The 43,927-nt window shown below is 64.7% G+C and carries 36 protein-coding genes and 1 pseudogene; 29 read left to right on the forward strand and 8 right to left on the reverse strand.

All coding sequences use genetic code 11. The annotated features are described in order from the left end of the window. Positions 1-238: 238 nt before the first annotated feature. The 4 genes from speA to ACL9RJ_RS30790 form a co-directional block, all read right to left on the reverse strand. Positions 239-2,152: an arginine decarboxylase gene (gene speA / locus ACL9RJ_RS30775; protein WP_017125622.1), complete on the reverse strand. Its 1,914-nt coding sequence runs from the start codon at positions 2,150-2,152 to the stop codon at positions 239-241. Between the two features lie 227 nt (positions 2,153-2,379). Then, a complete protein-coding gene (locus tag ACL9RJ_RS30780) occupies positions 2,380-2,751 on the reverse strand; it encodes a translation initiation factor Sui1 (protein WP_017125623.1) in 372 nt (123 codons plus the stop codon). Between the two features lie 175 nt (positions 2,752-2,926). Then, positions 2,927-3,484 carry an NUDIX hydrolase gene (locus ACL9RJ_RS30785; RefSeq protein WP_422765955.1) on the reverse strand — a complete coding sequence of 186 codons (558 nt, stop codon included), beginning with the start codon at positions 3,482-3,484 and terminating at the stop codon, positions 2,927-2,929. Positions 3,485-3,487: 3 nt separating this feature from the next. Continuing rightward, complete coding sequence (locus ACL9RJ_RS30790) at positions 3,488-4,555, reverse strand: DUF2333 family protein (protein WP_017125625.1); 1,068 nt, start codon at positions 4,553-4,555, stop codon at positions 3,488-3,490. A gap of 332 nt (positions 4,556-4,887) precedes the next feature. Between ACL9RJ_RS30790 and ACL9RJ_RS30795 the strand changes: the two genes are divergently transcribed. The 14 genes and pseudogenes from ACL9RJ_RS30795 to ACL9RJ_RS30860 all read left to right on the forward strand — a co-directional run bounded on the left by ACL9RJ_RS30795 (position 4,888) and on the right by ACL9RJ_RS30860 (position 23,503). Further along, positions 4,888-6,549 carry a response regulator gene (locus ACL9RJ_RS30795; protein ID WP_017125626.1) on the forward strand — a complete coding sequence of 554 codons (1,662 nt, stop codon included), beginning with the start codon at positions 4,888-4,890 and terminating at the stop codon, positions 6,547-6,549. Between the two features lie 1,510 nt (positions 6,550-8,059). Next, a pseudogene (locus ACL9RJ_RS30800) lies at positions 8,060-8,566 on the forward strand (methyl-accepting chemotaxis protein); the annotation flags it as partial. A 61-nt stretch (positions 8,567-8,627) separates the two neighbouring features. After that, complete coding sequence (locus ACL9RJ_RS30805; RefSeq protein WP_177128059.1) at positions 8,628-10,394, forward strand: protein-disulfide reductase DsbD; 1,767 nt, start codon at positions 8,628-8,630, stop codon at positions 10,392-10,394. Between the two features lie 132 nt (positions 10,395-10,526). Then, positions 10,527-10,982 (forward strand): type II 3-dehydroquinate dehydratase, encoded by a 456-nt coding sequence (gene aroQ / locus ACL9RJ_RS30810; RefSeq protein ID WP_017125630.1) that lies wholly within the window; start codon positions 10,527-10,529, stop codon positions 10,980-10,982. A gap of 24 nt (positions 10,983-11,006) precedes the next feature. Then, positions 11,007-11,471, forward strand: coding sequence for an acetyl-CoA carboxylase biotin carboxyl carrier protein (gene accB / locus ACL9RJ_RS30815; protein WP_017125631.1), 465 nt, complete (start codon positions 11,007-11,009; stop codon positions 11,469-11,471). A gap of 17 nt (positions 11,472-11,488) precedes the next feature. After that, on the forward strand, positions 11,489-12,847 hold the full coding sequence (gene accC, locus ACL9RJ_RS30820) for an acetyl-CoA carboxylase biotin carboxylase subunit (protein WP_017125632.1): 1,359 nt from the start codon (positions 11,489-11,491) through the stop codon (positions 12,845-12,847). A gap of 138 nt (positions 12,848-12,985) precedes the next feature. Next, entirely contained in the window at positions 12,986-13,864 is an 879-nt protein-coding gene (gene prmA, locus ACL9RJ_RS30825; RefSeq protein ID WP_017125633.1) for a 50S ribosomal protein L11 methyltransferase, read from the forward strand. Positions 13,865-13,894: 30 nt separating this feature from the next. After that, on the forward strand, positions 13,895-15,199 hold the full coding sequence (locus tag ACL9RJ_RS30830) for a DUF3426 domain-containing protein (protein ID WP_017125634.1): 1,305 nt from the start codon (positions 13,895-13,897) through the stop codon (positions 15,197-15,199). Between the two features lie 176 nt (positions 15,200-15,375). Beyond that, positions 15,376-16,389, forward strand: a complete 1,014-nt coding sequence (gene dusB, locus ACL9RJ_RS30835; protein WP_017125635.1) for a tRNA dihydrouridine synthase DusB — start codon at positions 15,376-15,378, stop codon at positions 16,387-16,389. Then, complete coding sequence (gene fis, locus ACL9RJ_RS30840) at positions 16,386-16,706, forward strand: DNA-binding transcriptional regulator Fis (RefSeq protein ID WP_003186237.1); 321 nt, start codon at positions 16,386-16,388, stop codon at positions 16,704-16,706. Before dusB ends, fis begins: the two co-directional genes overlap by 4 nt. Before the next feature lie 220 nt (positions 16,707-16,926). Continuing rightward, positions 16,927-18,534: a bifunctional phosphoribosylaminoimidazolecarboxamide formyltransferase/IMP cyclohydrolase gene (gene purH, locus ACL9RJ_RS30845; RefSeq protein ID WP_042935135.1), complete on the forward strand. Its 1,608-nt coding sequence runs from the start codon at positions 16,927-16,929 to the stop codon at positions 18,532-18,534. A 134-nt stretch (positions 18,535-18,668) separates the two neighbouring features. Next, entirely contained in the window at positions 18,669-19,964 is a 1,296-nt protein-coding gene (gene purD, locus ACL9RJ_RS30850; protein ID WP_422765956.1) for a phosphoribosylamine--glycine ligase, read from the forward strand. Between the two features lie 100 nt (positions 19,965-20,064). After that, positions 20,065-22,845, forward strand: coding sequence for a response regulator (locus ACL9RJ_RS30855; RefSeq protein ID WP_422765957.1), 2,781 nt, complete (start codon positions 20,065-20,067; stop codon positions 22,843-22,845). A gap of 61 nt (positions 22,846-22,906) precedes the next feature. Beyond that, complete coding sequence (locus ACL9RJ_RS30860) at positions 22,907-23,503, forward strand: MarC family protein (RefSeq protein WP_422765958.1); 597 nt, start codon at positions 22,907-22,909, stop codon at positions 23,501-23,503. Between the two features lie 30 nt (positions 23,504-23,533). On the opposite strand, the gene cobJ is transcribed toward ACL9RJ_RS30860, so the two are convergent. The 4 genes from cobJ to cobG are packed head-to-tail and all read right to left on the reverse strand — an operon-like array spanning position 23,534 to position 27,984. Beyond that, on the reverse strand, positions 23,534-25,240 hold the full coding sequence (cobJ, locus tag ACL9RJ_RS30865) for a precorrin-3B C(17)-methyltransferase (protein ID WP_422765959.1): 1,707 nt from the start codon (positions 25,238-25,240) through the stop codon (positions 23,534-23,536). After that, positions 25,237-25,968 carry a precorrin-2 C(20)-methyltransferase gene (locus ACL9RJ_RS30870; protein ID WP_017125641.1) on the reverse strand — a complete coding sequence of 244 codons (732 nt, stop codon included), beginning with the start codon at positions 25,966-25,968 and terminating at the stop codon, positions 25,237-25,239. The genes cobJ and ACL9RJ_RS30870 overlap by 4 nt, the downstream gene beginning before the upstream one ends. Continuing rightward, positions 25,968-26,594, reverse strand: coding sequence for a precorrin-8X methylmutase (locus ACL9RJ_RS30875; RefSeq protein WP_017125642.1), 627 nt, complete (start codon positions 26,592-26,594; stop codon positions 25,968-25,970). The genes ACL9RJ_RS30870 and ACL9RJ_RS30875 overlap by 1 nt, the downstream gene beginning before the upstream one ends. Then, positions 26,587-27,984 carry a precorrin-3B synthase gene (gene cobG, locus ACL9RJ_RS30880; protein WP_422765960.1) on the reverse strand — a complete coding sequence of 466 codons (1,398 nt, stop codon included), beginning with the start codon at positions 27,982-27,984 and terminating at the stop codon, positions 26,587-26,589. The genes ACL9RJ_RS30875 and cobG overlap by 8 nt, the downstream gene beginning before the upstream one ends. A 117-nt stretch (positions 27,985-28,101) precedes the next feature. Between cobG and cbiE the strand changes: the two genes are divergently transcribed. The 15 genes from cbiE (at position 28,102) to urtA (ending at position 43,786) form a co-directional block, all read left to right on the forward strand. Continuing rightward, on the forward strand, positions 28,102-29,313 hold the full coding sequence (gene cbiE, locus ACL9RJ_RS30885; protein WP_422765961.1) for a precorrin-6y C5,15-methyltransferase (decarboxylating) subunit CbiE: 1,212 nt from the start codon (positions 28,102-28,104) through the stop codon (positions 29,311-29,313). Further along, positions 29,306-30,403, forward strand: a complete 1,098-nt coding sequence (locus ACL9RJ_RS30890; RefSeq protein WP_177118087.1) for a cobalt-precorrin-5B (C(1))-methyltransferase — start codon at positions 29,306-29,308, stop codon at positions 30,401-30,403. Before cbiE ends, ACL9RJ_RS30890 begins: the two co-directional genes overlap by 8 nt. After that, a complete protein-coding gene (locus tag ACL9RJ_RS30895; protein ID WP_017125646.1) occupies positions 30,400-31,122 on the forward strand; it encodes a cobalt-precorrin-6A reductase in 723 nt (240 codons plus the stop codon). The genes ACL9RJ_RS30890 and ACL9RJ_RS30895 overlap by 4 nt, the downstream gene beginning before the upstream one ends. 54 nt (positions 31,123-31,176) lie before the next feature. Next, complete coding sequence (locus tag ACL9RJ_RS30900; RefSeq protein WP_017125647.1) at positions 31,177-31,329, forward strand: hypothetical protein; 153 nt, start codon at positions 31,177-31,179, stop codon at positions 31,327-31,329. A 5-nt stretch (positions 31,330-31,334) separates the two neighbouring features. Next, positions 31,335-31,658, forward strand: a complete 324-nt coding sequence (locus ACL9RJ_RS30905; protein ID WP_017125648.1) for a DNA-binding protein — start codon at positions 31,335-31,337, stop codon at positions 31,656-31,658. Between the two features lie 146 nt (positions 31,659-31,804). Next, positions 31,805-32,209, forward strand: coding sequence for a DUF2946 domain-containing protein (locus ACL9RJ_RS30910; RefSeq protein WP_042935138.1), 405 nt, complete (start codon positions 31,805-31,807; stop codon positions 32,207-32,209). 47 nt (positions 32,210-32,256) lie between these two features. Further along, positions 32,257-32,742: a copper chaperone PCu(A)C gene (locus ACL9RJ_RS30915; protein WP_017125650.1), complete on the forward strand. Its 486-nt coding sequence runs from the start codon at positions 32,257-32,259 to the stop codon at positions 32,740-32,742. Between the two features lie 21 nt (positions 32,743-32,763). Next, a complete protein-coding gene (locus tag ACL9RJ_RS30920) occupies positions 32,764-33,198 on the forward strand; it encodes a DUF2946 domain-containing protein (protein WP_017125651.1) in 435 nt (144 codons plus the stop codon). Between the two features lie 93 nt (positions 33,199-33,291). Continuing rightward, the gene (locus tag ACL9RJ_RS30925) at positions 33,292-35,421 is read left to right on the forward strand and encodes a TonB-dependent copper receptor (protein ID WP_042935139.1); all 2,130 of its coding nucleotides are present in this window, start codon (positions 33,292-33,294) and stop codon (positions 35,419-35,421) included. A 144-nt stretch (positions 35,422-35,565) separates the two neighbouring features. Continuing rightward, entirely contained in the window at positions 35,566-36,948 is a 1,383-nt protein-coding gene (locus tag ACL9RJ_RS30930) for a PepSY-associated TM helix domain-containing protein (protein WP_422765962.1), read from the forward strand. Positions 36,949-37,101: 153 nt separating this feature from the next. Then, positions 37,102-39,219, forward strand: coding sequence for a TonB-dependent receptor (locus ACL9RJ_RS30935; protein WP_422765963.1), 2,118 nt, complete (start codon positions 37,102-37,104; stop codon positions 39,217-39,219). Between the two features lie 136 nt (positions 39,220-39,355). Further along, entirely contained in the window at positions 39,356-40,144 is a 789-nt protein-coding gene (locus ACL9RJ_RS30940; protein WP_103033007.1) for an ABC transporter ATP-binding protein, read from the forward strand. Beyond that, positions 40,141-41,091 (forward strand): ABC transporter substrate-binding protein, encoded by a 951-nt coding sequence (locus ACL9RJ_RS30945; RefSeq protein WP_017125655.1) that lies wholly within the window; start codon positions 40,141-40,143, stop codon positions 41,089-41,091. The genes ACL9RJ_RS30940 and ACL9RJ_RS30945 overlap by 4 nt, the downstream gene beginning before the upstream one ends. Further along, positions 41,088-42,098: a FecCD family ABC transporter permease gene (locus tag ACL9RJ_RS30950; protein ID WP_042935140.1), complete on the forward strand. Its 1,011-nt coding sequence runs from the start codon at positions 41,088-41,090 to the stop codon at positions 42,096-42,098. The genes ACL9RJ_RS30945 and ACL9RJ_RS30950 overlap by 4 nt, the downstream gene beginning before the upstream one ends. A gap of 422 nt (positions 42,099-42,520) precedes the next feature. Continuing rightward, positions 42,521-43,786: an urea ABC transporter substrate-binding protein gene (gene urtA, locus ACL9RJ_RS30955; protein WP_017125657.1), complete on the forward strand. Its 1,266-nt coding sequence runs from the start codon at positions 42,521-42,523 to the stop codon at positions 43,784-43,786. Positions 43,787-43,927: the final 141 nt, after the last annotated feature.

Consider the following 43,927-nt stretch of genomic DNA (forward strand, 5'->3'; position numbering starts at 1 on the left):
CCGACTGGGGATTCGACTTGGGATTCTCGCCGACAGACAAGACCGAGTAGAGAGCCGAAGAGGTGTTAGAGAAACGACCTACGCAAAACGCGGAACCGAGGAAGCCATCACTTTGCCGTCAGCCAACAAAAAACCCACCGCTAAGGGTGGGTTTTTCGACAATCAGACGCTGCCTACACAATCAAAGGATAAAACCCTTTACTGAAAGGGCTTCTTCCCAGGAACTTTCGGCCCTGCCTCAAGAGGACAGGTAGGAAGAACGAGTCAGGCCGAGACGCAGGGCGTCGAGGTACTGGGTCCGCTCTTTCGCGCTGATATTGGCGCTGGCGACCTTGTCGCGGTAGTGCGTCATCAGCTCTTCCGGCGACAGGTGCACATAACGCAGCATGTCCTCGATGGTGTCGTGGGTTTCGATACCCGCGTGGTACACGCTGCCATCCGCGTTCTGGTAGATGTTCACCGAGTCGGTATCGCCGAACAGGTTGTGCATGTCACCGAGGATTTCCTGGTAGGCGCCCACCAGGAAGATCCCCAGCAGGTAGTCCTCGCCTTCGTTCAGCGCGTGCACCGGCAGGCTGGTCTCGATGCTCTGCTCGTCGACGTACTGCTTGATCTTGCCGTCGGAGTCGCAGGTCAGGTCCTGCAGCACGGCGCGGCGCAGCGGTTCCTCGTTCAGGCGGTGCAACGGCAGGATCGGCAGCACCTGGCCGATGGCCCAGGTGTCGGGCAGGCTCTGGAATACCGAGAAGTTGCAGATGTACTTGTCGGCCAGCTTGTCGTTGAGTTCGTCGAGTACCTGGCGATGCGAACGCTGGCGCGCCTTCAACGAGTTGTGCAGGCGCCGGCAGACGGCGAAGTAGCACTGCTCGGCCAGGGCTTTCTCGGCGAGGGTCAGCTTGCCGTCGGCGTACTGGGTGGCGACGTCGCTCATGTAGTGCGTGGCGCGCCAGTAGGTCTCGGTGACCATCTCGATATCGGTCGGGCCCAGCAGCTCCACCAGCCACTGCACGGTTTCCGGCAGGTTCTCGGGGTTCTCGATATGCGGCACGTCGTCGTTGTGTTTCTCGACGTCGGTAACCTGCACCACCAGCATGGCGTGGTGGGCGGTCAGCGAGCGGCCGCTTTCCGAGAAGATGTTCGGATGCGGCAGGTTCTGCGCGTCGCAGAACTCCTTGAGCATGCCGACCACGACACCAGCATAGTCATCCATGTCGTAGTTGATCGAGCTGGCATTGCGCGAGTGGGTACCGTCGTAGTCGACACCCAGGCCGCCGCCGACGTCGATATGGTCCACCGGCAGGCCGAGGTTGCGCAGCTCGCCGTAGTAACGGATCGCTTCCTTGAAACCGTACTGGTAGTCCGCCAGGTTGGCGATCTGCGAGCCCATGTGGAAGTGCAGCAGGCGAATGCCCTGGTCCAGGCCGGCGGCGCGGAAACGCTCGACCACCGACAGCAGTTGCGCCGCCGACAGGCCGAACTTGGATTTCTCGCCACCGGTATCGGCCCACTTGCTCGAAGCCAGCGATGACAGGCGCACCCGCAGGCCGACCTGGGGCTTGACCTTGAGGGACGCCGCCTCTTCGATCACCAGTTCCACTTCGGATTCTTTCTCGATCACGATGAAGACGTTGTGGCCGAGCTTCTGGCCCATCAGGGCCAGGCGGATGAACTCGCGGTCCTTGTAGCCATTGCAGACGATGGTGCCGCCTTTCGGCGCCAGCGCCAGCACCGCCAGCAGTTCCGGCTTGGAACCGGCTTCCAGGCCGATGGAAACGTTCTGGGTGGCGATGATGTTCTCGATCACCGCTTCCTGCTGGTTGACCTTGATCGGGTACAGCGCGGTGTACTTGCTCTGGTATTCCAGACGCTCGATGTTCGCGTCGAACGCGCCGGTCAGCTGGCGCACGCGGTCCTGCAGGATATCCGGGAAACGTACCAGCAGCGGCAAGGACAGACCGCTCTTGCGCAGTTCGTCGACCTGCTCGAAGAGGTCGATGGGCGAACTGCTCGGGCCGTTCGGACGAACCTCGACGCGACCGGCGTCATTGATCGCGAAATACCCGGCCCCCCAATGGCGAATCCCATAAACACTGCGGCTGTCCGCAACTGTCCACTGGCTGCCATCGTCTTTGCGTGTGCGTCGTACGGACATCGAAGTCCCCTATAAAGAAGTCAAATAGCGCCACCTGGATCCAGGCTGCGCGCAGTCTAAAGAATGAAAATGACGATTCGCCTGCATGCAAGGGACTAAGACCTTGAATCCAGCTTCGAGTTTAGAGGCTGTTCGGGAACAGGCTCTGTGAAAACCATGGGGACGACCGCCTGGCCAGGTTCAGCCGGGCCGGCAGGTTAACTTCACGGTGGTTTTCACAGAGGCTGCTAGCCGCCGGACTTCTTCGCCTTGAAACCGTGTTTCACCAGTTCCGCCAACAGCAACTCGACGTGATCGCCCTGGATCTCGATGACACCGTCCTTCAAGGCGCCACCGGTACCACAGCGTTTCTTCAACGTGGTTGCCAGTTCCCTGAGGGCGTCTTCGGCCAGCGGCACGCCGGTGATGGTGGTCACCGTCTTGCCGCCACGGCCCTTGCTTTCGCGACGCACGCGGGCAATGCCGTCACCGGCGGGGATCTGGGTTTGTTTGCAGATACAGGCGGCCACCGGCTGGCTACAGTCCGGGCAATGTCGACCTGCGTCGGTGGAGAACACCAGGCCGCCGAGGGCGGCGAAGGATGCGGCTTTTTTGGCCACCGGCAATCCTCTTGGGAGGACAAAGACTGGTCGTGACACCTGGGCAGGCGTCTGCGACCGCGAAGCCCCACTCAGGCAGGGGCAGCGCAACTCGAGCGGCCAGGCCGCTCAAGCTTGAAAAGTCGCGCAGTGTAACGGCAAAAAGCCGATGACCCAAGAGCCAATCGGCGCCATTTCATGAAGGTTTTGCGACCTCCAGGCCCCGGCCCTGCAAATAGCGCTTCAGCGCCGCCAGGGAGTCCGGGCAATAAGGCTTTTGCGCCGTTTCGCGCAGGGCCGCATCGACCGGGATAAAACGCGCTTCCAGCACCTCTTCCGGCTGCAACCGCAACGGTCCGTCCCAGACGGCACTGAACACCGCGCACCAGAGCCGGTTGCCGGGCTGATCGAAGAAAAAATGTTCATGGGCGGTCAGCGGCACGCCACCGACGCCCAACTCTTCCTCCAGCTCGCGGGCCGCCGATTCGGCGTAGCTTTCATCGGCCTGGACCATGCCGCCCGCCGCCACATCCCAGTAGCCGGGATAGATGGCCTTGCTCAAGGTACGGCGATGCACGCACAACTCGCCGGCCGAATTGAACAGCAGGATATAAGTCCCGCGACCGATCAGGCCGCGCTCGCGCAACTCGGCCCGGCCGAGAGCGCCCAGCAGGCGGTCCTCGCCATCGACCCAGGCGATCTGTTCGGCATCGGAAGCGGCGCGATGCGCAGCCTCCCTCGCAGAGACATTCATCGATCAACCCTGGTTGAGCAGTTGGCGCAGGTCGATCACCGCGGCGTTGGCCCGCGAGATGTAGTTGGCCATGACCAGCGAGTGGTTGGCGAGAATGCCGAAGCCGCTGCCGTTGAGGATCATCGGGCTCCAGACCGGCTCCTGCGAAGCCTCCAGCTCACGGATGATCTGCCGCACGCTGACCGTGGCGTTCTTCTTCGCCAGCACATCGGCGAAGTCGACCTCGATGGCCCGCAGCAGGTGCGACAGTGCCCAGGCCTGGCCGCGGGCCTCGTAGAACACGTTGTCGATCTGCAACCACGGGGTCTCGACCACTTCCTCATCGACCTGCGGCGCCTGGCCGGGGATCACGCTTTCGGTTTTCAGCGCGGTGTTGAGCTTGACCCGCCCGACGCTGGCCGACAGGCGCTGGGACAACGAGCCCAGGCGCGTGGCGACATCGCCGAGCCAGTTGTTCAGGTTGTCGGCACGGGCGTAGAACAGCGCGTTGTTCTGGTTCGGGTCGGACAGGCGGGCCTGGTAGCGGCTCAGGGAGTTGATCCCTTCCTGGTACTCCGACTCACTGGACGGCAGCATCCAGCTCTTGTTGTCGAAGTTGAAGCGCGGTTCGGCCTTCGCCAGGTCGGCGTCTTCGGCCGATTGCGACTGCGAACGGGCGAAGTCCTTGCGCAGGGCGCGGGTCAGGTCGCGGACCTGGACCAGCACGCCGTATTCCCAGCTGGGGATATTGTCCAGCCACAGGCCCGGCGGGAAGCGGTCGTTGGAGAGATAACCGCCCGGCTTGGTCAGCAGGGTGCCGGCCACGCTCTTGAGGGTTTCGACCGTGGTGAAGCCCACGACCATCTTGCGCCCTTCCTTCTCGGCGGCGATCTGGGCGTTCTGCTGCACGGGAAACAGCGCAGGCTCCTGGCTCCAGTACCAGCCGAGCAGGATCGTCACCACCAGGTACAACCCGATCAGGGTCGCCAGGGCACGACTGAACAGCAGGCCGCCGAAATAGCCGCGGGTCGCCGACTTGGGTTCGGCAGCACGATCCGGCGCGCTGCCTGCGCGTTTTTTCCAGTCCAGCATGGCTCTATCCTTTCAATCACTTGAGTTCATCGGTTCGACCACAACCCTACTCCATCGTGCCTTGCCTGCCCCGGCTTAAATCGACCCGGGCAAATAAAACCAGACACGGCAGCGTTGCCATCCGTCGGGCAACTATAAATCAAGCCGCCCCGGGACGCTTCACACAAGCGCCATCCAATTGGCGATGCCCGCCACACAAGGCCCGCAGGCCGACCGACCGGTCACCAAATGAATCGGATAAATTGACACGTGGCACGTGTATTGACAGAAAGAGGTGCTAGCATAGAGCCACCAGTTATTCCTCCGTCGTTCGTCTAACCAGTAGTCAGGATATGACCGAGCCAGAAGACCCCAGTCGCGAGCGCCTCAAGCATCACTTTGCCCAGCGGGTCATTCATCAGGCACGTCAGATTCTTGAGATATGGCAACGCCTGCAGCGCAGCGAATGGTCGAGCGGCGACATGTCCGAGCTCAGCGAAGCGAACCTGCGCCTGCTGCGTTTCGCCGAACGCTTCGAGCAACCGGAACATACCCAGCTGGCCCATGGCATCAGCCGCTCGCTGGAAGCGGTGAACGCCAACCGCGGCCGCCTGAGCAGCAGCCTGATCACCGAACTCAATCGCCTGATGCAACGCCTGTCGCGCACCGGCCTGCGCCATGGCGATCAACTCGACCAGACCTTCCTGCCACCGCTGCGCAAGCCGGTCTACGTGATGCTGCAGGATCACGAACGCGCCGAGCGACTGGCCAAGCAGCTGGAATTCTTCGGCCTCAGCGCCCAGTCGCTGGACAGTGTCGCCGCGTTCCGCTCGTCCATGGCCGAGCGCCTGCCGGCGGCGATCGTCATGGACGTCGACTTCAGCGGCAGCGGCATGGGCCTGCACCTGGCGGCCGAAGCCCAGCTCGGCCTGGAACAGAAACTGCCGCTGCTGTTTTTCAGCCTGCATGAAACCGATACGCCGACCCGCCTGGCCGCCGTGCGCGCCGGCGGCCAGGAATTCCTCACCGGCACCCTGGAGGCTTCCAGCCTGCTGGAGAAAATCGAAGTCCTGACCTGCGTTGCCCAGTACGACCCGTACAAGGTCCTGGTCATCGATGACTCGCGGGCCCAGGCGCTGCACACCGAGCGCCTGCTCAACAGCGCCGGGATCGTCACCCGGACCCTGATCGATCCGATCCAGGCCATGGCCGAACTGGCGGATTTCCAGCCCGACCTGATCATTCTCGACATGTATATGCCGGCCTGTACCGGTACCGAGCTGGCCAAGGTGATCCGCCATAACGACCGTTATGTCAGCGTGCCGATCATCTACCTGTCCGCCGAAGACGACCTGGACAAGCAGCTCGACGCCATGAGCGAAGGCGGCGACGACTTCCTGACCAAGCCGATCAAGCCGCGTCACCTGATCACCACCGTGCGCAACCGCGCGGCACGGGCGCGCAACCTCAAGGCGCGGATGGTCCGCGACAGCCTGACCGGCCTGTACAACCACACCCATATCCTGCAATTGCTCGAAGACTGCAGCTTCCGCGCCCGCCGCGAATGCAAGCCGCTGAGTTTCGCCATGCTCGATATCGACCACTTCAAGCGGGTCAACGACAGCCACGGCCACCCCATGGGCGACCGGGTGATCAAGAGCCTGGCGCTGTTTCTCAAGCAGCGCCTGCGCAAGACCGATTTTATCGGTCGTTATGGCGGCGAAGAATTCGCCATCGTCATGCCCGACACCGACCTGGAGTCGGCCTACAAGGTGCTGGACGAGATCCGCCAGCGCTTCGCGGAAATCCATTACCCGGCGCAACCCCAGGACCTGTGGTGCACCTTCAGCGCCGGGGTGGTCGAACTGCATGAAGACAGCGACAGCCTGATGATGGCGACCCAGGCCGACGAAGCGCTCTACCGTGCCAAGCATGCGGGACGCAATCGCGTGCAGGTCGCACGGCAAAGTGCCAGCTTTTCATCGGATTCGACGGATACCGTCATGACACTGTAACCAAACAGCAATAACTTCAGGCACTTACCACTCTTTGTCGTGGATAGAATCCTGAATGCGCCTGAAGCTGCTGACCAATCTCAATACCCTGTTGCTCGTTGCCGTGTGCCTGGCGCTCGGGGCTACGTTGTGGTGGTCGCAACAGGCGCTGGAGCGTCCCTATCAGTTGATGGAGCGCTACCTCGGCCTGTCGCAGCAGTTCCAGAACCAGGCAGCGCGCAATATCGAGGATTACCTGGGCAGCGGCGACGCCCTGCGCCTGAGCAGCGCGAGCCAGGCCATGGAGGCGATCGAGCAGGAACTCGCCGCCCTGCCGCCCTCGATGACCGAGACCCTGCGCCCCAGCCTCGCCGCCCTGAACGACTTCAGCAAGACCGACCTGCTGGCCGCCGGCAAACTGGCCGGCGACCCGCAAGCCCTGCTGTTGCAGGCCGAACGCGAGCTGGGGGGCAATCTCGAACAACTGAGCCAATACGCGACCGGCGCGAAAAGTCCCGAGGCCGCTGCCTACCTGCCACCGTTGCTGGCGGCCTCCTCGCACCTGGCCAAGCTGTCATTGGCCCGGGACAAACTGGTCAGCAGCGGTCGCAGTGAACTGGCCGCCGATGTCGAGCGCGAGCTGGCCAGTATCAGCAGCCAGGCCGGACAGCTGGAAGCCCTGCCCCTTCTGGGCGTGACCTCGAGCAGCGAATCCAACACCGACGACTTCAGTGCCATGATGGGCCTGGAGAGCAGCGAGAAAACCGCGGCCGTGGATACCGGCGTCGACCTCAAGCGCGAGCTGCACAGCCTGCTGACCCGCTACCCGGCCGAACTGACCCGCACTCGCGAACAGATCCAACGCCGGGCCGACCTGGCAACCGCGACCCACCTGAAGATCAGCGCCGTGCAACAGGCCATCGCCGCGCTGGAGCCGGTGGTGCGGGCCCAGCATGGCAAGATCCAGGGTGAAGTACGCCTGATGCAGGGCGTGATGATCGGCCTGATCCTGCTTATCGCCCTGTTGATCGACACCCTGCAGCGCAAGCTGGCGCGGGTCCTGACCAATCTCGCCCCGGCCCTGTCGACTTGGGCCGAAGGCGACTTCAGCCGGGATATCCAGCTGGGCAAGACCAATCGCGAACTGCACGATATCGAAGCCTCGCTGAACCGCCTGCGCGCCTACCTGGTGGATCTGGTGGGGACCATCCGCCAGAACGCCGAACAGGTCGCCGGCAGCAGCCGCGCCCTGGCGGAGCTGAGCAGCGGCCTGCATACCGGGGCCGAGCGCCAGGCCGGTGATACGGCACAGATTCGCGACTCCCTGGGCGAGCTGGAGGCGACCATCCAGCAGGTGGCCGGCGATGCCAGTCAGGCCGCGGACGCCAGCCGCAGCGCCGGCGCGGCGGTGGAACACGGGCAGAAGGTCATCGGCCTGAGCCTGGCCGGCCTCCACGCGCTGGTCGGCGAGGTACAGGGCAACGCGCAGATGATCGAACACCTGGCCGAAGAGTCGGCGACCATCGGCGGCGTGCTGACGGTGATCCGCTCGATTGCCGACCAGACCAACCTGCTGGCGCTCAACGCCGCCATCGAGGCCGCGCGCGCCGGGGAAATGGGCCGCGGCTTCGCCGTGGTCGCCGAGGAAGTGCGCACCCTGGCCCAGCGTACCGCCGGCGCCACCGGGGAAATCCAGACCCTGATCGCCGGGTTGCAGAGCGCGGCCCGCCAATCGGTGGAAGGCATGCGCGCGCAGGTCGAGCACGCCGAGGCCACCGCCGACCAGGCCCAGGCCGCCGATGGCGCGCTGGATGAAATCGTCGGCGCGATCCAGACCATCTCCGATACCGCGGTGCGCATCGCCGACGTCACCTCCCAGCAGAGTGGCGCGGTCAGCGAAATCCGCGATCACAGCGAACGCATCCACCAACTGGGCGGCGACAACCTGCTGCGCATCGGCGAGGGCCGCAGCCAGGGCGAACGCCTGCTGGAACTGGGCACGGAACTGCATACGGCGGTGCAAGCCTTCCGCGTTTAATCCCCTCGCGGCGGCGGCGCACTTCGTTATCATGCGCACTCTTCCGATTCGCGAGATCGCCATGCGCCGCCTGTTCTGCCTGATGCTCCTGCTATGTGCCTTCCCGGCCTTCGGCGCCAGCCTGCTCGACGGCCGCCCCAGCTCGACCCTGGGCGCCATCAACAACGGCAAGGACTTCCTGCCCGTGCATGAGGCCTTCCAGCTGAGCCTGGTCAGCAGCACGCCGCAAGCGATCACCCTGCGTTTCGTCCCCACCGAAGGGTATTACCTGTACCGCCACCGCTTCCAGTTCCGCGCCGAGCCGGCGGATATCCAGCTGGGCGCCGCACAATTGCCCGCTGGAGAGCAGAAACACGACGAGTACTTCGGCGATGTCGAGGTCTATCACGGCATTCTCGATATCATCCTGCCCCGCTCCGCCGGCGACACTCGCGCCTTTACCCTCGCGGTGACCTACCAGGGCTGCGCCGACAAGGGCCTGTGCTACCCGCCGGAAACCGAACGCCTGCGTATCGACGGCAGCCCCGCGTCTTCCGCCGCCGCCCCCGCGGCGGCCGGAACCGCCTGGAGCTGGAGCGCACTGGCGCTGTTCTTCCTCGGCGGCCTGGCACTGACTTTCACACCCTGCGTCCTGCCGATGCTGCCGATCATTTCCGGTTTCGTGCTGCACGGACGCGTCAGCGGCGTGCGTGGCTTCAAGCTGTCGCTGGCCTACGTGCTGGCCATGGCCGCCTGCTTCGCCCTGCTGGGCGCGCTGATGGGCCTGTTCGGCGCCCAACTGAACCTGCAGGCACGCCTGCAATCGGCCTGGGTGCTGGTGCCCTTCGCCGGATTCTTCGTGGTGTTCGCCCTGGCGATGTTCGGCCTGTTCGAGTTGCAACTGCCCCAGGCCATCAGCGGCCGCCTGAACCGACTGGCCAGCGGTACCCAGGGCGGCTCGCTGTGGGGCGCGGCCGTGCTCGGCGTGGTGTCGAGCCTGCTGGTTTCACCCTGCGTTTCCGCGCCCCTGGCCGGCGCCCTGCTCTATATCAGCGCCAGCGGCGACGCCCTGGGCGGGGCCTTGAAACTCTTCGCCCTGGGCCTGGGCATGGGCACGCCGCTGTTGCTGGTCGCCACCGGCGGCGCGGCCTGGCTGCCGAAAAGCGGCCCGTGGCTGGTCACGGTGAAGAACGCCATTGGCGTGCTGTTGCTCGGGGTCGCGCTGTTCCTGCTCAGCCGCGTGCTGCCCGGACCGATCACCCTGCTCCTGGGCGGCTTGCTCGCCGCGGGTGTCGCGCTGTTTCTCGGCGCCCTGGAGTTCGTCGAGAAAACCGCCAGGCAACGCCTCGCGCAACTGCTCGGCCTGTTCCTGCTGGCCTACGCCCTGAGTTGCTGGTACGGCGCCTTCAGCGGCCAGAGCAACCCGTTCCAGCCCATCGGCGGGACACCGACGGCCGCCGGCAGCTCGCCCACCGCCAACGGCCAGTGGCAGACCATCAGTACCCCGGCCGAACTCGACAGCGCCCTGGCCGCGGCGAAAAGCGCCGGTCAGCCATTGCTGCTGGACTGGTACGCCGACTGGTGCATCAGTTGCAAAGTCATCGAACATGAAGTGCTGAACGAGGCGAACGTCCTCGAAAAGCTGCAGGGCTACCGGCTGGTGCGGTTCGATATCACCGCCAGCAACGCCGAACAACGCGCCCTGCTCGACCGCTACCAGTTGTTCGGACCGCCGGCGCTGATGTTCTTCGCCAAGGATGGCAGCGAAAGGACCGATGTCCGGGTCATTGGCGAGATCAGTGCGCGGGACTTCGTCGAACGCGTGACGAAAGCGAATGACCGCTTTTAACAAATGAGTCACAAATTTCGCGCAAACATCGGACATCGTGCTGGCTATTGCAGGTAACTGGACAGTCATCCGGGCTTTGCGGCATAGTCGGCGCGCATTGACAATTGCGCACAGATAACAAGGAAACAGCCGATGGCGACCCTACTGGTCCTGCATGGACCCAACCTGAACCTGCTGGGCACCCGCGAGCCGGGTGTCTACGGCGCGGTCACACTGCCCGAGATCAACCAGGATCTGGAGCGTCGGGCCCGGGAAGCCGGGCACCATCTGATGTATCTGCAGAGCAACGCCGAGTACGAATTGATCGACCGGATCCACGCCGCCCGCGGCGAAGGCGTGGATTTCATTCTGATCAATCCAGCAGCTTTTACACATACAAGTGTCGCATTACGTGACGCGCTGCTGGCGGTGAGCATCCCATTCATCGAAGTGCATTTGTCGAACGTGCATAAACGCGAACCTTTCCGCCATCACTCCTACTTTTCAGATGTTGCGGTAGGAGTGATCTGCGGCCTTGGCGCCAGCGGTTACCGACTGGCCCTGGAGGCCGCACTAGAGCAGCTTGAACTACAAGCTAAACGCCCCTGACCGACCCTTGGGAGTTGATGATTCATGGATATCCGTAAAGTTAAGAAACTGATCGAATTGCTGGAAGAGTCCGGTATCGACGAACTCGAGATCAAGGAAGGCGAAGAGTCCGTACGCATCAGCCGCCACAGCAAGACCCCAGCGCAGCAGTACTACGCTCCGATGCCTGCCCAGGCTCCGGCTCCCGTCGCCGCCCCGGCCGCTCCGGTTGCCGCCGCCGCCGCTCCTGAAGCCGCTGGCGCACCGAAGCTGAACGGTTTCGTGGTCAAGTCGCCGATGGTCGGTACCTTCTACCGCACCCCGGCCCCGACTTCCCCGGCGTTCGTCGAAGTCGGCCAGACCGTCAAGAAAGGCGACACCATCTGCATCGTCGAAGCGATGAAGATGATGAACCACATCCAGGCCGAAGCCAGCGGTGTGATCGAATCCATTCTGGTAGAAAACGGTCAGCCGGTTGAGTATGACCAGCCGCTGTTCACCATCGTTTGAACCGCGGAGCGCCTTCGATGTTGAAACCTGCGAAGCTGGAAAAAGTCCTGATCGCCAACCGCGGCGAGATCGCCCTGCGTATCCTGCGCGCCTGTAAGGAAGAGGGCATCAAGACCGTCGCTGTTTACTCGACGGCCGATACGGAACTGATGCACGTGAAACTGGCGGACGAAAGCATCTGCATCGGCCCGCCCCTGGCTACCCGCTCGTACCTGAATATCCCGAACATCATCGCGGCCGCCGAAGTCACCGGCGCCACGGCGATTCACCCGGGCTACGGCTTCCTCGCGGAAAACGCCGATTTTGCCGAACAGGTCGAGAAATCCGGGTTTGCCTTCATCGGCCCGAAAGCCGACACCATTCGCCTGATGGGCGACAAGGTATCGGCCAAGGCCGCGATGATCGCTGCCGGCGTACCCACCGTTCCCGGCTCCGACGGCCCGTTGCCCGAAGATCCGGAAACCGCCCTGCGCATTGGTCGCGAAGTCGGCTACCCGGTGATCATCAAGGCCGCCGGCGGCGGCGGTGGGCGCGGCATGCGCGTGGTACACAGCGAAGACGAGCTGATCGAAGCGGCCAAGCAGACCCGCGAAGAAGCCGGCGCCTGGTTCAGCAACCCGATGGTCTACCTGGAAAAGTTCCTGACCAACCCACGCCACGTGGAAGTCCAGGTGCTTTCCGACGGCCAGGGTCATGCGATCCACCTCGGCGACCGCGACTGCTCGCTGCAGCGCCGTCACCAGAAGGTCCTGGAAGAAGCCCCGGCACCGGGCATCGACGAGCAGGCGCGCGCAGAAGTGCTGGCCCGCTGCGTCAAGGCCTGTATCGATATCGGCTACCGCGGTGCCGGCACTTTCGAGTTCCTGTACGAGAACGGCCGCTTCTACTTCATCGAGATGAACACTCGCGTGCAGGTAGAGCATCCGGTATCGGAAATGGTCACCGGCATCGATATCGTCAAGGAGATGCTGAGCATCGCCGCTGGCAATCCGCTGTCGTACACCCAGGACGACGTGAAGATCCACGGCCATGCGCTGGAATGCCGGATCAACGCCGAAGACCCGAAGACCTTCATTCCGAGCCCGGGCCTGGTCAAGCATTTCCATGCGCCAGGCGGCAACGGCGTGCGGGTCGACTCGCACCTGTACAGCGGCTACAAGGTTCCGTCGAACTATGACTCCCTGATCGGCAAGCTGATCACCTGGGGCGCCACTCGCGACGAAGCCATGGCGCGCATGCGCAATGCCCTGGACGAAGTCGTCGTGGACGGGATCAAGACCAACATCCCGTTGCACCGCGACCTGGTTCGCGACGCCGGGTTCTGCGAAGGTGGTGTGAACATTCACTACCTGGAACACAAGCTCGCCCATCAATGAGCCGGTGATCCCAACGACAAGGCCGCTTTCGAGCGGCTTTGTCGTTTTTGCATACCGCCCATGCGCCTGCTCGCGTAAACTGGCGCGCTTCTCGCAACCGAGCCGGTTGCACATTCACTTTTTTCACAGGTGCCCGCCATGCCTTGGCTGCAAGTACGCCTCGCCATCAGCCCGGAACAAGCCGAAACCTACGAAGACGCTTTCCTTGAAGTCGGCGCTGTTTCGGTAACCTTCATGGACGCCGAAGATCAGCCGATTTTCGAACCCGAACTCAACACCACGCCGCTGTGGTCCCATACCCACCTGCTGGCACTGTTCGAAGGCGGCACCGAGGCGGCCAGCGTCCTCGCGCACCTGGAACTGCTGACCGGCTCGCCACTGCCCGAGCACCACAGCGAAGTGATCGAGGACCAGGACTGGGAACGCAGCTGGATGGACAACTTCCAGCCCATGCGTTTCGGCCAGCGCCTGTGGATCGTGCCCAGCTGGCATGCCGCCCCGCAGCCGGACGCGGTCAACCTGTTGCTCGATCCGGGCCTGGCCTTCGGCACCGGTACGCACCCGACCACCGCGCTCTGCCTGGAATGGCTCGACGGCCAGGACCTCAAGGACTGCAATGTCCTCGACTTCGGCTGTGGCTCGGGCATCCTGGCGATTGCCGCGCTGCTGCTCGGCGCCCGCGAAGCGGTCGGCACCGATATCGACGTGCAGGCCCTGGAAGCTTCCCGCGACAACGCCGGACGCAACAACATCGCCGAGGAACTGTTCCCGCTGTATCTGCCGGAGCAATTGCCACAGGTACAGGCCGATGTGCTGGTCGCCAACATCCTCGCCGGCCCCTTGGTTTCCCTGGCCCCGCAGTTGTCCACCCTGGTCAGGCCGGGCGGCCGCCTGGCGCTGTCCGGCATCCTCGCCGAACAGGGCGAGGAAGTGGCTGCCGCTTATGCCAAGGACTTCGATCTGGACCCGATTGCCGATCGCGATGGTTGGGTGCGCATCAGTGGCCGTCGGCGCTAGAATGGGCGCTTGGATAAACCGGATCGCCGCATGACCGACAGCTTCGTCACCCAGTGCCCGCATTGCCAGACCAGCTTCCGCGTCAGCCACGCCCAATTGAGCGTGGCGCGCGGGGTGGTTCGTTGTGGCTCCTGCCTGCAGGTGTTCAACGCCGCGCGGCAACTGCTGGAGCAACGCGCGGCCCGGGAAGCCGGGACAGCCCAGCCGGCAGCGGTCGCGGCGGCCACCCCGGTCGCGCCCCCCGCGCCCCTGCTGCCCCCCACTCCGGCGACACCTCCCGCTCCACCGCCACGGGCCATCAGCCAGAAGCAGTGGACGACGCAAGAGCTGGATCTGGACGACCTCGATCTCGACGAAGAACTGGCCCGCCTGGAGCAACGGGAAATCCAGCCGGCCAAGGCCTTCGGCGAGCACGGCGGCCAGGGCGAGTCCTTCAGCGCCCGCCGCGACAGCGATGACGACGAGGCCCAGTGGTCAGGCAGCCTGTTCAGCGAACCGGCCGGCGCACACGATGAAATCGCCGACGACGGGCCGCCCGCGCCCACCGTCACGACCAGGACCGAGCGCAAGCCAGAGCCACCGCGGCCGAGCCGTACCGAGCCGTCGCTGTCGTTCGATCTCGCCGACCTCGATGACGAGCCCCAGGCTCCGCGCCTGAAAATCGAAGACGACGAGCTGGAAGACGCCACGACCCACGAACCGCTGGCCGCCGACGAGCACGACGAAGACGAACCCGCGGCCGCCGCCCCGAAGAAGCCTGCGCGCACCCGCAGCGAACCCGGCATGCACGACGACGTGCTGCTGGACCTCGAGGACGACCCGATTCATCTCGACTGGCAACGCCGCCGGTCCCCCTGGGGCAAGCGCCTGCTGTGGCTGTTGCTGGTACTGCTGGCCGCCGCGGCCCTGGCCGGCCAATACATCGCCTATCACTTCGACGAACTGGCGCGCCAGGACCAGTATCGCCCGTGGTTCCAGCAACTGTGCCCGGAAATCGGCTGCAAGGTGCCTTCCAAGGTCGATATCGCCCGAATCAAGAGCAGCAACCTGGTGGTGCGCAGCCACCCGGACTTCAATGGTGCGCTGGTGGTGGACGCGATCATCTACAATCGCGCATCGTTCTCCCAGCCATTCCCGCTGCTGGAGCTGCGCTTCGCCGATCTCAACGGCCATCTGATCGCCAGCCGGCGCTTCAAACCCGGCGAATACCTGGGCGGCGACCTCAGCGGCCAGAGCGAAATGCCACCGCAGACCCCGATCCATATCGCCCTGGACATCCTCGATCCAGGCGCCAAGGCCGTGAACTACAGCCTCAGCTTCCACTCACCCGAGTGATTCAGGGCCTGCCGTGCTCGTTGACGGTGTTTTTCCGGCGGTAACCAAACTGCTGGCGATAACGGAATAACTGTTCAGATTTTATCCAATTTTGCCTTTATCCGGTCATCGAGAGCGGGTATCATGCCAACCCTTTTTCGAACTCTAATGATCCGGCCCCACAACAGGGAAGTCCTATGTCGGCGGTACGCATCGGCCCATACACACTGCAGAACGGCTTGATTCTCGCCCCGATGGCGGGGGTCACCGACCAGCCCTTTCGTCAGCTTTGCCGACGCCTGGGCGCGGGCCTGGTGGTTTCGGAAATGGTAACCAGCGACATGAGCCTGTGGAACAGCCGCAAGTCGCGTCTGCGCATGATCCACGAAGGTGATCCCGAGCCCCGCTCGGTACAGATCGCCGGCGGTGATGCACAGATGCTGGCGGATGCGGCCCGGGCCAATGTCGAGCTGGGGGCACAGATTATCGACATCAACATGGGATGTCCGGCCAAGAAGGTCTGCAACAAGGCCGCCGGTTCCGCGTTGCTGAAGGATGAAGACCTGGTGAGGGAAATCCTGCACGCCGTCGTGGCGGCAGTCGATGTCCCGGTCACCCTGAAGATACGGACCGGCTGGGACCGGGCGAACAAGAACGGCCTGACGGTGGCGAAGATCGCCGAGCAGGCGGGCATTACCGCCCTGGCGGTGCACGGCAGAACCCGTGCCGACCTGTACACCGGTGAAGCCGAGTACGACACCATTGCCGCGATCAAGCAGGCGGTGTCGATCCCGGTCTTCGCCAACGGCGATATCGATTCGGCCGAAAAGGCCCGGTACGTGTTGCAGGCGACCGGTGCCGACGGCCTGTTGATCGGCCGGGCCGCCCAGGGGCGGCCATGGATTTTCCGTGAGATCGAGCATTTTCTGCGTACCGGCGAAACCCTCCCGGCACCGGAGCTGTTCGAAGTGGAACGCATTCTGCTAGAGCATCTGGCCGCGCTGCATGCCTTCTATGGGGAGGTCATGGGCGTCCGCATTGCCCGCAAGCATGTCGGCTGGTATCTCGCAACCTTGCCGGGCGCCAGGGAGTTTCGCGCCCACTTCAATCGTTTGGAAGATACGGAAGCACAATGCGCCAACGTTCGTGAGTTCTTTGCCGAACGTTACAAGAGCCTGGTGACAGGGGACGGAGAGGGGGTGGCCGCATGACGATGATGACCGAGACTTTAGTGAGTGGAACAACGCCCGTGAGCGACAACGTCAATTTGAAACAGCACCTCAATACGCCGAGCGAAGAAGGCCAGACCCTTCGCGGTAGCGTCGAGAAGGCGCTGCACAATTATTTCGCCCACCTTGAGGGCGCGGCCGTCACGGACGTGTACAACCTGGTGCTCTCCGAAGTCGAGGCTCCCCTGCTCGAAAGCGTGATGAACTACGTCAAGGGCAACCAGACCAAGGCCAGCGAACTGCTCGGCCTGAACCGCGGCACCCTGCGCAAGAAACTCAAGCAGTACGATTTGCTGTAAGCATTCAATCAAACCAGAAAGGCGCCCCAGGGCCTGCAAGAAAACTCGCCAAGCGGCGATCAGGCAAGGCAAAAACAGGCGAGGAAGCGGAGTGTAGAGGCCTACATGAGCATTCCGAGCCTGTTTTCAACGCAGCATGATTGTCGCGCAGGCAGTTTCCGTACAGAACCCGGAACCGGTCGCCTTATTTGCTGACCCCTTGCTTTTGATGGACATTGAGATGACCGACCAGACTACCCGCCTGCCGATCCGCCGCGCCCTGATCAGCGTTTCCGACAAGACCGGAATCCTCGATTTCGCTCGTGAACTGGAAGCCCTGGGCGTGGAAATCCTCTCCACCGGCGGTACGTTCAAGCTGCTGCGGGACAACGGCGTCGCCGCCGTGGAAGTCGCGGACTACACCGGCTTTGCGGAAATGATGGATGGCCGGGTGAAGACCCTGCACCCGAAAATCCACGGCGGCATCCTCGGCCGTCGCGGCATCGACGATGACATCATGAGCGAGCACGGCATCCGCCCGATCGACCTGGTCGCGGTCAACCTCTACCCGTTCGAAGCCACCATCAGCAAGCCGGGCTGCGACCTGCCGACCGCCATCGAGAACATCGACATCGGTGGGCCGACCATGGTCCGCTCGGCGGCCAAGAACCACAAGGACGTCGCCATCGTGGTCAATGCCGGCGACTACGCCCAGGTCCTGGAAAGCCTCAAGGCCGGTGGCCTGACCTACGCCCAGCGTTTCGACCTGATGCTCAAGGCCTTCGAACACACCGCCGCCTACGACGGCATGATCGCCAACTACATGGGCACCGTGAACCAGGCCGCCGAAACCCTGAGCACCGAAGGCCGCAGCGAATTCCCGCGCACCTTCAACAGCCAGTTCATCAAGGCCCAGGAAATGCGCTACGGCGAGAACCCGCACCAGAGCGCGGCGTTCTACGTGGAAGCCAGGCCGGCCGAAGTCGGCATCGCCACCGCGACCCAGCTGCAAGGCAAGGAGCTGTCGTACAACAACGTGGCCGACACCGATGCCGCGCTGGAATGCGTGAAGAGCTTCGTCAAGCCGGCCTGCGTCATCGTCAAGCACGCCAACCCGTGCGGCGTGGCCGTGAGCCCTGACGCCGAGGGCGGTATCCGCCAGGCCTACGAACTGGCCTACGCCACCGACAGCGAATCGGCCTTCGGCGGCATCATCGCCTTCAACCGCGAGCTGGATGCCGAAACCGCCAAGGCCATCGTCGAGCGCCAGTTCGTCGAGGTGATCATCGCCCCGTCCGTCAGCGAAGAGGCCCGTGCCATCGTCGCCGCCAAGGCCAACGTGCGCCTGCTGGCCTGCGGCCAGTGGGATGCCAACCGCGCCCCGGCCTGGGACTACAAGCGGGTCAACGGCGGCCTGCTGGTACAGAGCCGCGATATCGGCATGATCGGCAGCGAAGACCTCAAGGTGGTGACCAAGCGCGCACCGACCGAACAGGAAATCCATGACCTGATCTTCGCCTGGAAAGTCGCCAAGTACGTCAAGTCCAACGCCATCGTCTACGCCAAGAACCGCCAGACCATCGGTGTCGGCGCCGGCCAGATGAGCCGCGTCAACTCCGCTCGCATTGCTGCAATCAAGGCCGAGCATGCTGGCCTGCAGGTGCAGGGCTCGGTCATGGCTTCGGACGCGTTCTTCCCGTTCCGCGACGGCCTCGACAACGCGGCCAAGGTCGGTATCACCGCGGTGATCCAGCCGGGCGGCTCGATGCGTGACAATGAAGTGATTGCCGCGGCCGACGAAGCCGGTATCGCGATGGTATTCACCGGCATGCGCCACTTCCGTCACTGATAACACAGCCCCTGTGGGAGCCGGCTTGCTGGCGATGAGGCCAGCGAGCCTGGCATTGAGCTTGCGGCCGTTATCGCCAGCAAGCCGGCTCCCGCAATGCTCTCTTAGAATTCAGCGTCATCGAGGTTTTTGAAATGAATGTTTTGATCATCGGCAGCGGTGGCCGTGAACACGCCCTGGCCTGGAAAGTGGCGCAGGATCCGCGTGTCGAGAAAGTCTTCGTCGCCCCGGGCAACGCAGGCACTGCCATCGAAGCCAAGTGCGAGAACGTCGCCATCGACGTCCTGGCCCTGGAGCAACTGGCCGACTTTGCCGAGAAAAACGTTTCCCTGACCATCGTCGGCCCGGAAGTGCCGCTGGTGGCCGGTGTTGTCGACCTGTTCCGGGCCCGCGGCCTGGACTGCTTCGGCCCGACTGCCGGTGCCGCCCAGCTGGAAGGTTCCAAGGCGTTCACCAAGGACTTCCTGGCCCGCCACAAGATCCCGACCGCCGATTACCAGAACTTCACCGAGATCGAGCCGGCCCTGGCCTATCTGCGCGAGAAAGGCGCGCCGATCGTGATCAAGGCCGACGGCCTGGCCGCCGGCAAGGGCGTGATCGTCGCCATGACCCTGGCCGAAGCCGAAGACGCCGTACGCGACATGCTCGCCGGCAATGCGTTCGGCGAAGCCGGTTCGCGGGTGGTGATCGAAGAGTTCCTCGATGGCGAAGAAGCCAGCTTCATTGTCATGGTCGACGGCAAGAACGTCCTGCCGATGGCCACCAGCCAGGACCATAAGCGCGTCGGCGACGGCGACAGCGGCCCGAACACCGGCGGCATGGGCGCCTACTCCCCGGCCCCGGTGGTCACCGCCGAGGTGCACCAGCGCGTCATGGACCTGGTGATCTGGCCGACCGTGCGCGGCATGGCCGAGGAAGGCAACGTCTACACCGGCTTCCTGTACGCCGGGCTGATGATCGACAAGGCCGGCAATCCGAAAGTCATCGAGTTCAACTGCCGCTTCGGCGACCCGGAAACCCAGCCGGTCATGCTGCGCCTGCAATCGAGCCTGGTGCTGCTGGTCGAGGCCGCGCTGGCCCAGGCCCTGGACAAAGTCGAAGCCCAGTGGGACCCGCGTCCGAGCCTGGGCATCGTCCTGGCCGCCGGCGGTTACCCGGGCGATTACGCCAAGGGCGCAGCGATCAACGGCCTGGAAGAGGCCGCTGGTCTGGAAGGCAAGGTCTTCCACGCCGGTACCGCGTTGAAGGATGGCCAGGTCGTGACCTCCGGTGGCCGGGTGCTCTGCGCCACGGCGCTGGGCAACAGTGTCGACGCGGCACAACAGCAGGCTTACCGGTTGGCAGCTAAAATCAATTGGGAAGGCTGCTTCTACCGCAGCGATATCGGCTATCGTGCAATTGCACGCGAACGCGCAGAAAGCCAGGAATAAGCTATCCGATCGGATAGGCAAGGGCTTCAGGCCCTTGCCGTCTTATTCCCGCCCCGCGCATAGTTATGACTCAGGCATCAACCTACGAAGGGATTTCGCCGTGCGCTGGCTCAGGATTGCCATAAGTTTCACCGTCAGCCTGCTGACCCTGCTTTGCCTCGCATCGGCCGCCCACGCCTCGCAAGGCAGTGGCTGGGCGGTATTGTTCGACGATCAGGCCGACCTGCAACTCAGCGATATCCGCTCTTCGCGCTACATCAACCAATTCAGCCCCGTCGAACTCGACCGCCTGACCGCCGCCGAGCCCGATGGCGCGCTGTGGTTGCGCTTCCGTCTGCAGCCGGGCAAACACGAACAATTGCTGCGGGTCTTTGCCCCCGACCTCGCCCGCCTCGACCTGTACACCCTCGACGGCGACACGCTGATCGACCAGGTCCGCAGCGGCAATGACCTGTCGAAAGCCGAACGACCATTGCCCAGCAGCGATTTCATGCTGCCCCTGATACAAAGCCCCAAGCCCCTCGACATCTACCTGAGGCTGGTCTCGAAACACGAACTGCGTCCCCATATCACCCTCGAATCGGCGGTGATGAGCGCCGCCGACCAGGGCCAGACGTTGCTCTACGGCCTGCTGTTCGGCTGCCTGTCGATGCTGATCCTGCACAACCTGACCCGCTTCGCCTATACCCGTTCGCGCAGCAGCCTGTGGCTGGCGTCCTGTGAAGCCCTGCTGTTGCTCAGCGCCCTGTTCCTGCTCAACCTGGCGGGGCCGTGGCTGCCCGACTGGCACGGCGCGCAGACGCCCGGCGCCTACCTGGCGCTGTTGCTCACCGCGCCCTGCGGCCTGATGTTCACCTACAGCTTCTTCTCCCCCCTGGGGCCGCATCCGCTGAACAAGCTGTTGCTGGGCGACATCCTGGTGATCTGCCTGGGCGGGCTGTTGCTGCTGTTCGTCGACACCCTGCCCCTGAACGTGATGACCTACGGCCTGGTCGGGCTCGCCAGCCTGAGCATCCTGCTGGTCGCCGCCTATCACTGGCAGAAGGGCTATCGTCCGGCGCGACTGTTCGTCGTCGCCATGGTCATCTTCAATATCGGCACGCTGGTCATCCTCCCCGCCCTGCTGGGCCTGACCCTGGTGCCGCCGCAGGGCCTGATCGTCGCCCTGCTGATCTTCATCTGCATCAGCGGCCTGTTGATGAGCATCGCCCTCGGCGAGCGCCGCCGCAGCATCACCGAAGACCAGTTCAGCGTCAGCCGCGACCTGGCCGCGAGCAACGCCGAAATCGCCGCCAAGGCCGAGTTCCTGGCGAAGATCAGCCACGAGATCCGCACCCCGATGAACGGCGTGCTGGGCATGACCGAGCTGCTGCTGGGCACGCCGCTGTCGGTCAAGCAGCGCGACTACGTGCAGACCATCCACAGCGCCGGCAACGAACTGCTGACCCTGATCAACGAGATTCTCGACATCTCCAAGCTGGAGTCCGGGCAGATCGAGCTCGACGACGTGCAATTCGACCTCAATGCCCTGATCGAAGACTGCCTGAGTATTTTCCGCGCCAAGGCCGAGCAGCAGAACGTCGAACTGATCAGCTTCATCCAGCCGCAGGTCCCGCGGGTGATCAGCGGCGACCCGACGCGCCTGCGCCAGGCCCTGCTCAGCCTGCTGGAAAACGCCCTGAAAAAGACCGACGAGGGCGAGATCCTCATCGTCGTCGCCCTCGACGAACGCAGTGGCCAGCCACGCCTGCGCATCGCGGTGCAGGACAGCGGCATGCCGATGGATGACGAAGAGCGCGATGCCCTGCTGCACGCCGAATTGCAGAGCAAGAACTTCCTCGCCGCGACCCGCCTGGGCGGCCATCTGGGCCTGGTGATCGCCCGCCAGCTGATCCTGCTGATGCATGGCGAGTTCGGTATCAAGAACAGCCCCAACCAGGGCAGCACCCTGTGGCTGACGCTGCCGCTGGATCCGCTGCACCTGGAACACCCGACCTCCGACCTCGACGGCCCGCTCAAGGGCGCCCGGGTGCTGGTGGTCGACGACAACGACACCTGTCGCAAGGTCCTGGTGCAGCAATGCAGCGCCTGGGGCCTGAACGTCAGCGCCGTGCCTTCGGGCAAGGAAGCGCTGGCCCTGCTGCGCACCAAGGCGCACCTGCGCGACTACTTCGACGTGGTCCTGCTCGACCAGAACATGCCCGGCATGACCGGCATGCAACTGGCGGCGAAGATCAAGGAAGATCCGAGCCTCAACCACGACATCCTGCTGATCATGCTGACCGGTATCAGCAATGCGCCGAGCAAGATCATCGCGCGCAATGCCGGTATCAAGCGCATCCTCGCCAAGCCGGTGGCCGGCTACACCCTCAAGACCACCCTGGCGGACGAACTGACCCAGCGCAGCAAGGGCCCGGCCGCGGTGCCCGCACCGAGCACGCCCGCCGTGGCTCCCGTCACCGTACCGAGCGATTTCCGCATCCTTGTGGCCGAAGACAACAGCATCTCCACCAAGGTGATTCGCGGCATGCTGGGCAAGCTCAACCTGCAGCCCGATACCGCCAGCAACGGCGAAGAAGCCCTGCGCGCGATGAAGGCCCAGCGCTACGACCTGGTCCTGATGGACTGCGAAATGCCGATCCTCGACGGCTTCTCCGCGACCCAGCAACTGCGGGCATGGGAAGTCGGCAACCAGCGCGTGCGCACGCCGGTGGTGGCGCTGACCGCGCATATCCTCAGCGAGCACAAGGAACGGGCGCGCCAGGCCGGCATGGACGGCCACATGGCCAAGCCGGTGGAACTCTCGCAACTGCGCGAGCTGGTGGAGCACTGGGTGGCCCAGCGCGACAGCCAGCAAGTCCAGGCCCCCACCACCTCCTGAGCCGACAGACCGCGCGGCGCCTGATAGACTGCGTCCGCCCTCCTCCGTTCGAGCTCAAGCCATGCTCCACGTGTTGTTCAGCGTTTACCTGAAGATGCTGGTGCTCTACAGCCCGTTCTTCGTCCTGTCCTGCTTTATCAGCCTGACCCGCGGCTACTCCAGCAAGGAGCGCCGGCGCCTGGCCTGGAAAGTGGCGCTCGCCACCCTGGTCTCCAGCGTGCTGCTGTATCTGTTCGGGAGAGTGATCTTCAGTGTGTTCGGCATCACCGTGGACGCCTTCCGCATTGGCGCGGGGAGCGTGCTGTTCATCTCGGCACTGGACATGGCCCAGGGCAAGTCGGCCGTGCAGACCGACAACGTGCAGCAGGACGTGACCATCGTCCCGCTGACCATTCCTTTGACCGTCGGCCCCGGCACCATCGGCGCCCTGCTGGTCATGGGCGTCAGCCAGCCCCATTGGGACGACAAGCTCACCGCCATCGTCAGTATCGCCCTGGCGAGCTTTACCGTCGGCGTGGTGCTGTACCTGTCGAACCGGATCGAACGGATCCTCGGCGACCAGGGCCTGCAGATCGTCAGCCGCCTGATGGGACTGTTCGTCTGCGCCCTGGCGGCACAGATCATCTTCACCGGGGTGCGCGGCTACCTGGTGCCATGAAATCAGGACCCGGTACGGTCGCTAACGCCCTCAGGAACCAGGCTTTTCACCGTACCAGCGCGGCGTATAGACCCACTCGCCGCCGTCGGCCCGCGGGAAGACGCAGGTGGTGGACGAGCCGATGATGACCATGGTGCGCATGTCCACCTGCTCCGGCGTCAGCTCACCCAGGGTGGTCACCCGCAAGGTCTGTCCCGGCCGGCCGATATCCCGTCCCAGTACCACCGGCGTCTGCGGCGTGCGGTGTCGGGCGACGATTTCCAGCGCACGACCCAGTTGCCACGGACGCGAGCGCGAGATCGGGTTGTAGAACGCCAGGGCCAGGTCGGCCTGGGCCGCGAGGTCGAGACGCTTCTCGATGATCGTCCAGGGCTTGAGGTTGTCCGACAGGGACATCACGCAGAAGTCATGCCCCAGGGGAGCACCGGCCTGGGCCGCCGTGGCGAGCGAGGCGGAAACGCCGGGGAGGATTTCCAGCTCGACGTTGTGCCAGGCCGAATCGCCGGACTCATGCAGGGCTTCGAGCACCGCCGCGGCCATGGCGAATACGCCCGGATCGCCGGATGACACCACCACCACTGAACGGCCCTCGGCCGCCAGTTCGAAGGCATGCCGGGCGCGCTGCATTTCCTCGCGGTTGTCGGTGCAATGCAGCACCTGGTCGGCACGAAACGGTCCGGCCATGCGCACATAGGTTTCATAGCCCAGCACGTCGTTGGCCCGGGCCAGCTCGGCCTTGACCGCCGGCACCATCAGCTCGGCAGCGCCGGGCCCGAGGCCGATCACCGCCAGGCGCCCGCGCGGACGACCGATGCGCTCAGGTTCCAGCGGCTGGCTGGCGACGGCAATCGCCAGGCCCTCGCCGACACAGATCGGCGGCAGCAACTGCGGTACCGCCTGTTGCGCCATGGCCGCGACAGAGCCGCCCGAGGCGATAAAACGCAACGGCACGCCCAACTCGACCGCCGCTTCACGCAGCGCAGGACTGGCCATCTCGCTGTCCGCCGCCAGCAGGCAGGCCAGCGACTGCCAGGCGATATTCGCCCCGTGCAAGGCTTCACGAACCGCACCGGCCAGCCCAGGCACCGCGGCCGTCACCGCCACCAGGACGCTGCGCGGATAGATCAGCAACTCATTGGCCACCGGCACACGCTCGGCGCTGCCGACATGAATCGACAGGCGCGCCTGACGGTCCTCCGGCAAGTGCGCCTGCGCCAGCCAGGGCGCCGCCCCTTCGATACGCACGCTTTCGCCGGCCAGCAAGTCCGAGACAAACCGCTTGCCCAGCTCCAGGTCGCCCAGCGCGTAGCCACTGGGCGGGTTCAGCAGGCAGGTGCCGAAACGCAGCTCGCCGCTGGTGGTGATGGCCGCCGCCACACCCAGGCCTGCCGCCATTTCCCGGGCCATGACATTCACCCCACCAAGCCCCCCCAGCAGCGGCACCACCGCGCTGCCGTCCTCGGCCACGGCCAGTACCGGCGGCTCGGCGCCTTTTTCCAGGAGCACCGGGGCCAGCGTGCGGATCACGATGCCGGCGGCGCACAGGGCAATGATCGGCGTGTCCTGCTGGTAGAGCTGGCGCATCGTCGCGCCAAACTCGTGATACAGCCGGTCCGCGCCGTCGACCCGCTCGGCCAGGCCATAGACCAGCGCCTCCGGATAGATCTGTTGCAGCCTGCGGGCCGTCGCGAGGCTGCCATTGCCGAGGATGACAATGGCCGGTTGCGGGCGACTCATCCCTGCCACCGTTCGCCGGGCACGATGATCAGCGAGAAGTAAGGCGAGGACATCGGCTCGACCTCATCGAGCGGCACGATCTTCTGGTTGGCCATGGTCGCCCGCTCCACATACAGCGCGCGACCGGCCAGGCCCAGCTCTTCGAGCACCTGGCGGACCTTGTGGAAGTTACGCCCCAGTTTCATGATCACCGCCGCATCGGCATCGGCCAGGCGCCGCTTGAGTTCGTCATGGGGCAGCACGCCGGACAACACCGACAGGCTCTGGTTGCGGTACACCAGCGGCACACCGAGCACCGAAGCGCCACCGAGCATCGAGCACACGCCGGGAATCACCTCGGCGTCGTAGCGCTCGGCCAGGCGGTCGTGCAGGTACATGTAGGAGCCGTAGAAGAACGGATCGCCTTCGCAGATCACCGCCACGTCGCGGCCGGCATCCAGGTGCGCGGCCACTTCCAGGCTGGCCTCGTCATAGAAGTCGCTGATCACCTGCTCGTAGGACAGCGGCGCCGGCAGGGCCTCGGTGGTCACCGGGTAGACCAGCGGCAACAGGGTCTGCGCTTGCTGCAGGTGCGCCTCGATGATACCGAAGGCATTCCCCTTCTTGCCCTTGGCGACGAAGTACGCCACCACCGGCGACTCGCGCAACAGGCGCAGCGCCTTCACGGTGATCAGTTCCGGGTCACCCGGCCCCACGCCGAGGCCGATCAGACGTCCAGGCTGCTGCATCATTCAATCTCCGTGGCGAGTGCGTTGACGGCGGCGGCGGCCATGGCGCTGCCACCCAGGCGGCCTTGCATGATCACGAACGGCACGCCACGGCTGTCGGCGGCGAGCATCGCCTTTGACTCGGCGGCACCGACGAAGCCCACCGGGAAACCGAGGATCAGCGCCGGCTTCGGCGCGCCGGCATCGAGCATTTCCAGCAAGTAGAACAGCGCGGTCGGGGCATTGCCGATCACCACCACGCTGCCTTCCAGATGCGGCCGCCACAACTCCAGGGCCACCGCCGAGCGGGTGTTGCCCTGCTCCCGCGCCAGCTCCGGCACACGCTCGTCGCGCAGGGTGCAGATCACCGGGTTGTTCGCCGGCAGGCGGGCGCGGGTGATGCCTTCGGAAACCATGCGCGCATCACAGAGGATCGGCGCGCCGGCCGCCAGGGCATCGCGCCCGGCCTTGCCAGCACCCGGCGAGAACTGCAGGCCGTCGATGGCATCGACCATGCCGCAGGCGTGGATGACCCGCACGGCGAGCTTTTCGAGATCGGCGGGAATACGCGCCAGGTTCGCTTCCGCGCGAATGATCGCGAAGGAGTTGCGATAGATCTCCTGACCATCGCGGATGTAATCAATCATCGGTACTGCTCCGTGAGCGGGCTTCGAGCAACGCACCCGCCGCATCAATAGTAAGGTTGCGCGCGTGCAGCAGGCCGAAGCCGGGCTGGGCTGCATCGCGGAAATAGAGGTCGTAGTGGCCGGGCGAGACCGCCAGCAAGGTGGTCGGCGCCACATGGGCCGCGGCGCAGGAGCGGCCGCAACCGGACAGGTGGACGGCCTGGGCCCGCCCGGACAGCAGCGTCGCCAGGCGCCGGGCATCGGCCTTGGTGTCGGCCAGGCCCTTGGCACAGCCGCCGGCGCCGGTGCAGGCGATGATCCGGGCCAGCGCCTGGTCGGCGTCGCAGAGCAGGCCGAGTTGTCGCAGGCGCGCGGTGACGCTGGCCGCGTCCTCCTCGCGGATATTGGGCAGCAGCAGGCTCTGCCAGGGCGTCAGGCGCAGGCTGCCATCGCCCTGTTGCAGCGCCAGCCGGGCCACGCCGTCGAGCATCGGGGCATCGAGGCGTCCCAACGGGAACACCGCACCGATATGCACCAGGCCCGGCTGGCGCTGCGGATAAGTGCCGATATGCCGCAGGTCGGTGGCGGCAGGCCGTTGCCAGTGCGGGACCGGCGTCAGTGCGCTGCCGAGACGCGCGGCCAACTGCGCCAGGAACGACTCGACCGGCACCTCGGCCAGCAGGTGGCGCATGCGCGTCTGCTCCGCTCGGGCCAGGTCGAGGAACAGTTCCAGCACCGCCACCACCAGGTCGTGGCCCTGCTCCAGAGGCACCGCGGCCAGGGGCGCGTCATGGGCCGGACAGCCGGCGAGACCGAATGCCAGCCACGGCCTGCCCTCGATCGACAGCGCCGACAGCCACAGGTCATGGGGATGTTCGAGCATCGCCAGGGCTTCGCCGCCGTCGAGTTGCAACGCGAACTTGGCCGACAGCTCATGGAAGCGCCGTTGGCCCTGCAACGTGGCGAGGATCTGTGCGGCGAGGGGGCGCGTGTCGATCAGCATCAGTGCGTCGATACCGGCGCTGGGGCTGAGCATCAGGTTGCGCACGTCATCGGCACCGGAGGTCTGCGCCTGATTGGCAACCTGCCCCCCTGTGGAGATCACTGCTCCTGTGGGAGCGGTGTCCGTCGCCTCGGCGTCGGGCCCGAGACCGGCCGCCAGCAAGGTGGTGACCAGGGCCGCATGCTGCTCGCCGATCCCGCGAATCTGCAGGTTGGCCCGGTTGGTCGCCTCGATCACCCCGCCGGCATAACGCTCGGCGGCCTCGGCGACGGCCAGGGCCTGGGCGGCGCTGATCACGCCCCCGGCCAGCTTGATCCGACAGATACCGCCATCCAGTGCCGGGACGATGCGCAACAACCCCGGACAGGCCGAGGGGCGGATGGCATTGGCAAGCGGGTGTTCGTTCAAGGGGCAACCGACAGTAAGGGAAAGGCGTTTCGCCGTCGAAGGCGCGGTATTATGCCTGCTTTGTCCGAAGGCATGAAAAGACTGCCCGTCGGAACAGCCGTGTTTTGAGGATTTTAGATGACGCCCTGGCTGACAGTAGTGGGAATCGGTGAAGACGGCTTCAGTGGCCTGGGCAAAAATGCCCGGCGCGCACTGCTGGGGGCTGCGCGGATATTCGGCGGGCAACGCCAGCTCGACCTGCTGCCGGCGTGCATCCGTGCCGAACGCCAGGCCTGGCCCAGCCCGTTCTCCATCGAACCGGTGCTGGCCCTGCGCGGTACGTCGGTCTGCGTGCTGGCGAGCGGCGACCCGATGCTGTTCGGCGTCGGTGCCAGCCTGTCGCGCCAGGTGAGCGCAGAGGACATGCAGGTGCTGCCCGCACCCTCCGCCTACTCGCTGGCCGCCGCCCGCCTGGGCTGGGCCCTGCAGGATGTGGTGTGCCTGTCGGTGGTCGCCCGGCCCGTCGCGGCCCTGAGTGCGCAACTGCATACGGGCGTGCGCCTGCTGGTGCTGAGCAATGACGGGCAGAGTCCCGCCGCGATCGCCGCCCTGCTCCGCGAACGGGGTTTCGGGCCGAGCCGTATCAGCGTACTGGAACACTTGGGCGGTGCGCTGGAGCGTCGCGTCGACGGAGTGGCAGACACCTGGCAGGAGCCCACCATCGCCAAACTGAACCTGGTCGCCATCGACTGCCTGGCCGATCCGACGACGCCGCGCCTGTCGCGGATCGGCGGCCTGCCGGACTCGGCTTTCCGCCACGACGGCCAATTGACCAAGCGCGACGTCCGCGCCATCACCCTGGCCCGTCTCGCTCCGGTGCCCGGCGAACTGCTGTGGGATGTCGGCGCCGGCAGCGGCTCCATCGGCATCGAATGGATGCGTGCCCACCCCGGTTGCCGGGCCATTGCCGTCGAGGCGGACGACGGTCGCCAGCAACTGATCGAATACAACCGCGACGCCCTCGGCGTGCCCGGCCTGCGCCTGGTGCGCGGCAGCGCGCCGGAGGCCCTGGCGGACCTGGAGCCGCCGGACGCGATCTTTATCGGCGGCGGCGTGACCCGCCCCGGCGTGCTGGATACCTGCTGGGCCCGGCTCAAGCCCGGCGGACGCCTGGTGGCCAATGCCGTGACCCTGCAAAGCGAAGCGCTCCTGATGCACTGGCGGCAGGTCCATGGCGGCGAGCTGACCCGTATCCATATCGCCCAGGCCCAGCCCCTGGGTGACTTCGATACCTGGCGCCAGGCGCTGCCCATCACCCTGCTCGACGTGGTCAAGCCTCGCGATGCGTGACGAAACCGCCGAACAACCCGCGCCCCTGCGCAGCGGCCTGACCACCGGCAGCTGTGCCACCGCCACCTCGCTGGCGGCGGCACGGCTGCTGCTGGCCGGCGTCAGCCACGATGCGGTGCGGATCATCCTGCCCAAGGGCAAGCAGGTGGAAATGCGCCTGGAGTTCTGCCGCCTGCACGAAGACGGTGCCGAGGCCGGGACCCTCAAGGATGCCGGCGACGATCCGGATGTCACCCACGGTGCCCTGCTGTATTCGCGGGTCCGCCTGATCGCCGAGCCCGGCGTGCAGTTTCACGCCGGTGCCGGTGTCGGTACCGTGACGCGCCCGGGCCTGGTGCTGCCGGTCGGCGAACCGGCGATCAACCCGGTGCCGCGCAAGATGATCAGCGACCACCTGCGGCAACTGGCGGCCGAACACGGCTATGCCGGTGGCTTCTCGGTGACCGTCAACGTCGAGGGCGGCGAAGCCCTGGCCCTGAAGACCATGAACCCGCGCCTGGGCATTCTCGGCGGGCTGTCGATCCTCGGCACCAGCGGCATTGTCCGGCCGTTCTCCTGCGCGGCCTATATCGCCTCGATCCACCAGGGCATCGACGTCGCCAAGACCAATGGCTACCTGCATATCGCCGCCTGCACCGGCAATGCCAGCGAAGACACCATGCGCCGCGTGTACAACCTGCCGGAGATCGCCCTGATCGAAATGGGCGATTTCGTCGGTGCCGTGCTCAAGCACCTGCGCAAAGTGCCTGTGGATAAATTGAGCCTGTGCGGCGGCTTCGGCAAGATCAGCAAGTTGGCCGCCGGGCACATGGACCTGCACAGCCGGCATTCGAGCATCGACCTGCCGCAACTGGCCGAATGGGCCGCGGCGGTGGGGGCCGATGAGGCCTTGCAGGACGCCATCCGCCAGGCCAATACCAGCCAGCAGGCCCTCGCCATGGCCAGCGCCGCCGGGATCGCCCTCGGCGACGCGGTCTGCCGGCATGCGCTGGACTTTGCCCGCAGCGTGGTTCCGGCGCAGGTACAGGTCGAAGTCTTCGCCATCGATCGCCAGGGCGGTGTCGTGGGTCATGCGGGAGCTTTCCGATGAAGGTATTGCTGCTGGGCGGCATCACCGAAGCCCTGGCGATTGCCCGTACGCTGGGTCCGCGGCATATCTACAGCCTCGCGGGGGTTGGCCGGGTGCCGGGCGACCTGCGCTGCCAGGTACGGGTCGGCGGTTATGGCGGGGCCGAGGGCTTGGCGGTTTTTATCCGCGAAGCGGGCATCGACCTGCTGCTGGACGCCACCCATCCCTATGCCGCGCAGATCAGCCGCAATGCCGTCGCGGCGGCTGCTATCAGCGGCATTGCCTGCTGGGCACTGCGTCGCCCGGACTGGGTGGCCGAGCCTGGGGACGACTGGCGGGAAGTCGCGGACTGGGCCGAACTGGTCGACGCCCTGAAACCGTTCCAGCGACCGCTGTTCACCCTCGGCCGCGAACCGCTGCAACACCTGGATGAAATCCCCGCCGGACAGTTCTGGACCCTGCGTGCGCTCGACGAGTATCCCGGCAACGAACGCTGCGAAGTGATCGGCGCCCGTGGCCCGTTCCGCCTGGAGGACGAGCGAGCCCTGTTCGAGCGTCGCGCCATCGACGTGCTGATCAGCAAGAACAGCGGCAGCAGCGCGACCGAGCCCAAGCTGCAGGTGGCCCGCGAACGCGCACTGCCGGTACTGATCCTCAAGCGCCCGGTATTACCGGCTGCGGCACGCGAGTTCCAGACGCTCGAGGAAACACTTGAGGCGTTGGCAATCGCCCTTCAATAGATCACGATCGTCGCTTGTCAAAATAGTAACTTATTCGTTACCTTGAGGACGCGGATGATCGATGTCGAAGAATACATACGGGACAACCACGGCAACCCGTTCGAAAAGTGGTTCGCTTCACTGGATGTGCAAAAAGACATCCGGCGCGCCAAGTTGCTGGTTGACGAATACAAGCGCCGCAAAAGCGCAGAACTGCATACGAGGTAACGCCAATGGCCCTGACCCGCAGCTTCAAGCAAACCGTCGCCGAACGGGCACAACGCGATCCGGCATTCGCCGAGGCGTTGCTGGACGAAGCCGCCAGCCTGTTTCTCAATGGCGAACCGGAAATGGCCCGGGTGATCCTGCGCGACCTGGTCAACGCGACAGTCGGCTTCGAGGGATTGGCCAGGGAAACCGACAAACCCAGCAAAAGCCTGCACCGCATGCTCTCCGCCAACGGCAATCCCAGCATGGACAACCTGGCAGCCATTTTTTCCGTGATCCGCACAACACTGGGGGTCAGCATTGAAGTACACGCGGTGCCGGCAACCTGAGTGCTTGCTGCTACGCTTCACCGAAGCCTGCCGGGGATAAATCCCCTGCCTTGTTGCGACCTTTCACCGCAGCGCCTGCTTTTACTTATGAAGGACGTTCAGGCTAAATAACCCACTGCCTTGAAACATCTGACGGAAATCCTTCCATGTCCCGACAACGGCTCGCAGTAGCTACCTGGATCGCCTGCTGCGCAGTGCTGTTCAATCTGCTCGCCATGCCGATTTCCGGGGCCATGGCGCAATCGCTGGATCGCTCCGTGTCGGAACAACTGCTGTGGGGCAGCTTCTGCTCCGCCAGCGGCAGCCGACTCGTTGCCATCGACCTCGGCAAGCTGGAGCAGAAGGCCCCGGCGAGCGACGAACACTCCAATATGCAGCACTGCTGGTGCTGTTCCGGCTCGGCGCCGTTGGTGGCGTTACCCGGACACATGCCCCAGCTACAGGTTGCGCGCCTGGACGCCAGCCACAGCCGTGCCGGCCAACCTGTCGATACACCCACACCCCGCCAGCAATGGCCCTCGCTCAACCCCCGAGCCTCTCCGCCAAGCTGATTCACACTCGCAACCCTTTGCGTTTTGAATCGTTATGGAGAACTCCCATGCTCAAGAATGCCCTGCTCCTGGCCGCGTTGCTGCTGCCCGTCGGTTTTGCCAATGCTCATGAATTCAAGGTTGGCGACCTGCAGATCACCCACCCGTGGTCACAGGAACTACCGCCCAACGCGCCGACCGTGGCCGCCTATTTCGTGATCCATAGCCAGGGAGCCACACCTGACCGCCTGACCGGCGTCGACAGCCCCATCGCCCAAAAAGCCGAGTTGCATGAACATGTGATGCAGGGCGACCTGATGAAGATGCAGCAGGTGCCGGGCGTCGACATCCCGGCCAAGGGCGAGGTGAAATTCGCGCCCATGGCCTACCACGTGATGCTGCTGGACCTGAAGGATCGCAGCCTGCTGCAGGACGGCAAGCACTTCCCGTTGACCCTGCATTTTGAAAAGGCCGGCAACGTGACCGTCGAGGTCGCGGTGCAGAAACAGGCGCCCGCCACGGCGGGCGACAGGGAACATCAGCACGCCCAGTAACCGACGATCCCACTGAGCGCCATGCGCCGTTCCCACCTCAGGCCCAAGCCCTCCCACGTCCAGGTACGTGGCGGCTGGCTGAGCCTGTTCGCCATGTTGATGATCTTTGTCGGCCCGCTGATATCCCAGGCGATGCCGATGGACCATCACGCCATGTCGATGTCGATGGACATGAACATGGCAATGCCCATGGACATGCCCGGACAGGAGGACGCGGATGCCGGGCATGCCGGTGGAGGACATCACGGCAGCGGCGGCGAACATCACGCCCTCTGGGAAAAGTGCGGCTACTGCACACTGCTGTTCAGTTGCCCCGCCCTGCCCCAGACCCTGACCTTCGCCGCCCTCGACGGCCCCCGGCCCACGGCGCTGGCCGCCACGCAAACCCGCCTGGGCCATGCCCAGCGCACCATCTTCCCCGGTGCCCGCACCCGCGCCCCACCCGCATTCGGCTAGGCAATCCCACAACGCTCACACGGTCGTCCCGCACGGTGGCAAACAGCTGCTGCGCGGTGACCGTGTTGTATTCGCTTGAATGATGGAACGCTTATGTCCACAGCAAACACTCGCCTGCGCGCTACGCGGGCGGCACTCCCTTTCGCTCCCGGCGAACCCCGTGCCCGCTTGCGCCAGGCCACCACCCTGGTGTGCGGGGCTCTGCTGGCACCGACGCTGTTCGCCGCCGAGACGGTCGACGATCCCTCGCCGCAAGCCCGGGAAATCAGTCCGACAGTCATTACCGCCGTCGCCCCCAGCTCGCCACTGACAATCGTCACCAACCCCGGGGATCCGCGCCAGCCGGTACCGGCCAGCGACGGTGGCGACTACCTCAAGACCATCCCCGGCTTCGCCCTGGTGCGCAACGGCGGCACCAACGGTGATCCGGTGTTGCGTGGCATGTTCGGCTCGCGCCTGAATATCCTGACCAATGGCAGCATGATGCTTGGCGCCTGCCCTGGCCGGATGGACGCGCCCACGTCCTACATCTCGCCGGAAACCTACGACCGGCTGACCGTGATCAAGGGCCCGCAAACCGTGCTCTGGGGCCCCGGCGCCTCGGCCGGCACCATCCTCTTCGAGCGTGAGCCCGAGCACTTCGGTGAACTCGGCACGCGGCTCGACGCCAGCGTCCTGGCCGGCTCCAACGGCCGCTTCGACAAGGTGATCGACGCCGCCGCCGGCGGTCCCCTGGGTTATCTGCGGGTGATCGGCAACCAGGCCCACGCCGATGACTACAAGGACGGCAACAACGACACCGTGGCCTCGCGCTACGACAAATGGAACGGCGATGTCGCCCTTGGCTGGACCCCGGACGCCGACACCCTGCTGGAGCTGACCGCCGGCAAGGGCGACGGCGAGGCGCGCTACGCCGGGCGGGGCATGGACGGCTCGCAGTTCAAGCGCGAAAGCCTGGGCCTGCGCTTCGAGAAGTCCAATATCGGCGACGTGCTCGACAAGCTCGAGGCCCAGGTCTACTACAACTACGCCGACCACGTGATGGACAACTACACCCTGCGCCAACCCTCCGGGACGGGGATGATGGCCGGCCCCATGGCCTCCAATGTCGACCGGCGTACCCTGGGTGCGCGGCTCAAAGCCACCTGGCACTGGGCCGACTGGCAACTGATCGGCGGCCTCGATGCCCAGACCAACGAACATCGCGCCCGCAGCAGCATGGGCATCGATACCTACAAGGACCTGCCACGCACCAGGGACGCCGACTTCCACAACTACGGGGTATTCGGCGAGCTGACCTGGTACGCCGCCGAACATGACCGCCTGATCAGCGGTGCCCGCGTGGACCGTGCCTCGGCCCGGGACTTTCGGCAACGCATCGGTTCAGGCATGGGCGCCCGCACGAACCCGACCGCCAACGACACCCGCGCCGATACCCTGCCCAGCGGTTTCGTACGCTATGAACACGACCTCGCCGACAGCCCGGCCACGTTCTATACCGGTCTCGGTCACGCCGAACGTTTTCCCGACTACTGGGAGCTGTTCTCCCCCGATAGCGGCCCGGCCGGTTCAGCCAACGCCTTCGACGGGATAAAGCCGGAGAAGACCACGCAACTGGACTTCGGCGTGCAGTACAAGACCGCCGACCTGGAGGCCTGGGCCTCGGGCTACGTCGGCCAGGTGCGCGACTTCATCCTGTTCGACTACCAGCCGGGGATGATGGGCATGACCTCCCAGGCACGGAACATCGATGCACGGATCATGGGCGGCGAACTGGGCGCGGCCTACGCGCTCACGTCCAACTGGAAGGCCGATGCGACCCTGGCCTATGCCTGGGGCAAGAACACCAGCGACGGCAGGGCGCTGCCGCAGATCCCGCCACTCGATACCCGCCTGGGCCTGACCTACAGCCAGGATGACTGGAGTGCCGGTGCCTTGTGGCGAATGGTTTCGGCGCAGAACCGCATCGACCCGGACAAGGGCAACGTGGTCGGCAAGGACTTCTCCAACAGTGCCGGGTTCGGTGTGTTCTCCCTCAATGGCGCCTACCGGATCAACCGGCACCTGAAGGTCAGCACCGGCGTCGACAATCTGTTCAACAAAGCCTACGCCGAACACCTGAACCTGGCGGGCAATGCCGGGTTCGGGTATCCGGCCAATGACCCGCGGGCCATCAACGAACCGGGCCGGACCTTCTGGACCAAGGTGGACATGAGTTTCTAAACACACCGCAGAACCTGTAGGAGCCGGCTTGCCGGCGATGGCATCGACGCGGCGGCCTCGCTGGATCACGTCGCCTGGATCGCCAGCAAGCCGCCCCCACAGGGTACAGCCTCAAATAAACCCAAATCTTGCGGAGCACTCCCGATGAGCCAACCAAAGATATCCTTCTACAACCTCGCCTGGCGCTGGCATTTCTACGCAGGGCTGTTCGTCGCCCCGTTCATGATCCTGTTGGCCCTGACCGGGATCATCTACCTGTTCAAGCCCCAACTCGACCCACTGATGTACAGCAATCTGCTGAAGGTCGAACCCGGTCATCACCTGATCAGTGCCGATGAACAATTACAGCGGGTCCAGGCCGCCTATCCACAGGGCCGCATCAAGCAGTACCTGCCGCCGGTCGACGCCGGGCACAGCGCGCAGTTCGTGGTGATCCAGGATGCGCGGGAACTCAACGTGTTCATCGACCCCTACCGCGGCAACGTCCTCGGCGACCAGGATGCCAAGCGCAACCTGCAAGCCATCGCCCGCGCCCTGCACGGAGAACTGATAATCGGCACGGTCGGCGACCGCCTGGTGGAACTGGCCGCCGGCTGGGGCGTGGTGCTGGTGGTGTCCGGGGTCTATCTGTGGTGGCCGCGCGGGCGCTCTCCAGCCGGCGTGCTCTGGCCGCGCCTGACCAGCCGTGGCCGACTGCTGTGGCGCGACCTGCATGCGGTCACCGGTTTCTGGGGCGCGGCGCTGCTGCTGTTCATGCTGCTCAGCGGCATGACCTGGACCGGCTTCTGGGGCAAGCAATATGCCGAGGTCTGGAACAAGTTCCCGGATGCCATGTGGAACAGCGTGCCCAAGTCCGACGTCGAGGCCCGCAGCCTCAACACCGCCACCCGCCAGACCGTGCCCTGGGCCATGGAAAACACGCCGATGCCGATGTCCGGCGACCACGCCGAGCACATGAACCACGGCGCGGCCCACGCCGGTCCGGCCGCGCCGACCATCACCCTGCAACAGGTGGTCGAGATCGCGCGGGCGCGCCGCATCGAACCCGGCTACAGCATCACCCCGCCGAGTACCGCCGAAGGCGTGTTCACCATCGCGGTGTTCGCCGACGACCCGCGCAACGACGCCACCCTGCATGTCGACCAGTACACCGGCACGGTTCTCGCCGACGTGCGCTGGCAGCAATACGGCAATGTCGCCCGGGCCACGGAAATGGGGGTGATGCTCCACGAAGGCAAACTCTTCGGGCCGCTCAACCAGTTGGCGATCCTGCTGATCTGCCTGATGATCCTGCTGAGTTCGATCAGCGGCGTGATCATGTGGTGGAAACGGCGCCCGCAAGGTGGCCTCGGGGTTCCGCCGCTGCGTCACGACCTGCCGAAGTGGAAAAGCGCGATGCTGATCATGTTTGCCCTGGCGATCCTGTTCCCGCTGGTGGGCGTCTCGCTGATCGTGATCTGGGTGGTCGACAAGCTAGTGCTGTCGCGCCTGAACCGCCAACATGAATCGACCTCACCTTCATCCTGAAAAGCGTTGAGATGCGCGAAACAGAGGGTTCTATAAACTTTCGGGAGCATCGTCTTGCAACCCTATATTGTTATAGTATAACAATATCGCGAGATACCCGACCCACAGCCGCCCGCTGCGGGTCTTCCTGAAGATAAGCGACTTACCACCCCGATGAACAAGTACCTCGTATCCGGCCTCTGCCTGCTGGCGGTCAACCATGCCCAGGCGGATGCCACGCTGACCCTGCCCACCGGCACCATCACCGCGCCTGCCGTCGATAGCGACGCAGTCGATCTGAAGACGCCCACCACGGCAGGCTCGCGCCTGGGCCTGACCGCGCTTGAAACACCGGCCAGCACGGAAAGTCTCACCGGGGAACGTATTCGCGAACGCGGCGACAACACCGTGCAGGACGCGGTGTCGCGTAGCACCGGCCTGAGCCGCACCGGCACGCCCGGCGATGGCGGCACGTCATTGCAGGCCCGTGGTTTCACCGGGCAGAACTCGGTGATGCAGTTGTATGACGGCACCCGCCTGTACAGCGGCGCGGGCACCGTGACCTTTCCGGTGGATGCCTGGTCGGTCGAGCGGGTCGACGTCCTGCGCGGCCCGGCCTCGGTCCTCTATGGCGAAGGCGCCACCGGCGCGGTGATCAACACCCTCCCGAAAAAACCTTTCTCGGGCGAAATCGAAAACCATGTGCGCCTCGGCTATGGTTCCTACGACAGCCAGCAGCAGGCCCTGGACAGCGGCGGCTCGCTGACCGACAACCTGAGCTATCGCGTCAATATCAACCGCCTGGCCAGCAACGGCTGGGTCGACCGTGGCGAATCGAGCAGCAATTTCTTCAGCGCTGCCCTGCGCTGGCAGGCCAGCGATGACCTGGTGTTCACCCTGTCCACCGACTATGGCGACCAGCAGCCCACCGACTACTTCGGTTCGCCACTGATCAACGGCAGCTACCAGAAGAGCCTGCGCTTCAAGAACTACAACGTCAGCAACGACAAGCTGCACTACAACGACCAATGGACCCGCCTGCGCACCGACTGGCAGATCTCCGATGCCATCAGTTCCAGCAACGAACTGTATTACCTCAAGGCCCGACGCCGCTGGCAGAACGCCGAGAACTACAACTTCGACCCGGCGACGCAGACCTTGTCGCGGGCCAGCTATATCGGCATCAAGCACGAGGAGGAGCAGACCGGCGACCGCCAGACCTTCACCTTCAAGCACAGCCTGTTCGGGCTCGACAGCCAGACGCTGACCGGCGTGGATATCAACCGTATCCGCTTCCAGCTCAACAGCAACGCCGGCTTCGACGACCTGCCCGGCAGCCCGCCACTGGACCTGAACCACCCGCAACCCGGCCAGTTCGAAAGTGCCGACGCCTACCAGCCCCAGTTCGCGACGACCACCAGACAGTTCTCGCTGTTCGCCGAAAACCGCACGCAACTGAGCGAGCGCTGGTCGCTGGTGACCGGGGTGCGCCGCGACTATGTGCATATCGAAAATGACGACCAGATCAACGACACCCGCAGCGACAAGAGCCTGGCCGGCAACAACTGGAAAGTCGGCCTGGTGTTCGCCTTGAGCGAAGACACTTCGCTCTACGGCCAGTACGCCACCAGCACCGAAGGCGTCGACGGCCTGGTGACCCTGGGGCCGAAGGCGCAGAATTTCGACCTGTCCACCGCCAGGCAATCGGAAGTGGGCCTCAAGCAGATGTTCTGGGACCAGCGCGGCGAGTGGACCCTGGCGGCCTATCACATCGTCAAGAAGAAGCTGCTGACCACCGACCCGGGCAACTCGCAGAACCAGTTGCAGGTCGGCCAGCAATCGTCCGACGGCCTGGAGGCCAGCCTCGACCTGAAACTGGCCCGCGACTGGCAGTTGCAGGCCAATGCCTCGATCCTCAGGGCGCAATACGATGACTTCGACCAGTCGGTCGGCAGCACGGTCGTGTCCTACAAGGGCAACCGTCCTGTGGATGTGCCCCGCCGCACCGCCAACCTCTGGCTGAGCAAGGCGATCACCGACGAGGTGAAAGCCGGTGCCGGTGTGCGGTATGTCGACGCGCGTTATGCCGACCTCGCCAATACCGCCGAACTGCCGAGCTACACCGTGGTCGATGCCAACGTGTCGTGGAAAGCCTTGCGCAACACCACCCTGGGCCTGCAATTGAACAATCTGTTCGACCGCCAGTACGCACAAAGCCAATACAATAGCGGCCAACAATGGATCATGGGGCAGCCACGCTCGTTCTTCGTGACCGCGGGCTACACCTTTTGACAGTACCGGGATCGTTCCCACGCTCCGGCGTGGGAACGCCGCCATGGACGCTCCGCGTCCGCTCTTGTGACGCCGGGCGTCACGGTATGCGTTCCCGCGCCGAGCGTGGGAACGCTCAATCACAGACAGGAATGGAATGACCTCGCTGACCCTCGCCAACCTGGCCTGGACACCCCTGGGCCAGAACCACTGCCATCACCAGTTCCAGCTGCGTGACGCCAACCTGCGGGTGGCGGCGGGTGAATTCGTCGGCCTGATCGGCCCCAACGGCAGCGGCAAGACCAGCCTGCTCAAGTGCGCCTATCGCTTCAGCCAGCCGGAAAGCGGCGAGGTGCTGCTCGAACACCAGAACGTCTGGAAACAGTCGCCCCGCTGGTGCGCCCAGCGTATCGCGGTGGTGCTCCAGGAGTTTCCCGATGCCTTTGGCCTGACCGTCGACGAAGTGGTCGCCATGGGCCGCACGCCCCACAAGAAACTGTTCGACGGCGACAGCGCGCTCGATCGCCAGCTGGTTCGCCAATGCCTGGAATCGGTCGGCCTGCTGGGCTTCGAAGAGCACGCCTTCGCCACCTTGTCCGGCGGTGAAAAACAGCGGGTGATCCTCGCCCGCGCCCTGGCCCAGCAGCCGCAACTGCTGATCCTCGACGAACCGACCAACCACCTCGACCCGCGCTACCAACTGGAGCTGCTGACCCTGGTCAAGCGCCTGAAGATCGGCACGCTCGCCAGCATCCACGATCTCAACCTGGCGGCCGCGTTCTGCGACCGGCTGTATGTGATCAACCATGGCCGCATCGTCGCCAGCGGCACGCCCGACGAGGTGCTGACGGCGGATCTGCTGCGCGCCGTGTTCGGCGTCGAGGCCCTGATCGACAGCCACCCCCTCTGCGGCTACCCACGAATCACCTGGATAACCCAACCATGAAGTTACTGCGTCTGGCGCTTTGCCTCGGTTCCCTGTTCGCCTCCCTGACCGCCCTGGCCGAGCCCACCCACTACCCGTTGACGGTGCAGAGCTGCAACCGCCAGGTGACCTTCAAGGAGGCACCGAAACACGCGGTCAGCCACGACATCAACATGACCCAGATGATGCTCGCCCTGGGTCTCAAGTCGCGGATGGCCGGCTACAGCGGCATCAGCGGCTGGAAAGCGGTGACCCCGGAAATGGCCAGGATCCTCGACGGCCTGCCGGAACTGGCGGCCAAGTACCCGTCCGTGGAAACCCTGCTCAATGCCAACGTCGACTTCTTCTTCGCCGGCTGGGACTACGGCATGCGCATCGGCGGCGACCTCACCCCGCAGACCCTGGCGCCGCTGGGCATCAATGTCTACGAATTGACCGAGTCCTGTGCCTTCGTGATGAAGCGCCCGGGCGCCAGTCTCGACGACACTTACAACGACCTGCGCAACCTGGGCCGCATCTTCGATGTCCAGGACCGCGCCGAAGCCCTGATCAGCCAGATGCAGGTCAGGGTCGCGGCAGTGCGCAAGAACCTGCCCGTCGAGCGTCCACGGGTATTCCTCTACGACAGCGGCGAGGACCGCGCCATGACCTCCGGCCGCCTGGCCATGCCCCAGGCGCTGATCGAAGCCGCGGGCGGGCGCAACGTGCTGGACGATGTCGACGCCAGCTGGACCCGGGTCAACTGGGAAACCGTGGTGGAGAAGAACCCGCAGGTGATCGTCATCGTCGACTACAGCGAAGTCACCGCCGAGCAGAAACAGCACTTCCTGGAGACCAACCCGGCCCTGCAGTCGGTGGATGCGATTCGCAACAAGCGCTTTATCGTCATTCCCTATGTCGAGGCAACGCCGGGGATCGATAACGTCAAGGCCATCGAAACCCTGGCCAAGGGTTTCCACCCACAATGATGAGCCGCCGCTACCCCCTGCTGCTGGTCGCCCTCGGTGCACTGTTGCTGGTGTCGTGCGTGGTGTCGCTGGGCTTCGGCCCGGCGCGGGTGCCGGTGGACGTGGTGTGGCGGATCCTGTTGTACAAACTGCTGGGCACCGGCACGGTCGACTGGAGCGCCGGCCAGGAACATATCGTCTGGCTGATCCGCGTCCCGCGCATGCTGCTCGGCGCCCTGGTCGGCGCCGGACTGGCCCTGATCGGCGCGGTGCTGCAAGCCGTTACCCGCAACCCGCTGGCCGACCCGCACCTGCTGGGCGTGACCTCGGGCGCCACCCTCGGCGCGGTGATCGTGGTGCTGCACGTCGGTGAAATCATCGGCCTGCTGACGCTGCCCATCGCCGCCTTTATCGGCGCCCTGGGCAGCATGCTGGCGGTGCTCGCCATCGCCAGCCGCAAGGGCCGGTTGGACAGCGATCGCCTGCTGCTGTGCGGGGTGGCGGTGTCCTTCGTGATGATGGCGATCGCCAACCTGCTGCTGTTTCTCGGCGACCACCGGGCCAGCTCCGCGGTGCTGTTCTGGATGCTCGGCGGGCTGGGGCTGGCGCGCTGGGAACTGCTGCCGGTTCCGTCGGTGATCGTGCTGCTGGGGCTGGTCCTGCTGCTGAGCATGGCCCGCTCGCTGAATGCGTTGATGGCCGGCGAACAGACCGCCGTGACCCTTGGCCTGAATGCACGCAATGTGCGCTTGCGGGTCTTCCTGATCGCCTCGCTGATGACCGGCGTGCTGGTCGCCATCAGCGGCTCCATCGGGTTTGTCGGCTTGATGGTGCCGCATATTGCCCGGCGCCTGGTGGGCGCCGAGCATCGCCGCCTGCTGCCGGTGTCGGCACTGCTGGGCAGCGTGTTCCTGGTCTGGGTCGATGTCGCGGCACGGACCCTGATCGCCCCCGAGGACTTGCCGATCGGCGTGGCGACCGCAGCCATTGGCGGGCTGTTCTTCATCGGCTTGATGCGCCGTCGCTAAAAGCTTCGCCGGCAAGCCCGCTCCCACAGTGTTGGACTGCCGCGGCTATTGCGCTGGCGGTCGCAAGTCCTCTTCGTGGCGGTGCGGCGTCCCGACAAGCCCACTGCCAAGGCCATCGGCACCAATCTGGCGCTCCTCGCGCACCACAACGCCAATGTCGCCCCCGCCTGGTGCAACTGTTCAGACCACGCGCCCCGCAAAAACCACCTGTCAGCCGGCTCAGATTCGGATGCCGGAAGTTCCTGGCCAAGGCGCTGTGACGAGTCATGGCCCGCCATGGCGAGGAACGGCAACACAGGGCGAGGGCTTATGGCGCCGAAGTTGACCGGTCACACAGGCCACTCGGCACACCCCTTGCAAAAGCCCCTTCAGCATCTGCATCTGCCAACCAAAAAAAACGTCGAGAATCTGGAGATCGCACCATGAAGCGTCGTAGCTTGATCAAGGCTTTCACACTGACGGCATCCATTGCCGCCATGGGCATGACCTGGACCGTCCAGGCCGCCGAAACCATCAAGGTCGGGATCCTGCATTCGTTGTCCGGCACCATGGCGATCTCCGAAACCTCGCTCAAGGACATGGCCTTGATGACCATCGACGAGATCAACGCCAAGGGCGGCGTCAACGGCAAGATGCTCGAACCGGTGGTGGTCGATCCGGCCTCCAACTGGCCGCTGTTCGCCGAGAAAGGTCGCCAGTTGCTGACCCAGGACAAGGTCGCGGTCGTGTTCGGCTGCTGGACTTCGGTATCGCGCAAATCGGTGCTGCCGGTGTTCGAGGAACTCAACGGCCTGCTATTCTACCCGGTGCAGTACGAAGGCGAGGAAATGTCGCCGAACGTGTTCTACACCGGCGCCGCGCCCAACCAGCAGGCGATCCCGGCGGTGGAATATCTCATGAGCGAAGACGGTGGCGGCGCCAAGCGCTTCTTCCTGCTCGGCACCGACTACGTCTATCCGCGCACCACCAACAAGATCCTGCGTTCGTTCCTGCATTCCAAGGGTGTGGCGGACAAGGATATCGAAGAGGTCTACACCCCGTTCGGCCACGCCGACTACCAGACCATCGTCGCCAACATCAAGAAATTCTCCGCCGGCGGCAAGACCGCGGTGATCTCCACCGTCAACGGCGACTCCAACGTGCCGTTCTACAAGGAACTGGCGAACCAGGGCCTGAAAGCCACCGACGTACCGGTGGTGGCGTTCTCCGTGGGCGAGGAAGAACTGCGCGGTATCGACACCAAGCCGCTGGTGGGCAACCTCGCGGCCTGGAACTACTTCGAGTCGGTGGATAACCCGACGAACAAGAAATTCGTCGCCGACTGGAAAGCCTACGCCAAGAAGAAAAACCTCCCGGGTGCCGACAAGGCCGTGACCAACGACCCGATGGAAGCCACCTATGTCGGTATCCACATGTGGGCCCAGGCGGTCGAGAAAGCCAAGTCCACCGACGTCGACAAGGTCCGTGAGGCCCTCGCCGGCCAGACCTTCGCCGCGCCGTCGGGCTACACCCTGACCATGGACAAGACCAACCATCACCTGCACAAGCCGGTGATGATCGGCGAGATCCAGCCGGACGGTCAGTTCAACGTGGTCTGGCAGACCGAAGGGCCGATCCGTGCCCAGCCGTGGAGCCCGTTCATCCCGGGCAACGACAAGAAGCCGGACTATGCGGTGAAGAGCAACTGAACCGCCGCTGAAGGTCGAGCCCGACGCTTGTTCGCGGGCTGAACCACACCACTTGTGGGAGCCGGGGTTTTCGTGAGGGGGGTGCCAAAGGTGGCCCCAGAACCGCTTTCGCCCCCCCCTAGAAAAAGGGTCCTCCAAGGG

Origin of the sequence: Pseudomonas sp. Mn2068 (genome assembly GCF_049319725.1) — a bacterium.
Taxonomy (GTDB): domain Bacteria; phylum Pseudomonadota; class Gammaproteobacteria; order Pseudomonadales; family Pseudomonadaceae; genus Aquipseudomonas; species Aquipseudomonas gingeri.

Coding starts and splice junctions, on each gene's coding strand:
- speA (WP_017125622.1), bottom strand. CDS start 2,152: ATGTCCGTACGACGCACACGCAAAGACGATGGCAGCCAGTGGACAGTT.
- ACL9RJ_RS30785 (WP_422765955.1), bottom strand. CDS start 3,484: ATGAATGTCTCTGCGAGGGAGGCTGCGCATCGCGCCGCTTCCGATGCC.
- ACL9RJ_RS30790 (WP_017125625.1), bottom strand. CDS start 4,555: ATGCTGGACTGGAAAAAACGCGCAGGCAGCGCGCCGGATCGTGCTGCC.
- ACL9RJ_RS30795 (WP_017125626.1), top strand. CDS start 4,888: ATGACCGAGCCAGAAGACCCCAGTCGCGAGCGCCTCAAGCATCACTTT.
- ACL9RJ_RS30805 (WP_177128059.1), top strand. CDS start 8,628: ATGCGCCGCCTGTTCTGCCTGATGCTCCTGCTATGTGCCTTCCCGGCC.
- aroQ (WP_017125630.1), top strand. CDS start 10,527: ATGGCGACCCTACTGGTCCTGCATGGACCCAACCTGAACCTGCTGGGC.
- accB (WP_017125631.1), top strand. CDS start 11,007: ATGGATATCCGTAAAGTTAAGAAACTGATCGAATTGCTGGAAGAGTCC.
- accC (WP_017125632.1), top strand. CDS start 11,489: ATGTTGAAACCTGCGAAGCTGGAAAAAGTCCTGATCGCCAACCGCGGC.
- prmA (WP_017125633.1), top strand. CDS start 12,986: ATGCCTTGGCTGCAAGTACGCCTCGCCATCAGCCCGGAACAAGCCGAA.
- ACL9RJ_RS30830 (WP_017125634.1), top strand. CDS start 13,895: ATGACCGACAGCTTCGTCACCCAGTGCCCGCATTGCCAGACCAGCTTC.
- dusB (WP_017125635.1), top strand. CDS start 15,376: ATGTCGGCGGTACGCATCGGCCCATACACACTGCAGAACGGCTTGATT.
- fis (WP_003186237.1), top strand. CDS start 16,386: ATGACGATGATGACCGAGACTTTAGTGAGTGGAACAACGCCCGTGAGC.
- purH (WP_042935135.1), top strand. CDS start 16,927: ATGACCGACCAGACTACCCGCCTGCCGATCCGCCGCGCCCTGATCAGC.
- purD (WP_422765956.1), top strand. CDS start 18,669: ATGAATGTTTTGATCATCGGCAGCGGTGGCCGTGAACACGCCCTGGCC.
- ACL9RJ_RS30860 (WP_422765958.1), top strand. CDS start 22,907: ATGCTCCACGTGTTGTTCAGCGTTTACCTGAAGATGCTGGTGCTCTAC.
- cobJ (WP_422765959.1), bottom strand. CDS start 25,240: ATGAGTCGCCCGCAACCGGCCATTGTCATCCTCGGCAATGGCAGCCTC.
- ACL9RJ_RS30870 (WP_017125641.1), bottom strand. CDS start 25,968: ATGCAGCAGCCTGGACGTCTGATCGGCCTCGGCGTGGGGCCGGGTGAC.
- ACL9RJ_RS30875 (WP_017125642.1), bottom strand. CDS start 26,594: ATGATTGATTACATCCGCGATGGTCAGGAGATCTATCGCAACTCCTTC.
- cbiE (WP_422765961.1), top strand. CDS start 28,102: ATGACGCCCTGGCTGACAGTAGTGGGAATCGGTGAAGACGGCTTCAGT.
- ACL9RJ_RS30890 (WP_177118087.1), top strand. CDS start 29,306: ATGCGTGACGAAACCGCCGAACAACCCGCGCCCCTGCGCAGCGGCCTG.
- ACL9RJ_RS30895 (WP_017125646.1), top strand. CDS start 30,400: ATGAAGGTATTGCTGCTGGGCGGCATCACCGAAGCCCTGGCGATTGCC.
- ACL9RJ_RS30900 (WP_017125647.1), top strand. CDS start 31,177: ATGATCGATGTCGAAGAATACATACGGGACAACCACGGCAACCCGTTC.
- ACL9RJ_RS30905 (WP_017125648.1), top strand. CDS start 31,335: ATGGCCCTGACCCGCAGCTTCAAGCAAACCGTCGCCGAACGGGCACAA.
- ACL9RJ_RS30910 (WP_042935138.1), top strand. CDS start 31,805: ATGTCCCGACAACGGCTCGCAGTAGCTACCTGGATCGCCTGCTGCGCA.
- ACL9RJ_RS30915 (WP_017125650.1), top strand. CDS start 32,257: ATGCTCAAGAATGCCCTGCTCCTGGCCGCGTTGCTGCTGCCCGTCGGT.
- ACL9RJ_RS30920 (WP_017125651.1), top strand. CDS start 32,764: ATGCGCCGTTCCCACCTCAGGCCCAAGCCCTCCCACGTCCAGGTACGT.
- ACL9RJ_RS30925 (WP_042935139.1), top strand. CDS start 33,292: ATGTCCACAGCAAACACTCGCCTGCGCGCTACGCGGGCGGCACTCCCT.
- ACL9RJ_RS30930 (WP_422765962.1), top strand. CDS start 35,566: ATGAGCCAACCAAAGATATCCTTCTACAACCTCGCCTGGCGCTGGCAT.
- ACL9RJ_RS30935 (WP_422765963.1), top strand. CDS start 37,102: ATGAACAAGTACCTCGTATCCGGCCTCTGCCTGCTGGCGGTCAACCAT.
- ACL9RJ_RS30940 (WP_103033007.1), top strand. CDS start 39,356: ATGACCTCGCTGACCCTCGCCAACCTGGCCTGGACACCCCTGGGCCAG.
- ACL9RJ_RS30945 (WP_017125655.1), top strand. CDS start 40,141: ATGAAGTTACTGCGTCTGGCGCTTTGCCTCGGTTCCCTGTTCGCCTCC.
- ACL9RJ_RS30950 (WP_042935140.1), top strand. CDS start 41,088: ATGATGAGCCGCCGCTACCCCCTGCTGCTGGTCGCCCTCGGTGCACTG.
- urtA (WP_017125657.1), top strand. CDS start 42,521: ATGAAGCGTCGTAGCTTGATCAAGGCTTTCACACTGACGGCATCCATT.